Raw genomic sequence first — 57671 nt, forward strand, 5'->3', positions numbered from 1 at the left:
CTGCGGCACGAACTGGCCGGCACCGGCGATGCAGCCGTCGGCCTCCCCTGGCAGTTTCACCCACAGGAACGCGTCGATCTGCCCGTCACCGGTGTTGGTGGTGCTCGGCGTGCCGATGCGGCGGCCAGGCGGGTCGCACCACTCGCTGCCCGCGGGCCCGTTGCCGTTGCGGCTGGTGTCCACGACCGCACGCAGCCTGCCGTCCCCCAGGTTGGACAGGACGGCCTTGGCGAAGGCCACCTCGTCGGCCGTGCCGCGGTAGTTGGACACGTTGGTGGAGATGCCGTCCGCGCTGGCCGAGATGTCCGCCGCCCGCAGGCGCGCGGCGGCCTCACCTGGGGACAGCCACGCGGAGTGCCCGATGTCGAAGTACACCTTGGCCTGCGCCGACCCCGCCTTGAGCTTCTTCCCGGCGTACGCCATGGACGCGCGGGTCTCCGCCTGCTGGCTCGCGTTCTGGCAGTTGGTCATGAGCGGCAGCACGTCGGGTTCCAGCACGATGTACGCCGGACGGCCCGCGAGCCCGGCCGCCACCTCGTCGACCCACGCCCGGTAGGCGGAGTGCGACGGCGCACCGCCGGAGCTGGCGCCGCCGCAGTCCCGGTTCGGGACGTTGTAGACGACCATGATCGGGATCTTGTTCGCGGCCGCCGCGGCGCCGACGAACGCGTCGACCTGTCCGCGCACCGTGCTGGTGTTGGTCGTGGTGAACCACCGCGCGGCAGGCACGTTCGCGATCCGGTCGCGGATGACCGCGGCCCGGCTGTCGTTCGGGTTGGCGGCGACCCAGCGGGCCGCGTTGGTCTGCGGATCGACGTAGAACCCCGACGGCGCGGCATGAGCCGAGCCGGGGCCCGCCGGGACCAGCGCGAGCGCGGCGATCGCCACCACCAGTTTCCTGAGCACCATCCATACCTCCGGAGAGAATCCGTGCAGAGTTGGATGGGAGCGTTCCCAAATAACCGCTTCCCCAGTGTGCTCGGTCCGCCACGGCGCGTCAAGAAGCCGCGGGGCTGGGAGGGCTCCCAGTATCATGGCCGAATGCGGGAGTGTGCGGGGTGAGTGAAGGCAGAAGGTCACGGGCGAGCGGGCGCCCGACCCTCGAACAGGTGGCGACAGAGGCGAACGTGTCACGCGGGACGGCGTCCCGCGTGGTGAACGGTTCGCTCGAGGTGAGCCCGTGGGCGCTCAAGGCGGTGCAGGACGCGATCCGCAAGCTCGGGTACGTACCCAACCAGGCGGCGCGCAGCCTGGTCACGCGCCGGACCGACACGGTGCTGCTGGTCGTGTCCGAGTCCGAGGACCGCGTGTTCGGCGAGCCGTTCTTCGTCAACCTCGTGCGCGGGCTGAGCCAGGAGCTGTCCTCCACTCCCCTGCAGCTCAACCTGATGATGGCCAACACGGCACGCCAGCACGGCAAGGTCGAGCAGCAGGTGCGCAACGGCCACGTCGACGGCGTGATCCTCATTTCGCTGCACGGCGACGACCCGCTGCCGACCAACATCGTGGCCGCCGGCGCGCCGGTGGCCCTCAACGGCAGGCCGATGTCCGACATCGGGGCCGTGCCGTACGTGGACGCGGACAACGAGTCGGGCGCGCGGACGGCGGTGGAGTACCTGTACCGGCAGGGCCGCCGCCGGATCGCGACGATCACCGGCCCGCAGGACATGGCGGCGGGCATCGACCGGCTCGCGGGCTACCGCGCGGCGCTGCGCGGCAAGCGCGGCGTGACCCGCCTGGTCGCGCCGGGCGACTTCGGCCAGGCGAGCGGCGAGGCGGCGACCAGGGAGCTGCTCGCCAAGGACCCGCAGCTCGACGCCGTGTTCGCGGCGAGTGACCTGATGGCCGCCGGTGCCATGAAGGCCCTGCGCGCCGCGGGCCGCCGCGTCCCGGACGACGTCGCGGTGATCGGTTTCGACGACTCCGACCTGGCCCGCAACACCGACCCGATGCTCACCACCGTGAGCCAGCCGATCCAGCAGATGGGCCGCGAGCTGGCGAAGCTGCTGATCACCCAGCTCCGCGACCCGGACGCGAGGCTCGCCCCGGTGATCCTGCCGACGGAACTGGTCTGCCGCGAGTCAGCCTGAGAAGTCCGGGTGGAGGGTGACCCGCGGCTTGCCCTCCGCCCAGGCCAGCGTGCTGGGCCCGTACACCTCGGCGAGGACCAGCTCCGCGCAGTCGGGTACGCGGGTCAGCAGGTCGGCCACCCCCTCGTTGTGCGCCATGGCGGCAGCCTCGTCGACGTACTCCTCGATCACGATGTAGGACCCTTCACCAGCGGAGAGCCAGCGGTAGGTGCGGGTGCCGGGCTCGTCGGCCGCCCGCGCGGCCAGCGCCAGCGCGATCTCCTCGAACTCGGCCCGCCTGCCGTCCCTGGCGTCGAACCGCCCACGCACGAAGATGCTCACCCGGCCACCCCACCACGTCGCGAGCCCGATACGAGGGGCTTTCCGCCATCCGTCGGCCTGATGCCGGCGGCTCCAGCCTTTCACCGGTGCGAAAGCCAGGAGAAAGCGCGGCGGCGACCCTGGTCATGTCTTCGACCTGGGGACCGGCGAATGCCGAACAACTCTCGAAGGTGGTACCGGAATGATCAGAAGGGCAGCGATCACATTCGGCGCGGCACTCGCGCTCGCCATCGGCGGTGCGGCCTTCACCGCGCCTGCCGCACACGCGGACAGCAGCGCCAAGGAGACCGGCGTCAAAGCGACCTTCACCTCTCATGGCGAGATCTTCCGCCTGTACGACACCAGCTGCGACGGCAACCCCGTGTACCTGGTGTACAAGATCAACGGCGGCTCCGAGAACCGGCACGACTTCAGCGGTGGCTGCAACAACAGTGCCGAGTACAACAAGTCCTACAGCGAAGGCGCCCTTGTCGAGTACAAGGCATGCGTGAACATCCGGCTGGGTATCGACAGGTGCTCGGGCTGGTCGGATGACGATGCCTGACGAGACGGTCAGGCAAACCATCGGCACGTAGGCCGCCGGACGATTCACCAGGTCGCCGTTCCTGGTGAATCGTCCGCGCTCCGTCCCGTGGTTTCCAGTGCCGCCGCCACCCCGTCGTAGGTGTCACCCGCGGGTCCACCGTCGGAACTCCTCGCGACGGCAGGAAACACCGCTCAGGCGGTGGTGCACACCTGTCCGTTGACCTTGAACACGGTGGGCGGGGTGTGCGTGCCGGTCTTGCTCGCGTTGAAGCCGGCCGTCACCGACCCGCCCGGCGCGACACGGGTGTTCCACGCCGCGTTCTCGGCGACCACGGCGCGGTCCGTCTGGGTCCACGTGGCACTCCACCCGTGCTGGATCCGTTCCCCGCCTGCGAAGGCGAACTCCAGCCGCCACACGTCCCACGCGGTGGTACCGGTGTTCTCGATCGTCAGCTGGGCGGTCAGCCCGGTCTGCCACGTCGACGCCGAGTACGTGACCGCGCAGCCCGCCGGCGCCGACGGCGGCACGGAGCGTTCCGCCACCCAGTTCGACAGCCACGCGAGCGCCGAGTTCCAGTTGACCGTCACCTCGTTGAGCGAGTACGCCTCGATGTGGTCGACCCAGCACCGCTGCGGCGCACACCCTGGCAGCAGCCGCTGCGCGACCGGGTCCTGCAGCGCACTGTTCGGTCCCCCGGACAGCGCGCCGGGCGGCGCGATCGGCAGCGACGGGTCGAGCTGGTTGGCCCAGTGCCGGTGGTGCACGTTGCGCACCGGCTGGTCACCCCAGCCCGACACGTACGAGTGGTCGACCGGGTTGCGGCCAAGCAGGTAGTCCATCGTGGCGAACGCGCCCTCGCGGTACTTCTGTGTGCCGGTCAGGTCGTACGCGAGACCCAGCACCATGCCGTTGTTGGCGATGAGGCCGTTCGAGCCCCACTCGTAGCCGCCGTCGGCCGTCCGGTACGGCGCCGGGTGCCCCATGGCCGCCATGGTCGCGAGGTGCGTGTCCGCCGCCGACACGATCGCGGACCGGATCGCGTCCACGGCCAGGTCGCGTGGCACCAGCACCAGCGTCACGTCACCGAGCGCACCCGTCGCGCCCCAGTCGAACCCGCGTGCGTCGAAGCTCTCCCCGCCGAACAGCGGGGACCCGGTCACGTCCGCGCGGTAGCGGCCGGTGGTCGCGAACAGCTCGGCGGCGGCCCAGTAGAACTCGTCGGTCACCGTGGGGTCGCTGTACGCGCCGCCGCCGGTGCCGTCGTTCGGGTCCGCGATCCGGTCCGGGTTCGCCTTCGCCGCCGCGTACGCCCTCTCCGCCGCGGCGAGGGTGCGGGCCGAGAACTCCGCGTCGTAGGGCGCCCACAGCCGGGACGCCTGTGCGGCCACCGCCGCGAGGTTCAGCGTCGCCGCCGTGCTCGGGGCGGACAGCCGCCGTGGCTGCGCGTCCTCGTGCGGCAGCGTCGGCAGGCCGGTCCACTGCTCGTCGTGGATCTTGTGGTGCGCCATGCCTGCGAGCGGCTGGGCGTCGGGGACCTGCATGCTCAGCAGGAACTCGACCTCCCACCGCGCCTCGTCGAGGACGTCGGGCACGCCGTTGGACCGCTCGGGGATGGCGAGGGTGCCGTCGCCGAGCGCGGCCTCGTCACCGAGCAGCGCGGCGCGCTCGAAGCTGTTCTGCAGCTGCCACGCGGAGATCCCGCCGTTCACCACGTACTTGCCGTGGTCGCCCGCGTCGTACCAGCCACCGCGCACGTCGAGGGTGTACCCGCAGTCCAGGTCCGCCCGGCACGGGACGTCGTCGTCGCCCTGGTTCGGCGCCACGTTCACGTGCCCGGCGGGCCGTGCGTACTCCTCACCGACGTACTCCGCCTCGATGGGGGTGCCGCTGCGCTGGTGGTAGAAGAAGGCGAGCGAGTCGTACCGCAACCCGCTCATGGCGGTCGTCGAGATGTCGAACGGGTGGCTCACCGCGTCGCCGACGGCCAGCGTGTAGCCGCTGCCCTGCCGGTCGAAGGAGGAGAAGTCGATGACGTGGACGTTCTCGTCCGACGCCGCGTCCTGGCCCTTCGGTGTGGTCTGGCCGGTGGCGACGGCCGCGCCCGCGCTGTCCCGCAACGTCCAGGCGAGCGGGGTGGTCGAGCCGGTCGCGAGGGTCGCCCGCTTGGGCAGGCCCGGCACGTAGCCGACCTGGTTCACCCGCAGCGGCGACGCCGGTTCCAGTCCAGGTGGTGGCAGCACGCCGCCGACCAGCGAGACGTTGTCCACGCACACGGTGTTGTCGAACGACTGGCCGCCGAACCAGAACGCGAACTGCCCGTTGCCCGCCGCCGGGAAGTCCAGTGTGGACTCGAAGGTGAACGTGAAGGTCTGCTTGACCGGTGTGACGGTCACGTCGGTGCGCGCGATCTGCCGGTACGGGTCGACGGCCTCGCCCGCGACCGCGGAGATCGGCTGCTCGACGGTGGCCCGTGCGTCGAAGCTCAGCGTGTAGGACTGGCCGGCCTCGTAGGGCACGCCGTTCTGCCCGGACAGCGCGTCGTACCCGTTGGCGGTGCCGCCGGTGACGTCGACGCAGTACTCCCCGCCCGTCACCGAGCCGCTCGTGTTCGCGCCCGTCCACCACGGATCGGCGCCGCCGGAGGCGAAGTCGCCGTTCACGATCCGCTGGTACCCGTCGGCAGCGGGCGCGGCTTCGGACGCCGCCGACGGCGCTCCCGGAGCCACCGCGACAACAGCGACTGCGACAGCGGGCAGCAGCACGCGCCGCCAATTGTTGATCACCACAATGTGATCCTTTCCGAGTCCGATTCTTTGGGAGCGCTCCCACAATCTAGCCCGGCACGTCGCGACTGGGAAGACCGTCACGCAGAATCACGTGAGACCGGAAGTTTCTCACTCGTTTGGCCCCGTTCGCTCAATGTCGGCCCCGCGCTATGGTGCCGAGACTGGGAGCGCTCCCAGTGCTGTCAGAAAGAAGGCGCCATGACACGTAGAAAGGCAGTGACCGCGGTCCTGGCCGTCGTCACCATGATGGTGGCGGGCCTGATGACCGCGACAATGAACGCACAACCCGCGGCGGCACACGGCGCGATGATGAAACCGGGCAGCAGGACGTTCCTGTGCTGGCAGGACGGGCTGACACCGCAGGGCAACATCGTGCCGAAGAACTCCGCGTGCAAGGGAGCTGTCGCACAGAGCGGCGACAACTCGCTCTACAACTGGTTCTCCGTGCTCCGCTCGGACGGCGCAGGCCGCACCGAGGGGTTCATCCCGGACGGGCAGCTGTGCTCCGGCGGCAACCCGAACTTCTCCGGTTACGACCGGGTCGGGAACTGGCCGGAGACCCACCTGACCGCCGGCGCGTCGTTCGACTTCTCCTACAACGCGTGGGCCGCCCACCCCGGCTGGTTCTACCTGTACGTCACCAAGGACGGCTACGACCCGAACAGGGCACTGCGCTGGGACGACCTCGAGGACCAGCCCTTCCTCACGGTCGACCACCCGCAGGTGACCGGCGGCGTCGGCAGCGTCGAGGGCCAGTACAGGTGGACCGGCAACTTCCCCACCGGCAAGTCGGGAAAGCACGTCATCTACTCGGTGTGGAAGCGCTCGGACAGCACCGAGACCTTCTACGGCTGCTCGGATGTCGTGTTCGACGGCGGCAACGGCGAGGTAACCGGCATCGGCGAAGTCGACGACCCCGACCCGGGCGACCCGCCCGCGGGCAACTGCATGGCGCACTACAACGTCACCGGCACGTGGGACGGCGGCTACCAGGCCGACGTGGTCGTGATGAACCACGGTTCGACGCCGCTGTCCGGCTGGACCGTCAAGTGGACGCTCCCGTCCGGGCAGACGCTCAACAGCGTCTGGAACGGCACGCTCACCCAGAGCGGGTCGGCGGTGACCGTGCGGAGCGTGGACTGGAACGCGCAGGTGCCCGCGGACGGCGAACGCTCGTTCGGGTTGTCCGCCAACTCGCCGGGGACGAGCCCCGCGCATCCGATGGACCTCACCTGCACGAGCCCGTAGGCGCGCCGGCACCACCGAGACGGCACCACTGGGACGGCGGGCTCAGTGGTGTCCGTGCTCCGGGTTCGCGAACACGCAGCCCTCCGCGTCGGCGGGAACCTGGTGCACCTTCGGATCGAGGTGGTCGCACCGGAAGTAGTACAGCCCGAGCTTGCTCACGCCCAGGAATCCGGCGGAGACCGCGAACCCGTTGCCGAAGGCGAAGGCCGGCCCGTCGGCGATCTCCCCCGCGGTCATCGCGGCGTACCAGGATTCCTGGAATTTCCGCTGCTCATCGCCACTGAACAGGACAAGTCCCACGACCGGGTATTCCGGTGACACCCGGCAGGTGGCCCATTCGGCCACGTGCGGCTCGAAGCGCGCGGCGATGTCCGGCCCGAGGAACCCGCGCAGCTCGCTGATCTGCTTGGGAGTCACGTCCGCGCAATCCCCTGCGGTGTCGTCGATCCACTCGACCAGTTCGTCCATTGTGGCCAGGTGCGCGCCGAGTGAACCGGCGCCGCGGGTGGCCGTCGGCGTGGGCGCGACACAGGCCGCGAGCATGCCAGTGGAGATCAACAATGCGGTGGCGAGTCGCTTCATGCCTTTCTGCTCTACTCCGAAATCGCGCCGGTCACAACACTCGGAATCCCCCTTCCCAAATATGACGATCCGGCGTTACGCTTCTGGGAGCGCTCCCAGCCCTCAACGAGGAGGCAACTCAGTGCGCACCCCTGCTCCCCTGCTCGCGGCACTGGCCGTGGTGGCCTGCCTCGTTGTCGCACCGGTCACCGCCGAGGCCGACGCGGCGCCCGCGTTCAACTACGGCGAGGCCCTGCAGAAGTCGATCTGGTTCTACGACGCGCAGCGCTCCGGCGACCTGGGCGCGGACAACCGCGTGAGCTGGCGTGGCGACTCAGCGCTCACCGACGGCGCCGACGTGGGCATCGACCTGTCCGGCGGGTTCTACGACGCCGGGGACCACGTGAAGTTCGGCCTTCCGTTCAGCGCCAGCATGACCATGCTCGCGTGGGGTGCGCTGGAGGAACCCGCCGCCTACGAACGGTCCGGTCAGCTCGCTCCGCTGAAGGCGAACCTGCGCTGGGGCATGGACTGGCTGATCAGGGCACACCCGCGGCCCCAGGTCCTGTACGGGCAGGTCGGCAACGGCAACGCCGACCACCAGTGGTGGGGTCCGGCCGAGGTGATGCCGATGGCCCGCCCGTCGTACAAGATCGACGCGAGCTGCCCCGGCTCCGACCTCGCCGGTGAGTCCGCCGCCGCGATGGCCGCCTCCTCGATGGTGTTCGCCGACGACCCCGCGTACGCGACCACGCTGCTGACCCACGCAAAACAGCTCTACACGTTCGCCGACCAGCGGCGCGGAAAGTACAGCGACTGCATCACCGACGCTGCGAACTTCTACCGCTCGTGGAGCGGCTACGCCGACGAGCTGGTCTGGGGCGCGATCTGGCTGTACCGCGCGACCGGCGACCCGGCCTACCTCGCGAAGGCCGAGGCGGAGTACGACAACCTGGCCAACGAGCAGCAGACGAACACGAAGTCCTACCGCTGGACGATCGCGTGGGACGACAAGTCCTACGGCGCCTACGTGCTGCTCGCCGAGCTGACCGGCAAGGACGAGTACTTCACCGACGCCAACCGCTGGCTCGACTACTGGACCACCGGCTGGAACGGCCAGCGCGTCCGCTACTCCCCCGGCGGCCAGGCGCACCTCGACACGTGGGGCTCACTGCGGTACGCGGCCAACACGGCGTTCGTCGCGCTGGTGCACAGCGAGAACGTCACCGATCCGGAGCGCAGGGACCGCTACCACGACTTCGGGGTCCGGCAGATCGACTACACGCTCGGCGACAACCCGCGGGGGGCCAGCTACCTGGTCGGGTTCGGGCAGAACCCGCCCCGCAACCCGCACCACCGCACGGCCCACGGCAGCTGGACCGACAACATCCAGCAGCCGGCGCAGACCAGGCACGTGCTGTACGGCGCGCTCGTCGGCGGCCCCGGCCAGCCCAACGACTCCTATGTGGACGACCGACAGGACTACGTCGCAAACGAGGTCGCGCTCGACTACAACGCCGCGTACACCGGCGCGCTCGCGAAGCTGTACGACGAGTTCGGCGGCACACCGCAAGCGAACTTCCCGCCCGCCGAGACCCCGGACGGCCAGGAGATCTACGTCGAGGGCGCCGCCACGCAGCAGAGTTCGACGTTCACCGAGGTGAAGCTGTACGTGGTGAACAGGTCCGCGTGGCCTGCCCGAGCGGTGACCGGCGGGAAGGTCCGCTACTACTTCACCGTCGACGGTACGACCACCCCCGCGCAACTGACCGTGACCACGAACTACAACCAGTGCGGGCCGGCCTCGGCTCCGCGACAACACGCCGGGAACGTCTACTACGTCGAGGTCGCCTGCCCGGACCCGATCGCGCCGGCCGGGCAGAGCAGGCACCGCAAGGAAATCCAGGTCCGCGTCACGAGCAGCGGCACCTGGGACCCCGCGAACGACTGGTCCTACACGGGCCTGCCCTCCGGTGGCGCCCAGCCGGTGGCCACCGACCGGATCGTGCTCACCAGCGCGGCCGGCGCCGTCCTCTGGGGCAGGGCCCCGGACGGCGCTCTCCGTGAGTCGGTGCCCGGTGGTCCCTCCGGGCGCTGACCGGCCTGGCGGGTCGCCGGTACGTGGCAACCGGCGACCCGCCCCCAAGCCCGGCTCGGGGCCGATGTGTGCCCGCGCGGCCCCGAGCCGGTTCCACCTGTTCGCCGTACACCCGCGTCCCCGAGGAGGACCATGTGAGATCACGACTACCGGTGCGCCCGAGCAGAGCGCGCCCCGCCACGGCGCTGGCCGCCGCCGTGGCGCTCACGGCCGCGGTCGGCAGCGGCGTCGAACCGGTGGCGGCCGTCGCCGACGTCTCCTGCACCGTGGCCTACTCGGTCACGAACGAATGGAACACCGGTTTCGGTGCTTCTGTATCGATCCGCAACGAGGGCGCGGACGCCGTCCCCGACTGGAATCTGACGTGGACGTTCGCGGACGGGCAGCAGATCACCCAGCTGTGGAACGGTTCCTTCACGCAGTCCGGTGGCGCGGTGAGCGTGCGGGGCGCGGACTGGCAGCGGTCCATCGCCCCTGGCGCATCCGTCTCGTTCGGCTTCAACGGCAGCAAGAGCGGCAGCGCGAACCGGGCACCCGCCGACTTCGCGGTCAACGGTGTCAGCTGCGTCGGCCCGAACCGGGCACCCACGGTGCAGGTCACCAAACCGGCCGACAACGCGGCGTTCACCGTCGCCACACCGATCGAACTGGAGGCGGCCGCCGCCGACAGCGACGGCTCGGTGGCCTCGGTCGAGTTCTACGCGGGCACCACCCGGCTCGGCGCGGACACCACCGCCCCGTTCCAGTACACGTGGACCGGCGCGACCGCCGGCGAGTACTCGGTGACCGCGCGGGCGGTCGACAACGTCGGTGCGGCAACGGTGTCCGCCCCGGTCGCGGTGCGGGTGCTGTCCGCACCGGCCGTGGTCGCGACCCCGTCGACGGTCCACGTCCGGCAGGGCGACTCGGCGACGGTGGGCGTGAAGCTCGCGACCCAGCCGACCGGTTCGGTCACCCTCGACGTGGCGCGAACGGCGGGCAGCAGCGACCTGACCGCGACACCCGCGTCGCTGACATTCGACCAGAACAGCTGGAACACCACGAAGGAGGTGACGATCGCGTCCTCGGCGAACGGCGGCGCGCTCGCCTCAGCCACGTTCTCGATCGCCGGGGCCGGGCTGACCTCTGCCACGCTCGACGTCGCGGAGATCGAGGCGAACGCCTCGGACTACCGGGCCGCGTTCCTGGAGCAGTACAACAAGATCAAGGCCCCGGCGAGCGGCTACTTCCGCGACTTCGACGGCCTGCTGGTGCCCTACCACTCGGTGGAGACGCTGCTGGTCGAGGCGCCCGACCACGGTCACCAGACCACATCCGAGGCGTTCAGCTACTACCTGTGGCTGGAGGCCGCGTACGGGCAGCTCGAGGGTGACTGGGCGCCGTTCAACCAGGCGTGGGCGTCGATGGAGAAGTTCATCATCCCGTCGCACGAGGACCAGCCGACCAACGACAGGTACAACGCCGCGGACCCGGCGACCTACGCGCCGGAGCACCCGAGGATGGACCAGTACCCCGCGGTGCTCGACGGCGACGTCCCGGTCGGGTCCGACCCGATCGCGGCCGAGCTGCGCAGCGCCTACGGCACACCGGACATCTACGGCATGCACTGGCTGCTGGACGTGGACAACACGTACGGCTTCGGCCGGTGCGGCGACGGCACCACCGCGCCCGCGTACATGAACACCTACCAGCGCGGGTCGAGCGAGTCGGTGTGGGAGACCATCCCGCAGCCCTCGTGCGACACGTTCGCCCACGGCGGGCCCAACGGCTACCTGGACCTGTTCACCAAGGACGCCAGCTACGCCAAGCAGTGGAAGTACACCAACGCGCCGGACGCCGACGCGCGCGCCGTCCAGGTGGCGTACCTCGCCAACCAGTGGGCGACCGCGCAGGGCAACGGCGCGCAGGTGGCCGACGTCGTGAAGAAGGCGTCGAAGATGGGCGACTACCTGCGGTACGCCATGTTCGACAAGTACTTCAAGCGGATCGGCAACTGTGTCGGCCCGAGCGCGTGCCCGGCCGGTTCCGGCAAGAACAGCTCGCACTACCTCATGTCGTGGTACTACGCGTGGGGCGGCGCGACCGACACGGCCGCGGGCTGGGCGTGGCGCATCGGTGACGGCGCCGCGCATCAGGGCTACCAGAACCCCCTGGCAGCCTACGCGCTCGCCAACGACCCGGCCCTGCGGCCGATCTCGGCGACCGGAGCGACCGACTGGGCGCAGAGCCTGGACCGGCAGCTGGAGTTCCTGCAGTGGCTGCAGTCCGCGGACGGCGGCATCGCCGGTGGCGCGACGAACAGCTGGGAAGGCCAGTACGCCACTCCCCCGGCCGGGAAGTCGACGTTCTACGGCATGTACTACGACGAGCAGCCGGTGTGGCACGACCCGCCGTCGAACCGGTGGTTCGGGTTCCAGGCGTGGGGCCTGGAGCGGGTCGCCGCGCTGTACCAGCTGAACGGGGACGCGCGGGCCAAGAAGATCCTCGACAAGTGGGTGCCGTGGGCCATCGCGAACACGACCGTCGGCACCGGCGGGAACTTCCAGATCCCGTCCGACCTGGAGTGGACCGGCCAGCCGGACACGTGGAACCCGTCGTCGCCGGGCGGCAACGCGAACCTGCGGGTCCGGGTGCTGAACCACAGCCAGGACGTCGGTATCGCGGCCGCGTACGCGAAGATCCTGCTCAACTACGCGGCCGGGTCCGGGAACGCGGAGGCGCGGACGGTCGGCGAGGGTCTCCTCGACGCGCTGCTCGAGCACACCGACTCGCTCGGCATCGCGATCCCGGAGACACGTACGGACTACAACCGGTTCGACGACGAGTACAACTCGTCGACCGGTGAGGGTGTGTACGTGCCGCAGGGCTGGACCGGTGAGATGCCCAACGGCGATCCGATCGCCGCGGGCGCGGACTTCCTGTCCATCCGGTCGTTCTACGAAGACGATCCACAGTGGCCGAAGGTCGAGTCCTACCTCGACGGTGGGGCCGCGCCGGCGTTCACCTACCACCGGTTCTGGGCGCAGGCGGAGATCGCGACCGCGTTCTCGCTGCACGTACAGCTGTTCGGCTGAGACTGTGCCCACGGCACGCGGCGCGTCCACACCGTCGTGGGCGCGTCGCAGGCCCGGTCCCGCCGGCCGCCGCCGGCGGGACCGGGCCGCCCATGTTCGGAAAGCGGGAGGATGGAGATGAGGAAAGCACTGGCTCTGGTGGCTTTCTTGATAGCCGCGTTGTGCGTGCCGGTGACCGCGACCGCGGCCCCGGCAGGGTTCTACGTTTCGGACGGCAGACTGTACGAGTCGAACGGCAACGAGTTCGTGATGCGCGGCGTGAACCACGCGCACACGTGGTACCAGCAGCAGACGAGTTCGTTCGCGAACATCAAGGCGCTCGGCGCGAACACGGTCCGTGTGGTGCTGGCGTCGGGCCAGCGGTGGACGAGGAACGACACGGCGGACGTCGCCAACGTCGTTTCGCTGTGCAGACAGAACCGGCTGATCTGCGTTCTGGAGGTCCACGACACCACCGGCTACGGCGAACAGTCCGGCGCGGCGACCCTCGCGCAGGCAGTGGACTACTGGCTGTCGGTGCAGAGTGCGCTGGCAGGGCAGGAAAAGTACGTGATCGTCAACATCGGCAACGAGCCGTACGGCAACGCGGGCTACGAGACGTGGGCGTCGGACACGTCCACGGCGATCCAGCGCCTGCGCGCGGCCGGTTTCACCCACACGATCATGGTGGACGCCCCGAACTGGGGCCAGGACTGGACGTTCACGATGCGCGACAACGCGGCGTCGGTGTTCGCGTCCGACCCCGACGGCAACACGGTGTTCTCCATCCACATGTACGGCGTCTTCGACACCGCGGCGGAGATCAACGACTACCTCGGCCGCTTCCGGTCCGCGGGCCTGCCGATCGTGGTCGGCGAGTTCGGCCACAACCACTCGGACGGCAACCCGGACGAGGACACCATCCTGGCGACCGCCCAGGCACAGCGAATCGGCTACCTCGGCTGGAGCTGGAGCGGCAACGGCGGCGGTGTCGAGTACCTGGACATGGTGACGAACTTCGACCCGGCGCAGCTCACGTCCTGGGGTCAGCGCCTTTTCAACGGCACCAACGGCATCAGGGCGACGTCCCGCGAGGCAACGGTGTACGGCGGCGACCCGGACCCCGACCCGGAGCCGGAGCCCGGCGCGTGCACGGCCGCGTACCGCGTGACCGGCCAGTGGCAGGACGGCTTCCAGGCCGAGGTCACGGTGACCAACCGCCAGACCACCGCGGTCGACGGCTGGCAGGTCCGGTGGGCCTTCCCCGCGGGCCAACGGGTGACGAACATGTGGCACGCGGTCCCAACCCAGACTGGCACGGAGGTGACCGCGGCGAACGCCTCGTACAACACCAGAATCCCCGCGGGCGGCTCGGTGACGATCGGCTTCACGGGCTCGTGGTCGGGCACCAACACCGCACCGAGCACGTTCGCACTGAACACCACCACCTGCACCACGGAGTGAGGCCCTGAAGGCACCTGTGAGACGCGGCCACCCCCTCGGGGGGTGGCCGCGCGCCGTGAACGGCGCGTTCACGATATTCGGCGCGCCGTGAAAGGCGCGTTCACGGCGCTGAGCGCCGTGAACGGCCCATTGACGGCATCGCCGATGTCCCAATTCCGCCGTTGATCAACGATCGGCCCGCAGGGCGAAGGGACATGCCCTGAAAGGGCAAAGCACTCCGCCCCAACGCACCGCAACCGAACGAAGCCACTGACAAGGTTCGGTGGTGGCGGCGGGCATCCTCTGGGCAGGGCGCCAGCCCTGCCCACAAGGGCCCCTGCAGGGCGGCGGAGGCTCACGTGTCAAGGGTGGCGAAGCCATCGCGAAGCGACGCCGAAGGCGCCCTTGACACGTGAGGGGCCGCCCGTAAAATCCGCCGCCACCACCAAACACCAACACTCGGGAAATTCCCCAAAGCGCAAGTGGGACAACGAAAACAGCGACAAAGCACCCCGCGGCAACCATCCATGTGGAAACACGAACCCACCGCCAAGAACCCGGGCACCAATCCGCCCAATATCAACGATCGGCCTCCGGCCCCCGGAATCCGGTCTACCGAGCACCACCAACGACACCGGACCAACAACCAGTCCCGAATGGGACACTCAGCCGGGCCGGGCGGTACTCCCCCGCACCACCAGCCGAGGCGGGGTCTCCTCGACCTCCGTGACCACCTCCCCGTTCAGCAGCGCCAGCAACTTCGCCGCCACCTGCGCGCCGTAGGCCGTACTGTCCCGGCTGACGGCGGTCAACGGCGGATGCGTGATCTCGCACAACACCGAATCGTCCCAGGCCATGATCGACAGGTCGGCCGGCACGCGCACCCCCATCTCGTGCGCCACGGAGACCCCGGCCACCGCCATCACGTCGTTGTCGTACACGATCGCCGTCGGCGGGGCGGCTGAGCTGAGCAACCGCCGTGTCACCTGCGCGCCCTGCTCCGGGCTGTAGTCCGTACTGATCGTCACGGACCACTCCAGCCCCAGCCTGCCCGCGACCGAGTCGAACGCCTCCGTGCGCAGTTCGGTGTGCAGCATCCCCGGCACCCCGCCGACCCGCGCGATGCGCCGGTGCCGCAGCGCCGCCAGGTACTCCATCACCATCACCATGGCACTGGTGTCGTCGATCCACACCCCTGGCAGCGCCCCGTGGTGGCCGGGTCCGCCGACCACCATCGCGGGCAGCCGCAGCTCTTCCAGCACCGGCACGCGTGGGTCGTCCCGGCACAGGTCGATCAGGAACACCCCGTCGACCCGCCGTTCGGCCCACCACCGCCGGTAGACCGCGATCTCGGCGGCGTGGTCCGGCACGACCTGCAGCAGCAGCGCGGTCTGCGAGGAAGCCATCGCCGACTCCATCCCGGAGATCAGCTTCATGAAGAACGGCTCGATCCCCAGCGTGCTGGCCGGTCGAGCCAGCACCAGCCCGAAGGCGCCCGCCCGTGCGCCGGACAACGCCTTCGCCGCGCTGTTCGGGTGCCAGCCCATCTCGAGCGCGAGCCGCAGCACCCGCTGTCTCGTCGTCTCCGACACGCCAGGCTGACCGTTCAGGGCATACGACACCGCGCCCTTCGACAGCCCCGCCTTCTTCGCGACGTCGGCGATCGTCACTCGTTTCGTCACACTGATTCGCTCTTCCGGCCATGATGGACACTGTCCGTGCCGAAGCATGCCACGAAGTGGCCGTCCTCGACCTCTTCCGGAGGCGCGTCGCACTCGTGGGAATCGGCCTCGGGGACCGGCAGGTCGTCCCAGCGGGTGCCGAGCCGGGGCACGGACGCCAGCAGGGTGCGCGTGTACGGGTGGCGTGGGTCGCCGAACACCTTCTCCGTGTCACCCCGCTCGACGACGGCACCGCGGCGCAGGATCACGGTCTGGTCCGACAGGTAGTTGCCCAGCGACAGGTCGTGGGTGACGAACAGGACGGCCAGCCCGCGCTCCTTGAGGTCGGCCAGCAGGTTCAGCACGTCGATCCGCGTCGACGCGTCCAGCATGCTGATGATCTCGTCGGCCACCAGCAGCCGCAGGTCCAGCAGGAGCGCGCGGGCCACCAGCAGCCGCTGCAGCTGGCCGCCCGAGAGCTGGTGGGGGTACTTGCCGAGTACCAGGTCCGGGTTGAGGTTGACCGAAGCGACCACTTCCGCCACCCGCTCCCGCCATTCCTCGTCCCGCGCCGAGGGGAAGTAGGACTGGCGGATCATCGCGAACACCCGGTCCGCGCGGAAGATCGGGTTGAAGGTGCTGAACGGGTCCTGGAACACGCCCTGCACGTGCCGGTAGTACTCCTTGAGCCCGGCACCGGAGAGCCGCCCGACGTCGGTGTCCCCGAACGTGATGGTGCCCGCCGTCGGTCTGGTGAGCCGCAGGACCATCCTGCCGATCGTGGACTTGCCGCTGCCGCTCTCGCCGATCAGCGACGTCACCTCGCCCGGCCGCAGCTCGAAGCTCACGTTCCGCACCGCGTGGGTCGTACCGCGGCCGAACGCACCGGTCCGGTAGGTCTTGGAAACGCCCGTCAACCGCAGCATCACACCGCCTTCCAGCAGGCAACCTTGTGGTTCTCCGCGATCTCGGTGAACGGCGGCTGCTCGGCGCACCGGTCGAAGGCGAGCGGGCAGCGGTCCCGGAACCGGCACCCGGCGGGTGGGTCGAGCAGCGCGGGCGGGCTGCCCGCGATGCCCGTCAGCCGTTTGCCCGAGTACCGGACGCCGACCTCGGGCAGCGCGGCGATCAGCGCCCGCGTGTACGGGTGGCGCGGGGCGGACACCAGCACCTCCGTCGGTGCCGACTCGGCCAGCCTGCCCGCGTACATGACGGTGATCGTGTCGGCGACCTGGTACACCAGCGACACGTCGTGGGTGATCACGACCATGCTGCGCACGAGGTCGTGGTCGCGGAACGACGCCAGTGCCAGCGCGACCGCGCGCTGCGTGGACACGTCGAGCGCCGAGGTCACCTCGTCGGCGATCAGCAACGACGGGTTCAGCAGCGTGGAGATCACCATCACCATGCGCTGCTTCATCCCGCCGGACAGCTCGATCGGGTACCGGTCGAGCACGCCACGGTCGAGTCCGACGAGGTCGAGCCGCCGGTGCAGCTCGTCCCGCACCGAGGAGAACCTGATCTTCCGCGACTCGACCAGCTCGCGGACCATCTTCCCGATCCTGCGGGTCGGGTTCATCGCGCTCATCGCGTACTGGGGCACGATCGACACCTCGGAGAACCGGAACGCGTTCATCGCCTCGGTGTCGCCGATGGGCAGCGGCACGCCGTCGAGGGCGGCGGTGCCGCCGACATGCCGCATCCGGTTGTCCATGCGGATGAGGCTCTTGCCGAGCGTGGTCTTGCCGGAACCGGACTCGCCGACCAGGCCCATGATCTCGCCGTCGGCCACCGAGAACGTGACGCCGTCGAGCGCGCGCACGTCGCCGCGCAGCGTGCGGTAGTGCACGGTGAGGTCGTCCACCCGCAGCGCCATCACGTCTCCCGGAGCTTGGGGTTGAAGACCTCGTCGAGGCCGACGTTCATGATGTAGAGCGCGCCGACGATCGCGGTGATGCCGAGTCCGGGCGGGATGAACCACCACCACAGGCCGAGGTTCATCGCGCTCCACTGCTTGGCCTGGTTGAGCATCAGGCCGAGCGAGGTCCCTTCCGTCGGGCCGAGCCCGATGAAGTCCAGCGTCGCCGCGAACAGCACCGCGCCACCGAACAGCAGGATGAACACCATGAACAGGTAGGACGCCATGTTCGGCGCGATCTCGCGGAAGATGATCCGCCGCACCGGCGCGCCGGACAGCTTCGCGAGGTCGACGAACTCCCTGGCCCGCAACGACAACGTCTGGGACCGCACGGCCCGCGCCACCCATGGCCAGGAGAACAGCCCGATGATGATCGCCTGGCTCTGGATGTCGCGCACCTCCAGGTACGCCGCGATGATCATCAGCACCGCGAGCACCGGCAGCACCAGCACGATGTTGGTGACCATGGTGAGGATCTCGTCGACGAGCCCGCCCCGGTAGCCGGACGTGAACCCGACGACCATGCCGAGCACACCGGCGATGAGCGCCGCGACCACGCCGACGAAGAACGTCGCCCGCAGCCCGTGGAGGAACTGCGCGAACACGTCCTGCCCGAAGGTGGTGGTGCCGAACCAGTACTCCTCCGACGGCGCCGCGGCCCGCGGCCCGACGTAGGCGAGCGGGTCGCCGCCCTTGACCAGCGGCCCGATCAGCGCGACGAGCAGGAACACCACCACGACGACGAACCCGCCGACGAGCTTGCGGTTGCGCACCGCGAAGTGCAGCGCCTCCCGTCGCGCACCGGCGGCTCGCACGGCCGCCACCCCCGGCACCGTGGCCACCTCCGCGGTCCCGGGCGCGTCCGCTTCGGGTTTCGATCGCGTCATGAGCCGCTCCCCATGCCGACTCGCGTGCGCGGGTCCACGAGCACGTAGACGACGTCGATGATGAAGTTCGCCACCAGCACCCCGATCACGATGAACAGGAAGACGCCCTGCAGCAGGAACAGGTCGCTCGTCTTGATCGCCTCCAGCACCAGGTAGCCGAGCCCTCGGTAGTCGAAGACGATCTCGGTGACCACCGCGCCGCCGACGATCACCCCTAGCTGCAGCGCGAGACCGGTGACCTGGGGCAGCACCGCGTTGCGGAAGGCGTACCGGCGCACCAGCCGCTGCGGCGCGCCCAGCGCCCCGAGGTAGTGCGCGTAGTCGGCCTCCAGTTCGTAGATGACCAGGTTGCGCATGCCGATGGCCCAGCCGCCGAACATCACCAGGAACAGTGAGAGGAACGGCAGGAACCAGTGGCTGATCAGGTCGGTGATGAACAGCCACGAGAAGGAGGGTTCCAGTGACGCGCTGAAGCTGCGGCCGACCGGGAAGATGCCGGCCACCTTCCCGAGCGCCCACGCGAGCAGGATCGCGAGCCACATGTACGGGGTCGCGGTCAGCACGTACCAGACCGGCAGGACCGTGTTGTCGAGCACCTTCTTCCGCGCCGCGAACGCGCCGAACCTGTTGCCCGCCCACCAGCTCAGCAGGATGGCGGGCAACAGCAGCCCGAGCGTGTACGGCACGGCCTCGAGGATGATCGTGCCGACGGGCTTGGGGTAGGCCCACAGGCTCACCCCGAAGTTGCCGCTGAACAGCTCGCCCCAGAAGTTGAGGTACTGCTGCCACCACGGCAGGTCGAAGCCGAACAGGTTCGAGTAGTACTCCCGCATGGCCGCCACCCCGGCGGGGTCCTGCAACCCGGCGCGCGCCACCATGGCGCGCACCGGGTCGCCCGGCATGAAGCGCGGGATGAGCCAGTTGATCGTCACGGCGACCACGAAGGTCATGGCGTAGATCGCGAGCTTCCTGCCGAAGTACCGTCCCATCTCAGGTGGCTACTTCTCTTCCGGTGCCGGCTTCAGCTCCGCCAGCATCTTGATCGCGCCGCGCTGCAGGTAGCCACGCCACGTGGTCGGCAGGTACCTGGGCCCGTCGCCATCGGCGGAGGGCCAGTTGGTCCACACCTTGTTGCTGTACTGCGACCAGAGGCCGTTGTACCACAACGGGATCATCGGCATCTCCGTCAGCTGGAGGCGCTGGAGCCGCGAGGTGATAGCGGTCATCCCGGCTAGGTCGTCGACCTTGGTCTGGTCGAGCCGCTGCGTGAGGTCCCACGCCTGCTGGTTCTCGTACCGGCCGTAGTTGACGGTGGTCTGCGACTCGAGGATCGGCAGCCCGAAGAGGTACTCGTAGTAGCGGAACGGCGTGTTGTCCATCTGCCGCTGGTTGTCGAGGATCAGGTCGAACTCGCCAGACTCGCGCATGTCCTGCACGACGGTGTCGGCCGGGGTCTCCGAGGTGAGCTTGATGCCCGCCGCCTTGGCGCTGTCGACGATCACCCGTGCCGCCTCGTTCCAGTCGGTCCAGCCCGACGGGGTGGCGAGCTTCAGGTCGATCGGCGAGCCGTCCTTGTTCTCGACGAGACCGTCGCCGTTGGTGTCGCGGTACCCGGCCTCGCTCAGGATCTGCCTGGCGTCCGAGGTGCTGAAGGTCGGCCCGACCTCGTTCACGACCGCCTTGTCGATGTACTTGTCCCAGATCGGCAGCAGACCGGTCGGGCTCGCCTTCTCCACGATCTGCCCGTACACCGAGGTCACGATGGTGTCGATGTCAACGGCGTTGGCGAGCGCACGGCGGAACGCGGCGTCGTCCAGCGGCGCCTTCCTGGTGTTCGGCACCATCCAGGTGGTGTTGGCGGACAGCATGTACGGCGCGTCCTCGTAGTAGGTCTGCAGCTGGTAGCCTCCCTTGACCAGCGACGCGATGCCCGGCAGGAAGTTGTTCGACAGGTCGATGTCGCCCTGCAGCAGCTGGCCCAGCGCGGCCTCGTTGCTGGAGTTGACGATGTCGACGATGTAGGTGGGCTGCATGTCCAGCTCCAGCTTGTCCTTGCCCCACCACTCGTCGTTCTTCTTCCAGACCATGCGGTCCTGGTCGTGGGTCTCGTACACGTACGGGCCGGAGCCGACCGGCTTCTCGTTCGCGCCGGACGTCACGTCCTTCTCGGACTTGTTGCCCCACAGGTGCTTCGGCACGATCGGGTTGAAGTAGATCCAGTTCGACCACTGCTGGTAGCGGGGCTCGGCGAACGTGACCCTCGTGGTCCGGTCGTCCACCGCCTCCACAGCCGAGATGAACTCGTACATCGGGTGGTAAGGCACCGTCTCCATCTTGCCCAGGTCGATGGTGAACGCCACGTCGGCCGCGGTGATCGGCTTGCCGTCGGTCCAGGTGAGACCGTCCCGCAGCGTCACCTCGTAGGTGGTGTCGCTGGTCCAGCCGCCCTTCTCGGCGAGCCACGGCTCGAACTCGTCGGTGAGCGGGTCGTAGAGGAACAGGGTCTCGTAGACGTACCCGACCGTGCCGGTCGCGTACGCCCAGTTCATGACGGGGTTCCAGTTGGCGGGTGGTCCCCACTGCGTGCCGCTGGTGAACAGGGTCTGGTCGCGCGGGTACGAACCGGGCGCGCCGCCCGGGTCACCGCCGTCCACACCCGTGCACGCGGCGGCGGCCAACCCCGCCGCCGCGAGTATGGCCAGCAACCTCAACCGGTTTCGCATGGCGCTCTCTCCTCGTTCAGAAATCCTCGAGTGCCAGCACCCGCACGCCGTACGGGCGCAATGTCACCTCGTCGAGAGGCTCCCCCGACGCGAGATCCGCCAGCCTGCCCCCGGCCGGCTCGACCTCCAGTTCCCTTTCCGCCTGGCTGACCAGCCAGACGAACCGGCGACCGTCGGCATGGCTCAGCTCGCCGACGTGGACGAGCGGGTCGGCGACGGTCACCGCCCGCGACACCCCGGCGATGACGGCCAGCGCGTCGTAGATCCGGTGTGTCGGCTCGGGGTTGACGCCCGGCAGGGCCGCGGCCATCGCCTCGAGCGGGTGGGTGCACAGCACGAGGTGCCCCGCACCCGCGCGTTTGCGCACCAGGACCGGGTTCCCGTGCCGGTCGACGGCGACGACCTCGCCGTCGGTGGCGCGTACGGGCAGGAACACCCGCTCGTGCTCGTTGCCGCCAGCGCGGAACCTGAGCGTCGTGCCCGCACCGAGCACGCCGAAGTCGGCCACGAACGTCACGGCCACCTCGTCGTCGGTGACCGGGTCGACCATCCCGTACCGCAGCGTGTGGGAGACCCCGAACATGCCGTCGAGGTCGGCGTGCCACATGCCGCGCTGGGTGCCGTGGTTGCCCGCGCTGTAGGACACGAAGACGACCGCCCCGCGCTCGGCCTGCTCGGCGAGGTGCCGCCACGTCGGGGCGGTGAGCTGTTTGGCGGACGGGACTAGGTAGAGCTTCGCGTCGGGCAGCCCGTCGAGCTCTCTGGCCGCTGCCACGGTCAGGTCGGCCTCGCGGGCCGCCACGTAGGACTGCCGGAGCACGTCGAACAGGTGGCTGTTGTCGGCCGGTTCCGTGAACGGGTACCGGTGTTCCAGGTAGGACGGCACGACGAGCGCGACCTCGGGTTCCGGCCGCGTGCAGTGCGGGAAGTCCACCTCGCGGAGGATGTCCGCGAACTCCCGCACCGCGAGCAGCTGCGGCTTGGGCGCGCCGGTCACGTCGGTGAGCCCGAACCGCATCTCGAACGGGTGGTGCCGGTACGGGTCCTGGGTGAACAGGTTGTCGAAGTCGGTGTTGTTCCAGGCGAGCCAGCCGGTCGCGCCCGCGAGGAGCGAGTTGTGCAGGATCTGGCGGTAGTACTGGGCGGCGTGCTCGGCGGAGACGAAGCTGTCGGTGACGCCGAACTCCTCGAGCACCACCGGCCTGCCCGCGAAGCAGGACAGCTCACAGATGAACGCGGCGGTCAGGTGCTGGCGCACCACGTCGTTCTCCATGCGGTACACGTGCGGCCCGACGAAGTCGGTCAGCCCGGCCAGGTCACGGACCGAGAACCCGTTGTCCCGTCCGGTGACCTCCATCCCCCAGGCACCGTCGCCGATCGAAACGGGCTGCGTCCCACCGCCCGCGCGCACGGCCTGCACCATCAGCTGAGCCCACGGCGTGACCTGCTCGCGCGCGGCGGGCTCCCCGTAGATCGGCATCTCGTTGGAGATCAACCACCCCGCGACGGCCGGGTGTTCGTGGAACCGCGCGGTCATGCGTTCGACGAACCACGCCTGGCGGCCCACCATCCACACGTCGGCGTAGAGGTCCCGCCCCTGCCGCCACGCCGGGTCCCAGTTCTCCCCGGACATGTGCCCGACGATGAACGTCGGGATCGTGGCCATGCCCTGCGCGGTGTGCCGGTCGAGGAAGTCGGCGTACCGGTCGACCATCTCGTCGTCGACCCGGTCCGGTTCGGGGTGGAAGTCGGGCCAGTAGAAGAACGAGCGGGTGAGGTTCATGCCGTGTTCGCGCAGGACCCGCAACTCCTGGGTGACCAGGTCCGGGTCGTAGTTCCGCCACATCAGCGGCCCACCCGACCGGGACCAGAAGTTGGCCCCCAGCCACGGCCGCCCGTCGAACAGAAGCATCATCGCCTCCTCACCTACTGAACCGCGTAAGTTTCGTCAACCGAGTTCAGTCGGGCCCAAAGCCAGAGAGTACGACAGCTTTTCCGGAGACCGCTAGCCCTGAAATGAACCGGTTCAGCGCGCGCTCCCGAATCACCGCCGGTAAAGCACTGTTTCAACGATTCAGCTCGACATCGAAATCCGCGGGGGTGTCCTCGCCGGAGGGGCAGGTCTCCGGGCGGCGGGGGTCGTCCTGGCATCCTCCTGGCTCAGGTGGCCAGCCGTCCGCAGATGGGGCGAGGTGGCGACGTGCCGGGGACCGGTCGCCGCCACCTCGCCTGGCGGGCGGAGCCACCACCGCCCGCCGGGAAGGAACCACCTCCGGGGGTGGCGGCGCGGGCACACCCGACGAGCACCCGCGCCGCCGGTCCGGTGGCAGTTCCCCTAGCGGGAGACCCCCGCTCGATGACGTCGGGGCGGGGCTGGGCCGTGAAAGGCGTGTTCACGGCACAACGAGTGCCGTCAATGGGCCGTTCAGGGCGCCCAGCGCCCTGAACGCGCCTTTCAGGGCATTACCCGCACCGACGTCATCTAGCGGGAGACCCCCGCTCGCCGCTTGGTCCACACGTCGTACGCGACCGCCGCCAGCAGGACCAGGCCCTTGACGAGCATCACGCGTTCCGAAGGTGCGCCGATCAGCGACATGCCGTTGTTGATCACGCCCATGATCAGGCCGCCGGTGATGGCGCCGATGACCTTGCCGACCCCACCCTGCACGGCGGCGCCGCCGATGAACGCGGCCGCGATCGCGTCCAGTTCGAACGCGTTGCCCGCGGTCGGGCCCGCCTGGTTCAGCCTGCCGGCGAAGATCACGCCGGCGAGCGCGGCGAGCACGCCCATGTTCACGAACACCCAGAACGTCACCGGTTTGACCCGCACGCCCGACAGCGTCGCCGCCTGCAGGTTGCCGCCCACCGCGTAGATGTGGCGGCCGAACACCGAGCGGCTCGTCATCAGCGAGTACGCCAGCACCAGCACCGCGAGCAACACCAGCACCCACGGCAGGTTCCGGAACCTGGCCAGCTGCACCACCACGAACAACACGACGGCGGCCGCGACGAGGATCTTGGTCATAAACAACGGGAACGGGTCGACGGTCTGCCCGTAGCCGAGCCGCGCGCGCCGGGTCCGCCACTGCACGAACGCGAACCCGGCCACGACGAGAATCCCCATCAGCAGCGAGACGATGTCCGCGCCGCCCAGCGGCCCGAGGCCGACGTTGCCGAGGTAGCCGCCGGTGAACCCGTTGGCCAGCGTACGGATCTCCTCCGGGAACGGGCCGATGCCCTGGTTGCCCAGCACCGTCAGGGTGAGCGCGCGGAACACCAGCATGCCGCCGAGCGTCACGATGAACGCCGGGATGCCGAAGTAGGCGATCCAGTAGCCCTGCGCGGCGCCGATCAGCGCGCCCGCGCCGAGGGTGGCGAGCACCGCGAGCCACCACGGCAGACCCCACTGGACGGTCAGCACCGCACAGATCGCGCCCGTCACCGCGACCACCGAACCCACCGACAGGTCGATGTGCCCGCTGATGATCACGAGGATCATGCCGATGGCGAGGATCAGCACGTACGAGTTCTGCACGACGATGTTCGAGATGTTCCCCGGCTGCAGCAGCGCGCCGTCGGTGAGCACGGTGAACAGCACCACGATCAACGCGAACGCGACGTAGATGCCGCTCTGCCGCAGGTTCAGCCGGAACCGCCGCTGCGGACCGTCCGGCGGCGCGAGCATCGAAGGCACCTTCACATCGACACTCACGACCGCACCTCCCGCGTCATGTACTCCATCAGGCGCTCCTGTGTCGCGTCCTCGCGCGGCACCTCGCCGGTGATCCGGCCCGACGACAGCGTGTAGATCCGGTCGCACAGCCCGAGCAGCTCGGGCAGCTCCGACGAGATCACCAGCACCGCCTTCCCCTGCTCCGCCAGCGAGTTCACGATCGTGTAGATCTCGTACTTGGCGCCGACGTCGACGCCGCGGGTCGGTTCGTCGAGGATCAGGACGTCCGGCTCGGTGAACATCCACTTCGCCAGCACGACCTTCTGCTGGTTGCCGCCCGAAAGGGTCCGGGCGGACGCGGTCACGTCCGGTGTCTTGATCCGCAGCACGTCGCGGAACCGTTCCGCGACCCGGTACTCCTCGTGCTCGTTCACCAGACCCCGCTTGGACAGCAGCCCGAGCCCGGCCGCGGAGACGTTGCGCTGCACGTCCGCCACCAGGTTCAGCCCGTACCGCTTGCGGTCCTCGCTGACGTACGCGAGCCCGTTGCGGATGGCCGACCGCACGGTCCGCACGTCGATCTCGCGGCCTTCCTTGTACACCCGGCCCGAGATGTCCACGCCGTAGGACCTGCCGAACACCGACATGGCCAGCTCGGTGCGGCCCGCACCCATCAGCCCGGCCAGCCCGACGATCTCGCCGCGCCGCAACGACAGCGTGGCGTCGTCGACCACGACCCGGCCCGGGTTGGTTGCACTGTGGACGGTCCAGTCCTCGATCCGCAGCACCTCCTCGCCGATCACCGGGGCCCGGGGCGGGAACCGGTGTTCCAGGTCGCGGCCGACCATGCCCGCGATGATCCGCTCCTCCGTCACGTCGGTCGCGTCGAGCGTCTCGATCGACTGCCCGTCGCGCAGGATCGTGATCGTGTCGGCGATCGCGGTGACCTCACCGAGCTTGTGGGAGATCACCACGCACGTGATGCCGTCGTCGCGCAGGCCGCGCAGCAGGTCGAGCAGGTGCGCGGAGTCGTCGTCGTTCAGCGCCGCCGTGGGCTCGTCGAGGATCAGCAGCCGGACCTCCTTGGACAGTGCCTTCGCGATCTCGACCAGCTGCTGTTTGCCGACCCCCAGCTCACCGGCCGGGGCCGTCGGGTTCTCGGACAGTCCCACACGGCGCAGGTGTTTCTCCGCCTCGTGGTTCGTGCGGTTCCAGTCGATCATCCCGCGATGCGCGATCTCGTTGCCGAGGAACAGGTTCTCGGCGATCGACAGCTGGCCCACGAGCGCCAGCTCCTGGTGGATGATCACGATGCCGCGGGCCTCGCTGTCGCGGATGCCCGCGAACCGGCATGGCTCGCCGTCGAAGACCACCTCCCCGGAGTACGACCCGTGCGGGTGCACCCCGGAGAGGATCTTCATCAGCGTCGACTTGCCCGCGCCGTTCTCGCCGCAGATCGCGTGGATCTCCCCGCGCCGCACCGAGAACGTGACGTCCCGCAGCGCGGTCACCCCCGGGAACGACTTGGTGATGCCGCTCATCAGCAGGATGTCGTCCGACACGCGGCCTACCTCAGCTGGTCTTCTGTGTAGTACCCGGTACCGATCAGTTCCTCCTGGTAGTTCGTCCTGTCGACGATCACCGGCTCCAGCAGGTACGCGGGCACGACCTCCTCGCCGTTGTGGTAGTCCTCGGTGTTGTTGACCTCGGGCTTCTCACCCCTGAGCACCGCGTCGGCCATCGCGACGGCCACCTTCGCGAGCTCGCGGGTGTCCTTGTGGATGGTCGAGTACTGCTCGCCCGCGATGATGGACTTCACCGAGGCCACCTCGGCGTCCTGCCCGGTCACGACCGGGTACGGCTGGTCCGCTGTGCCGTAGCCGCTGCTCTTGAGCGCCGACAGGATGCCGATCGACAGCCCGTCGTAGGGCGACAGCACGCCGTCGACGCGGGCGTTGCCGTACGTGGACGTGATCAGGTCCTCCATGCGCCGCTGTGCCGTCGCCGGGTCCCACCGCAGGATCGCGATCGTCCGGAAGTCGGTCTGCCCGCTCCTGACCACGAGCGTCCCGTCGTCGATGTGCTTCTTCAGCACGGACATCGCGCCGTCGAAGAAGAACGTGGCGTTGTTGTCGTCCGGCGAACCGGCGAACAGCTCGACGTTCAGCGGTCCCTTGGCGCTGCCAGGGCTGCCGTCGGCGCCCAGCACCTTCAGCCCGGTCAGCAGGGAGGTGGCCTGCTGCACGCCGACCTCGAAGTTGTCGAACGAGGCGTAGTAGTCGACGTTCGGGCTGTTGCGGATCAGCCGGTCGTAGGAGATCACCGGGATGTCGTTGTCCGCGGCGCGCTGCAGCTGTGAGGTGATCGCCGTGCCGTCGATCGACGCGATGATGAGCACCCGCGCGCCCTTGGTGATCTGGTTCTCGATCTGGTTGGCCTGCGTTGGGATGTCGTTCTCCGCGTACTGGAGGTCGACCTGGTATCCCTTGTCCTCCAGTGCCTTCTTGATGTTGTCACCGTCGTGGATCCAGCGTTCCGACGACCGGGTCGGCATGGTCACGCCGACGAGCGCGCCGTCGGCGGACTCGGGTCGCTGGTCGACGGTCTTCTCCGACGAGCCGCACGCGGTCAGGACCAGGGCCGAAGCCAGGGCCATACCTGTCGCGAGCCGTGGAAACCTCATTGTTTCTCCTTGTCCTTCCTAGCGCAGGCCGTGCGCGAGGTGGTGGTAGGCCTGGTTCCAGCGCAGCCGGTCGGCGAACGCGTCGGTCGTGGTGTCGTGGTCGATGAGCACCAGCTCGGTGTCGGCCATCCGCGCGAAGTCCCGCAGCACGGCCGAACCGACCGCGTTGGTGAGCACGGTGTGGTGCGGCCCGCCCGCGGTGAGCCAGCACTCGGCGGAGGTCTGCAGCGACGGCGCCGGCTGCCACACCGCGCGCGCGACCGGCAGGTTGGGCAGCGGCTCGTCCGGCGGGACGACGTCGATCTCGTTGGCCACCAACCGGAAGCGGTCGCCGACATCCGCGAGCCCGACGACGACGGCCGGGCCTGGCGCGGCGTCGAACACCAGCCGCACCGGGTCCTCGCGGTCGCCGATGCCCAGCGGGTGGATCTCGCACGACGGCCGGTCCGCCGCGATGGACGGGCACACCTCCAGCATGTGCGCGCCGAGGATCTTCGGGGTGCCCGGTCCGAAGTGGTAGGTGTAGTCCTCCATGAACGACGTGCCGCCGGTTCTGGTGTCGCCGCCCATGGCCTTGACGGCGGCCAGCAGCGCCGAGGTCTTCCAGTCGCCCTCGCCGCCGAAGCCGTAGCCGTCGGCCATCAGCCGCTGCACGGCCAGGCCCGGCAGCTGCCGCAGCCCGCCGAGGTCCTGGAAGTTCGTGGTGAACGCGCCGAACCCGCCGTCGGCGAGGAACCGGCGCAGCCCGGCCTCGATGCGTGCGGCGTACCGCAGCGACTCGTGCCGCGCTCCCCCGCGTGCCAATTCCGGCGCGAGGCGGTAGGCGTCGGCGTAGTCGGCGACGAGCAGGTCGACCTCGTCGTCCGCGACCGCGTCGACGACCGCCACCAGGTCGTTGACGCCGTAGGTGTTGACCGAGACGCCGAACTTCAGCTCGGCCTCCACCTTGTCGCCCTCGGTCACGGCGACGTCGCGCATGTTGTCGCCGAACCTGGCCAGCCGCAGCGATCGCAGGTGCGCGAGCCCGGTGGCGGCGCGGGCCCAGTCGTCGACGCGGTGCGCGAGGACGGGGTCACTCGCGTGCCCGGCGACGGTCTTGCGGGCAACGCCGATGCGGGTCTGGATGTAGCCGAACTCGCGGTCGCCGTGCGCGGCCTGGTTGAGGTTCATGAAGTCCATGTCGATGGACGCCCACGGCAGCGCCTCGTTGAGCTGGGTGTGCAGGTGCAGCAGCGGTTTGCGCAGCACGTCCAGCCCGGTGATCCACATCTTGGCCGGGGAGAACGTGTGCATCCACGCGATCACGCCGACGCATGCCGGGTCGGTGTTGGCCGCCTGGAGGAGGTCGCGGATCGCGGTCGAGTCGGTGAGCACCGGCTGCCACACGATCTCCACGCCGATGGCACCGGAATCGGTGAGCATCCGCTGGATCTGCTGCGACTGGCTCGCGACCTGGTCGAGGGTCTCCGCGCCGTAGAGGTGCTGGCTGCCGGTGAGGAACCAGACCTGCGGCTTGGCGGCAGAGGACATGTGGTGACTCCTTGCTGAGCGGAGCTTAGCGAGCATCGTTATTGCCCGTAGACGTTCTGGTACCGGGCGTAGAGCCGGTCCACGTGCTGCTGGTCGATGACGGCAGGCGTGCCGAGCTGGTGTGCGAAGTGGACGGTGCGGGCGACGTCCTCGAGCATCACCGCGGCCTTCACGGCGGCGCGGGCGTCGGCCCCGACGGTGAACGGGCCGTGGCTGCGCATGAGCACGGCCGGGGACCTGCTTTCCCGCAGGGTCTCCACGATCCCGCGGCCGATCGAGTCGTCGCCGATCAACGCGAACGGCCCGACCGGGATGTCACCGCCGAACTCGTCGGCGATCATCGTGAGCACGCACGGGATCGGCTCGCCGCGCGCGGCCCACGCGGTGGCGTACGGCGAGTGCGTGTGCACCACCCCGCCCACGTCGGGCAGGTGCCGGTACACGTAGGCGTGCGCGGCGGTGTCGGAGGAGGGCGCGAGGTGACCGTCGACGAGGTTGCCGTGCAGGTCGGTCACGACCATCGTGTCCGGGCCGAGGTCGTCGTAGGAGATCCCGGACGGCTTGATCACCATCAGGTCCTCGCCCGGCACCCGCGCGGACACGTTGCCCGCCGTCCAGATGACGAGGCCGTAGCGGGTCAGCTCCCGGTGCAGGTCGGCGACCTCGCGCCGCAGCTCGGCGACGGTGCTCATCGGCCGGCCACCGCCGCCCGTCGCAGCGCCCGCAGCCGGTGCATGACGTCGTTGCCGCCCCGGCCGAAGTGGTCGTGCAGGTCGGCGTACTCCATGTAGAGCTTCTCGTAGACCGCGGCGTTCTCCGGTATCGGCCGGTACACCCCGCTGTTCACCGACCCCATCGCGGCGGCGGCCGCCCGGATGTCGTCGTAGGCCCCCGCGGCGACGGCGGCGTGCATGGCCGACCCGAGCGCGGGCCCCTGCGCGGACCGGATGGTCGACAGCGGCAGGTTGGTGACGTCGGCGTAGATCTGCATGAGCAGCGGGTTCCGCACCAGCCCACCCGCGACGACCAGCTCGGTGACCGGCACCCCGGCCTCCGCGAACGCCTCGACGATCACCCGGGTCCCGAACGCGGTGGCCTCCATGAGCGCGCGGTAGATGTCCTCCGGGCGGGTGGCGAGGGTCTGCCCGAGCACCACCCCGGACAGCTCGTGGTCGACGAGCACCGACCGGTTGCCGCTGTGCCAGTCGAGCGCGATGAGCCCGTGCTCACCCGGTTTCTGACGTGCCGCCAGGGAGGTCAGGTGCTCGTGCAGCGAGATCCCCGCCGCGGCGGCGGCTTCGTGGTACTCGGGCGGCACCTGGTTGGCGGTGAACCACGCGAAGATGTCCCCGACCCCGCTCTGGCCCGCCTCGTAACCCCAGAGCCCGGGGACGATGCCGCCGTCGACGACCCCGCACATGCCGGGCACCTCGCGCAGCTCGGCACCGTTCATGACGTGGCAGGTGGAGGTCCCCATGATCGCGACGAGCCGCCCTGGCTCGACCGCCTGCGCGGCGGGCGCCGTGACGTGCGCGTCGACGTTGCCCACCGCCACCGCGATGCCCTCCGGCAACCCGGTCCAGTAGGCGGCGAGCTTGGTGAGGGTGCCCGCCCGGTCCCCGAGGTCGCCGATGGGGTGGTCCAGCTTGTCCCGCACGAAGGTCGCGAACCCGGGGTTCAGCTCTCGGAGGTAGTCCTGCGACGGGTAGGCACCGTCCTGGCGGATCCCCTTGTACCCCGCGGTGCAGGCGTTGCGGACGTAGGTGCCGGTGAGCTGCCAGACGATCCAGTCCGCGGCCTCGACCCAGTGATCCATGGCGGCGTAGACGTCGGGGGCCTCTTCGAGGAGCTGCAGCCCCTTGGCGAACTCCCACTCCGAGGAGATCAGCCCGCCGTAGCAGGGAAGCCATCCCTCCTTGCGCGCGGCGGCGACCTGGTTGATGCGGTCGGCCTGTGGTTGTGCCGCGTGGTGCTTCCAGAGCTTGACGTACGCGTGCGGGTTGTTCGCGAACTCGGGCAGCTCGCACAGCGGCGTGCCGTCGGTGGTGGTCGGGATCATCGTGCAGGCGGTGAAGTCGGTACCGATCCCGATCACCGCGGCGGGATCGGCCCCCGCGTCCTTGATGGCCTCTGGCACAGCGGTCCGCAGCACGTCGACGTAGTCGCGCGGCACCTGGAGCGCCCAGTCGGGCGGAAGCGGTGTCCCGTCCGGCATCGCGCGGTCCAGCACCCCGTGCCGGAACTCGTGTACGGCGGTACCGAGTTCGGCCCCGTCCCTGACCCGCACGACGACCGCCCGCCCGGACAACGTGCCGAAGTCGACCCCCACCACAAGCGCGTCATCGCGATCGCCAGCCATGCGCCGATTGTTATCGCTAACATTCAGTACGTCAATACCAACGGCGCAGATGGCGAACCACCCTTGGTGAACGCACACATGATCCGGTGGACAGGAATGCCCGTCAAAGACGCCTTCCGGACGTTGAGCGTCCAGAAGGCGTCTTTTGAGGGCATGAGACCGGTCAGGCGGGGGGCGGGCCCACGCTGTCCCTCGACACCAGAGTCGGCGCGATGGTGCGCTGAGCGGCCGCCACCTCACCCTCCCCCACCTGTGCGAGCAGCAGCCCCAACGTCTCCCGCGCCACAGCGTCGAAGTCCGGCCGGACGGTGGTCAGCGGCGGAATGAAGTACGCCGCCTCGGGCACGTCGTCGAACCCGACCACGCTGAGGTCGTGCGGCACCCGCCGACCGCGCTCGCTCATCGCCCGCAGCAGCCCCAGCGCCAAGTGGTCGTTGGCCGCGAACACCGCGGTCACCTCCGGCATACGGGCCAGCATCTGCCCGGCCCGGTACCCGGCGGCGGCGCTCCAGTCAGCGGCGACCAACGGCGGCACCTCCGCCCCGGCCGCCTCCAGCGCCTGCGTCCACCCCCGCACGCGACCGGCGCTGTCGAACCAGTCCGCTGGCCCCGACACGTGCCACACCGTCGAGTGACCGGCGTCGAGCAGGTGCCGGGTGGCGAGAAAGGCACCGGCCGTCTGGTCGACGGTCACCAGTGGCGTCGCCCGAGCGGGATCACCGTCGATGGTCACCAGGGGCACCCCGGCGGGAACGTCGGCGAGGGCCTCGTTGGCCGACGCCGTGGGCGCGATGGCGACGATCCCAGCCACCCGGGAGTCCCGGTGGTGCTCGACGGCCGACGCGATCGACGCGCGGTCCAGCACCTTCACCCGCCGCAGGCTGACCGAGAACCCGGCCTCGGCGGCCGCCAGCTCGAACGCGGCCAGCAGCGACGCGGGCCCGTACAGCGACGAGTTCTGCGCGATCACCCCGATCAGCTGCGACCGTCCCGTCACCAGTGCCCGCGCCGCCTTGTTCGGCCGGTAGCCCAGCTGGGCGATCGCGGCCCGCACGCGCAGCCGGGTCTGTTCCCGGACGTTCGGGTGCCCGTTCAGCACCCGCGACACGGTCTGGTGCGAGACCCCGGCGAGGCGGGCCACGTCCGTCATCGCGGGATCGCGCGAGACCTTCGCCGGGTTGTCCACTCGCTACCTCACCTCAGTCGTCCTGTGCTGGCCACAGTGTCCCACCATCACCGGACGAGGAACGTCGCACGCGCTCGTTCGGCGCGTCCCCTGCCCGGCCGGGCCACCACCAGCCGCCCGTTGTCGTGCGACACGTACGCGCCGGGGTCGGCGAGCGACCGCAGCGACACACCCGAACGGTCGGCCAGACCGGGGACCTTCACGTAGCTTGTCGCGCGGCCGTAGTCGTCCGTGTCGGCGTACGGCTCGATCCGCAGCACCCCGTCACCCGCCGTCACGTACCGGTCCGGGAAGTTGACCGACTGCACCGACACCGTGCCGGTGCCCAGGTGGCCGGGGTTGAACCGGAACCACGAGTCGGCCACCTCGCGCACGTTCCCGTCGGCCCGCAGCCGGAACCCGGCGTGCCGGACCACCAGGTGCCGCGCGTCGAGCGGTGACAGCCGCACCACCGTCCCGCCCTTGCCGACCGGGACGCCGAACGCGGGCGTGCCATCGGCGTTCCAGTACAGCTTCTGCACCCGCGCGTGCCGGTTCGGGTCGAACAGCGGGTCGCCGTCGATGTCGCGGTAGTCGCGTGCGTGGTAGACGAGCACGTCGTCCTCGCCCTGCGTGGTGAACGAGTTGTGGCCGGGGCCGAACTGCCCCGTCTCCGCGTTGGTCACGAAGACCGGGTCCGGCGACTTGGTCCACGACCGCGCGTCGAGCAGGTTCGCGTTCTCGTCGGCGGTCAGCAGGCCCATGCAGTACCGCGCGTCGGTCGCGGACGCCGAGAACGTGACGAACACCCGCCCGTTGCGGATCAGCACGGCCGCGCCCTCGTTGACGCGGAAGCCCTGGGTCTCCCAGCTCAGCGTGGGCACGGCGATCCGCACCGGCGCGGTCGCGAGTTCGGTCGGCGACGCCATCTCCGCGATGTAGAGGTTGCTGTTGGTCGCGATGCCCGGTTCGCTCTGCGCCCACAGGAAGTACCGCTTGCCGCGGTGGGAGAAGGTGGTGGCGTCGAGCGTGAACGACTCCCAGCCGGTCACCATCCGCTTCGGCGGCAGCCAGCCCGACGCACGCGGGTCGGCGTTGCCCGACTCGAGCACGTAGGTCCGGATGCGGAACGGGTCGTCGCCGTCGCCGGCCGCGAAGTAGACGTACCAGCGGTCGCCGATGCGGTGCAGCTCCGGCGCCCAGATGTACCCGGCCATCGGGCCGGAGGCGGGCCGGCGCCAGATCGTGCGTTCGCGGGCGGTCGCGAGCCCGTCGATCGTCGACGCGCCGCGCACGACCACCCGGTCGTACTCCGGCACCGACCCGGTCAGGTAGTACATGCCGCTGGAGTCACCGGAGTCGGGTGGGGTGACGAACGGGTCGGCGCGTTGCTCGACCAGCGGGTTTCGGGTGGTGAGCGGCGATGCCGCCGGAGCCGCGGCCGCCACCCCCGGTGCCGCGGTGGGCAGCGCGCTCACCGCCGCCACCACGCCACCGGCCTTGAACAGGGTTCTCCTGTCGATGCCCATCAGCTGCTCCTGACCTTGATGCGAAGGAACGTCACCGAGTACGGCGGGAACGTGTGCGTGAACGTGCTCGCCACGTTCATCCGCGTCTCATGTGGTGCGATCGGGGTCGTGTACTGGGTGTTCACGTCGTCGGGGTCGCCCCGCAACACGGTCACCCTGGCGCTGCGCTCGACGTTCGCGCCCTTCAGGTCGACGGTCGTGCGGGCCGCGTCCGCCTGCGCGTTGACGACCTTGACGATCAGCTCACCGGTGCGGGCGTCGCGGGTGACGACCTGGCGGAACGGCTCGACCTGCTGGCTGTCGGTGAACTCGCCCCACTTCTGGCCGTCGAGGAACAGCGACACCGTCCGGCCGCGGACCGAGACCCGCAGGTCGTAGGTCCGTCCGGTCTCGACGGTGGTGCCGTCGCTGATCAGTGTCGACTTGCCGCCACCCTCGGCCTTCTCCACGGCCGACTGGGTGTTGTCCCAGCCACCGAGGTTCCACCAGTAGTAGTTGTCCGTGTCCCTGACGCCGAAGCCGACGAGGAAGCCCTCGCGGCCGGACTGCTTGGTGGCCTTGACGGACACGTCGTAGTCCTGCCACGCCGGGTCACCCGCCATCACCATGGTGTTCTCGGCCGCGGTGTCGGACTGGGCGTACGCGCCGCCGGTCACCGCCCACGTGCCGCGCCCGGCGATGTTGGTCCAGTTCGCGTCGGTGCCGGAGAAGTCGTCGGCGAACAGTTCGGTGCCGTCGGCCGAGGTCACGCGGACGTCGTCGTAGGACGCGGCGGTGCCCCACGTGGACAGTCCGACCGCGCCGGTGATCGGCCGGTCCTCCTGCGACGGCGTGCCGGTCGCGGTGCTGGGCACCACCTGGTCGCCGACGTTGTTCATGAACAGCCGCTGCGCCTCGTAGCTCGCCGAGCCCCACGACGCGTGGTTGTTGAACCAGATCATGTCCGGTCGCCACTGCACGTAGTCCTCGTTGGCCAACAGCGGCGCGTAGGAGGCGAGCCGCACGACGTCGGCGTTGCGTTCCAGGCCGGTCATGTACGCCGCCTCGGACAACGCGTTGTAGAACCGGTTGTCCTGCGAGGCGTACTCGCCGAGGAACACCTTCGGGCCCTGCCGGTCGTAGCTGTCGTAGCGCTCGTTGTTCTGCAGGAACCAGGTCGGGCTGTTGTAGTAGTGCTCGTCGACCATCGCGACACCGGCGTCCCTGTTGAGCTGCCACAGGCGGTCGAACGTGCCGCCGGTGTCGTCCGGGCCGGAGTTGCCGATCACCGTGATGTCCGGGTACTCCGCCTCGATCGCGTCGCGGAACCGGGTGAACCGGGAGAAGAACTGGTCGGGCAGGTTCTCCTCGTTGCCGACCGCGAGGTGGGTGAGCCCGAACGGTTCCGGGTGGCCCATCCGTGCCCGCACGGCGCCCCACTCCGAGTCGGCGGGCCCGTTGGCGAACTCGATCAGGTCGAGCGTGTCCTGGATGTGCCTGGCCAGCAGGGCTGGATCGTCGGTGGCCTGGTTCTGGCCGCAGCCGGTGACAAGCGCGGGCACGACCGGCAGCGCCATCGCGCCGACGTCCTCGGCGAACTGGAAGTACTCGTAGTAGCCGAGGCCGTAGGACTGGTTGTAGCCCCAGAAGTTCGCGTTGGTGGCGCGTTCCTCGACCGGCCCGATGGTGTCCTTCCACTGGTAGGAGCGGCGGCGCTCCCAGTCCGGCGCCTCGTAGCCGTGGTGGCTGCCGGTGTTGACGAGGCAGCCGCCGGGGAACCGGACGAAGCCGGGGTTCAGCGCGGCGATCTTCTCGGCCAGGTCGCGGCGCATGCCGTTGGGCCGGTTCTTGTAGGTGTCACGCGGGAACAGCGACACCATGTCGAGCGCGAGGGTGCCCGCTCCCGCACCGGACACGAGCAGCCTGCCGGTGATGCTCGCCGTGCGTGCGGTGAAGGTGCCGCTGTACCTGGTCCAGGTCGCGCCGCGGACGGTGAGCCGCAGCGGGTCGGCGAGCGCGGCGCCCGCCGGGTCGGTGAGCGACACGGTGAGCGGCGTGGTCGCCTGGTCGGTGCGAGCCCAGACGGAGAAGTCGTACTTCTTGCCCTTCTCGACCCGGATGCCGGAGTTGTAGCCCGCGTTGATGATCCCGCCCGGCAGCGCCAGCCTCAGGTATCGCCGGTTCCGCTCGTTGAGGCGGCCGTCGTCGTCCACGACCCGCGGGTCGCCGCTGCGCGGCGCCCACCCCGTGAGCGGCGTGTAGGCGGCGTTGTCGGCGGGGTCGTACTCGAACGACCGGTTCTGCACCAGCTCGGCGTACAACCCACCGTCGGCGGCACGGTTGATGTCCTCGAAGAAGATGCCGTACATGTGGTCGGAGATCTCGGGGCCGGTCGCGGACGTGTCGACGGTGACGCGGTAGTCGGTCTCGGCCGCCTGCCCGGCACCGGGCAGGGCGACGATCATGGACGTGGCCAGTACGGCCGCCAGCAGCGGCCGGGTTCTGCGCATGATGGGTTGCTCCCTCGCGGTGGGATGCGGTGGGGATCAGGGGTAGGCCGCGCGCACACCGTCCAGCTCGGACCGCGTCACGGGCAGGACCGTGCCGTGCCGGGGCCGTGCGGGCAGCTCGTAGCCGGTGGCGGGCTGCCAGTCGCCGGAGGCGAGGTCGGTGGACGTGAACGGCACGTAGCCGCGGCCGCCGAACTCGTCGATGAACAGGTACCAGCGGTTCTCGGTGTTGGACTTGAAGACCGTCGGGCCCTCACCCCGGCTGATGTCGCCAGCGCCGATGCAGTCGGCCACGAAGTCGTAGGTCGTGTCGCGGAGCTTCTTCGCCCGTTCGGCGACGACGAACTTGCCGCACGGCGCGTCCGGGCCCGCGCCGCGTTCGTCCTTGGTGAAGCGGTAGTACCGGCCGCGGTGCTCGATGACCGTGGAGTCGATCACCGAGTGCCCGGGGTCGACCCACACCTTCGGCTCCGAGAACGTGCGGAAGTCCTTCGTGGTGGCGTACAGCATCCGGTTGTACGTGTCACCGGTGTGGCCCTGGTCGTCGGCCGCATAGAGCTTGGACGCCCAGAACACGACGTAGGCGTCGATGGTGCGGTCCCAGAACGCCTCTGGCGCCCACGTGTTGCCCGCGGTGTCCGGTGAGACCCGCACGTGCCGCTGCTCCGACCAGTGCACGAGGTCGGTCGACTCCCAGACCTCGATGTGCTTGCTGCCGAAGCGTTGGGCGCCGTCCCAGTCGCCGTTGCCGTGGATGCGAAGGTCGGTGGCCAGCAGGTAGAAGCGGTCGCCCTCCGGCGAGCGGATGATGAACGGGTCGCGCACGCCCTTGTCGCCGAGGGCGGACGTGAGCACGGGCCTGCCGCCGTTCAGCTCGTCCCATCCAAGTGGGTCGTTGCCGCGGCTGGCGGCGAGGTACACCTGCTCGCCCGCCGCGGTGCCCTCCCCCGTGAAGTAGAAGAACACGTAGCCCGCGTATCGCTCCGCGGCCGCTGCCGGTGGTGGTGGTGCGAAGAGACCCGCCGCGAGCACGGCGAGTACGAGGAGAGCCCGCATGGGGAGTCCTTCGAGGTCGGCGTTGACGCGTCGAACGAGTGTTGCCTGTTCGGGTCGCAAGCGCCCGAAGTGAGCGTTAACATAGAACGCGTTCAGGCAGGTCGTCAACAAAAACAACTTCTTGGCATCAGCTTCTTGACGTCCGCACTGTGAGCGTTCACTCTTGTGGCCCAGTGACACCGGTCACGCACGGTCCAACGGAGGAAGTGCAGTGCGCAAGACGATCACGACCGCCCTCGCCGCGGTCCTGCTGGCGGCGGTGACCGCATGTGGTGACGGCAGCGGCGGCGGTGCGGGCAACGGTTCCGATGGCACGATCACCATGGGGTTCGCCCAGGTCGGCGCGGAAAGCGGCTGGCGGACGGCGAACACGAAGTCGATCCAGGAGTCGGCGAAGTCGGCCGGGATCGAGTTGAAGTTCTCCGACGCGCAGCAGAAGCAGGAGAACCAGATCAAGGCGATCCGGTCCTACATCCAGCAGAAGGTGGACGTGATCGCGTTCAGCCCGGTGGTGGAGACCGGATGGGACACGATTCTGCTCGAGGCGCAGCGCGCCAAGATCCCGGTGATCCTGACCGACCGCGCCATCGACTCGGACGACACGTCGCTCTACGAGACCTTCCTCGGGTCGGACTTCGTCGAGGAGGGCAAGAAGGCCGGGAAGTGGCTGGTGGAGAACACCGACGGCCCGGTGAACGTGGTCGAGTTGCAGGGCACGACCGGCGCGGCGCCCGCCATCGACCGCAAGGAGGGCTTCGAGGCCGAGATCAGGTCCAACCCGGAGATCAAGGTCGTGGCCTCGCAGACCGGCGACTTCACGCGGTCGGGCGGCAAGCAGGTCATGGAGGCGTTCCTGAAGTCCCAGCCGGACATCGACGTCGTGTACGCCCACAACGACGACATGGGCCTCGGCGCCATCGAGGCGATCAAGGCGGCGGGCAAGAAGCCCGGCGTCGACGTCAAGATCATCACGGTGGACGCGGTGAAGGACGGCATGACCGCGCTCGCGAACGGCGAGATCAACTTCATCGTCGAGTGCAACCCGCTGCTCGGACCGCAGCTGATGGACCTGGCGAAGAAGGTCGTCGCGGGCGAGGAGGTGCCGGAACGCGTGGTCACCGAGGAGACGACGTTCACGCAGGAGCAGGCCAAGGCCGCGCTGCCGGACCGCAAGTACTGACGGTCACGGTCATGGATCCACTGGTTGAACTGCAGGGCATCACCGTCACCTTTCCCGGCGTGAAGGCCCTCGACGGCGTCGACTTCCGGCTGCTGCCCGGCGAGGTGCACGCGCTCCTCGGCGAGAACGGGGCCGGGAAGTCGACGCTCATCAAGGCGCTCACGGGGGTGCACGCCACCGACGCCGGCGAGATCCGTCTCGCCGGCGTGCCGGTGTGGTTCCACGGGCCCGCGGCGGCGCAGGACGCCGGCATCAGCACCGTGTACCAGGAGGTGAACCTGTGCGCGAACCTATCGGTCGCGGAGAACATTCTGCTCGGCCGCGAACCGCGCAGGTTCGGTGCGATCGACGGCCGTGCCATGCGCGCACGCGCCGCCGAGCTGTTGTCCCGCATCGGTCTGCACATCGACCCTGGCTCCGCGCTCGGCTCGCACCCGATCGCGGTGCAGCAGCTCGTGGCGATCGCCCGCGCGGTCGCCGTGGACGCGCGGGTGCTGATCCTCGACGAGCCGACGTCGAGCCTGGACGCCGGTGAGGTCGCGGAGCTGTTCCGGATCGTGCGGGTGCTACGGGACGAGGGCGTGGCGATCCTGTTCGTTTCGCACTTCCTCGACCAGGTCTACGAGATCGCGGACCGGCTGACCGTGCTGCGAAACGGGAAGGTCGTCGGCGAGTACGCGACCGCCGAGGTCGGCAGGCTGGAGCTGGTACGGGCCATGATCGGCCGTGACCTGACCGTGCTCGACGAGGTGGGAAAGCGCGGCGAGCGGCGCGCCCCGTCCGCCGAGCCGTTGCTGCGGGCCGAGAACCTGGGCCGCAGGGGGGCGATCGCGCCGTTCGACCTGGAGCTGCACCCCGGTGAGGTGGTCGGTGTGGCCGGGCTGCTGGGTTCGGGTCGCACCGAGCTGGCGCGGCTGCTGTTCGGCGCCGACCGGGCCGACTCGGGTCACGTGTACTTCAACGGCAGGCCGCTGCGCCTGCGGAACCCGAGGTCGGCGATCGCCCACGGCATCGCGTTCACCTCCGAGGACCGCAAGGCCGAGGGGCTGGTCGCGGACCTGACCGTGCGGGACAACCTCATCCTCGCGATGCAGGCTGCGCGCGGGTGGGTGCGGCAGGTGTCCCGCCGGACCGCGGACGAGCTGGTCGCGAAGTACGTCGAGGCACTGGACATCCGGCCGGCGAACGCGGACGCGGTGGTCGGCACCCTCTCCGGCGGCAATCAGCAGAAGGTGCTGCTGGCGCGGTGGCTGGTGACTCGGCCGAAGCTGCTGATCCTCGACGAGCCGACCCGCGGCATCGACGTCGGCGCGAAGGCACAGATCCAGAAGGTGGTGGCCGACCTCGCGGCCGATGGCATGACGGTGGTGTTCATCTCCGCGGAGCTGGAGGAGGTGGTCCGCGTGTCCGACCGCGTGGTCGTGCTGCGCGACCGGCGCAAGATCGCGGAGGTGTCCGGCGCCGACGTCACCGTCGACGACGTGGTGGCCCTGATCGCGGGCGAGGCCGAGAAGGTGCCGTCGTGAAGCGCAACCGTCTGTTGTGGCCACTGCTCGCGCTGGTGGCGCTGCTGTTGCTGAACCTGGCGGTCACGCCGTCGTTCTTCGCGCTGCGGATCCAGGACGGGCACCTGTTCGGCAGCCTCGTCGACATCCTCCGCAACGGCGCGCCGACGTTGCTGATCGCGCTCGGCATGACGCTGGTGATCGCGACGCGCGGCATCGACCTGTCCGTCGGCGCGGTCGCGGCCATCGCGGGCGCGGTGACGTGCACCCACATCGCGGCCACCGGCGACGCGGTCGGCGGCATGGCGCTGGCGCTGGGACTGTGCGCGGTTCTCGGGCTGTGGAACGGTTTCCTCGTCTCCGTGCTCGGCATCCAGCCCATCATCGCGACGCTGGTGCTGATGACCGCGGGCCGCGGCATGGCGATGCTCATGACCGAGGGTCAGATCGTCACCGTGAACAACGACCTGTTCGGGAAGGTCGGCGCCGGTTTCCTGGTACTGCCGATCGCGATCCTCATCAGCCTGGCCGCACTCGCCGGGGTGGCGCTGCTGACCAGGCGGACCGCGCTGGGCATGCTGATCGAGGCGGTCGGCGTGAACCCGCAGGCCAGCAGGCTGGCCGGGGTCCGCGCCCGCACGATCATCTGGACCGTCTACGTGTTCTCCGCGCTGTGCGCGGGCGTGGCCGGGCTGATGATCGCTTCGAACGTGAACGCGGCCGACGCCAACAACGCGGGGCTGTGGATCGAGATGGACGCGATCCTCGCCGTCGTCATCGGCGGCACGTCGCTCGCGGGCGGCCGGTACTCGCTGACCGGCACGCTCGTCGGCGCGCTCGTGATCCAGACGCTGACCACCACGGTGTACACGATCGGGGTACCACCGGAGACGACGCTCGTGTTCAAGGCTGCGGTCGTGATCGTGGTGTGCCTGCTGCAGGCGCCCCGGCTCACCGGCAGGCGCCGCGTTCCCGTACCGCAGAAGGCAGGTGCCTGATGACCGCTCCCCCACTGGCCCCGCCCAAGGAGAAGACGAGGACCCCGCGCACCACCCGGGTGCCGTCCCGGTTCCTGCCGGTGATCGCGACGTTCGTGGTGTTCGTGGTGACCTTCGGCGCCGGGTCGGTACGGTACGACGGTTTCGCGTCCGGTCAGGTGGTCGCGAACCTGTTCATCGACAACGCGCACCTCATCGTCGTGGCCGTGGGGATGACGTTCGTCATCCTCACCGGCGGCATCGACCTGTCCGTCGGGTCGGTCGTCGCACTGTCCACCATGATCGCGGCCGCGGGGCTGCAGGCGGGGTGGCCTGCGTGGTTCGTGGTGATCGCCGTGCTCGCCACCGGGTCCGCACTCGGGTTCGGCATGGGCGTGATGGTCCACCGGTACGGCGTGCAACCGTTCATCGCGACCCTGGCCGGGATGTTCCTGGCACGCGGCCTGTGCTTCGTGATCAGCGTCGAGTCGATCTCCATCAAGGAGAACACCTTCCGCGACATCGCTACCGGCTCGATCGAGCTGCCCGGCGGCGTGGCGATCACCTACGCGGTCGTGATCGCAATGGTGGTCGTGGCGGTGGCCGCGTACGTGCTGCACCTGACCCGGTTCGGCCGTACCGTGTACGCGGTCGGCGGCAGCGAGTCGTCGGCAACGCTCATGGGCCTGCGCACCGGACGGGTCAAGATCGGCGTGTACGTGATCAGCGGCTTCTGCTCCGCGCTGGGCGGGCTGCTGTTCAGCTTCTACATGCTGTCCGGCTACAGCCTGCACGCCGTGGGCATGGAGCTGGATGCCATCGCGGCCGTGGTCGTGGGCGGCACGCTCCTGGCGGGTGGTGTCGGGTATGTGGTGGGCTCGGTGTTCGGCGTGCTGGTGCTGGGCACGGTACAGACACTGATCTCGTTCGAGGGAACCCTGTCCTCGTGGTGGACGAAGATCGTGATAGGCGTGCTGCTGCTCGCGTTCATCGCACTGCAGCGACTCATCGTCCGCCGCCAGCCGGTGCCGTAGACTGGGAGCCGGAATCGGGGGGTTTCGGATGAGAGAAGAGCCTGAGTCGGCTGGCACGTTCCGCCTGTACGCCACCTTGGCCGCGCTGCCGGTGGTCTACGCCGTCCTGCTGCTGGTGCTGCCGTCGCTGCTGAGCGAGCAGATACTGTCGGTGATCAAGCTGGACATGACGCTGAGCATCGGCGCCTTGGTCCCGCTGCTGATCGTCAGCGGCCTGATGCTGGAACAGGCGTTCGCCGCCCGCCGGAGATCCGACCCGCGACCGCCCGAGTAGTGATGCCTCGAAAGGCGCTTTCGGGACGCTCAACGTCCCGAAAGCGTCTTTCAGGGCACCCGGGCTACGGAGCTGTCGCCTTGGCCTTCTGATCCGATGGGTCGTCCGCGTCCGGATCCGGCGGTCGTTGCCGGTTGCGGGGGCGGAGCAGGTGCCGGGCCGTGCCCCAGATGCCCCGGCGGAACACCAGCACGGTCACCACGAAGATGGCGCCCGTGACCACGCCGATCGCGTCGATGCCCGCTGTCGCGAGGTAGTCCTCCAGCACCACGATGATGCCCGCGCCGAGGACCGGCCCCCACAACGTGCCCATGCCGCCGAGGATGTTCATCACGACGACCTTGCCCGACGTCGTCCAGTACACCTCCTGCAGCGACGCGAACCCGTGCCCGATCGCGTACACACCGCCCGCGAGGCCGGCCAGGAACGCGGAGATCACGAACACCTGCACCTTGTACCGGTTCACCGGGTACCCGAGCGCACGGGCACGGGCCGGGTTCTCCCGGATCGCCACCATGACCCGGCCGAACGGGGAGTACACCACCCGCCAGGCGATGAACAGCCCCACCAGCAGCAGCGGCAGTGCCGCATAGTAGAAGTAGAACGAGTCGGACAGGTCCCACCCGAACGCCTCGCGCGGGATTCCCTGCAGACCGTTCTCGCCACCGGTGACCGAGCGCCACTGGTTCGCGACGAAATAGATGAGCTGCGCGAACGCCAGCGTCACCATCGCGAAGTAGATCCCGGTGCGCCGCACGGAAAGCATGGCGATCGGCACCGCGATCAGTGCCGCCACCACCGCGCCACCGAGCACCGCGACGTAGAACGGCAGGCCGGTCTCCACCGCGATGATGCCGGTCGCGTACGCCGACGAACCCCAGAACGCGGCGTGGCCGAACGACAGCAGGCCCGTGTACCCGAGCAGCAGGTCCAGCGCCACCGCGAACAGCGCCCACGCCGCGATGTCCAGCGCCACCGGCGGGTAGACGACCCACGGCAGCCCGAACGCCAGCACCAGCCCGACCACGAGAAGGACGAGGCGCACCAACGGCGACCGCCCGGCGACCAGCCTGGAGATGATCATGCGCGCACGCCTTCCTCACGACCGAACAGGCCCGCGGGCCGCAACAGCAGCACCAGCGCCATGAGCACGAACACCAGGCTCTGCGAGAACGCCGGGATGTAGAGGTTCCCGACCGCGGACAGCATCCCGACGAGGTAGCCGGCGGCCACCGACCCGAACACCGAGCCGAGGCCGCCGATCACCACCACCGCGAAGATCACGATGATCAGGTCGGCGCCCATGCTCGAGTTCACCGCGCGCATCGGCGCGGCCAGCACCCCGGCGAGCCCGGCCAGCGCGATACCGAAGCCGAACACCGGCGTCACCCAGCGGCGCACGTCGATGCCGAGTGCCATGGTCAGCTCCGGTCGCTCGGTCGAGGCCCGCACGATCACGCCGATCCGGGTCTTCGTCAGCACCAGCCACACCGCCACCGACACCACGATCGAGAACACGAGCACGAACACCTGGTACTTCGGGTAGTCGAACAACCCGAGGTTCACGCTCCCGTCCAGCAGCTCCGGCCGCGAGTACGGCTGCGACTGCACCCCGTACCGCAGCCGCACCACGTCCTGCAGGATCAGCGCGATGCCGAACGTGAGCAGGAAGTTGTACAGCGGGTCGAGCCGCACGAGGCGCGCGACCAGCAGCCGTTCGACGACCATCCCGACGAGCCCGAGCACCACCGGCACCACGATCAGGGCGAACCACCACGACAGGCCGACGGTGTCCAGCAGCACGAACGCGCCGACCGCGCCGAGCATGTAGAACGCGCCGTGGGCGAAGTTGACCACGCCGAGCATGCCGAAGATCACCGAGAGCCCGAGCGCGAGCAACGCGTAGAAGCTTCCGCTGACCAGGCCGTTGAACAGCTGCTGGACCAGTTCCACCTTGGACTCCTAGCCCATGTCGCAGCCGGTCGGTTCCCGGAACGCCTCGTCGGCCGGGATCGTCTCGACCAGCTCGGTGAAGTCGTAGTCCTCCTTGACCTGGTCCGGCTCCTTCACCTTCACGAGGTAGGAGTCGTGCACGACACGGTGGTCCTCGGCGCGGATCTTGGCGTTGCGGGCGAAGAAGTCGTCGAACTCGTTGCCGTCCAGTTCCGCACGGGCCGCGTCGGCGTCGTCGGTGCCCGCCCGCTGCACGGCCTCCAGGTACTGCGTGGCCGCCGAGTAGTTGGCCGCGTGGTCGAACGTCGGCCTGCTGCCGGTGCGCTCCTTGAACTTGTCGGCCCACTCGCGGCTCTTGGCGTCCATGTTCCAGAACCAGGCGGTCGTGTACAGCGTGCCCGCCAGCGACTCGACGCCGATCGACGCGATGTCGGTGTCGAACATCAGGCCGACCGCGAGCCCGACACCCTTCTCCTTGAGCCCGAACTCGTTGTACTGCTTGACGACGTTGACGAGGTCGCCACCGGCCTGCATGGCGCCGAGCACGTCCGGCTTCGGGTTGAGGTTGGGCGCCTTCGTCATGAACGTCGAGAAGTTGTCGTTGGGGAACGGCGTCGGGTCCGCGACTCCGACCGTGCCGCCCGCGCTCTCGACGGCCTCGGTGAAGCTCTTGTTCATGTCCTGCCCGAACGCGTAGTCCGGGTAGATGATGTACCAGTTCTTCGCGCCCTGCTCGGTCACCGTGGTGCCGGTGCCGTGCGCCAGCATGTAGGTGTCGTAGGCGTAGTGGTACGTGTAGGGGTTGCACTGCGCGCCGGTCAGCTCGGTGGTGGCGGCGCCGATGTTGAAGTACATCTTCTTCTGCTGCTCGGCGACCGTGGCGATCGCGAGCGCGGCCGACGACGTCGGCACGTCGAAGATCGCGTCGACGCCGTCGCGGTCGTACATCTCCCGTGCGGCGGTGTTCGCGATCTCCGGTTTGTTCTGGTGGTCGGCCTGCGTGACCTCGATGTTCTGGGTCACCGCGTCGTCGGTGTGCCGGGCCTTGAAGTCGTCGACCGCCATCCGCACCGCCTCGACCGCGTGCTCGCCTGCGAGCTCGGAGTAGACACCGGACAGGTCGGTGATGACGCCGAGCTTGATCGCGTCCCCGCTGATCTTGCCGCCGCCGCTCTGCGGGCCACCGCCGCAGCCGGCGATGAGCGCGCCGGCCGCGGCAACCGCCACCGTCGCCTTGAGCCTGGTCGCCATTGACTTTCTCCCTTACCTAGATGCCGAGGTACTCGAGCAGCTCGTGCTCGCGCCGCGCCACCTCCGCGTTGTCGAGCGACTCGACGACGCGGCCCTGCGCGATGAGGTGGTGCCGGTCGGCCACGGTGGCCGCGAAGTGGATGTTCTGCTCGATCAGCAGCACGGTGACGCCGTGTTCCTTGACCGTGCGGATGATCTCGCCGATCTGCCGCACCAGCAGCGGTGCGAGCCCTTCCGTCGGCTCGTCTGCGAGCAGCAGGCGCGCACCCATGCGCAGCACCCGCGCGACGGACAGCATCTGCTGCTCACCGCCGGACAGGTGGGTGCCCGCCTGCTTCCTGCGTTCGGCGAGCACGGGGAACGCGTCGTAGACCTGCCGCAGCGACCACGCGTCCGGGCCGGTCCGCGGCGGCAGCGTCAGGTTCTCCTCGACGGTGAGAGTCGAGTAGATCCCGCGGTCGTCGGGTACGTAGCCGAGGCCGAGCTTGCACCGCTTGTGCGGCGGCAGCTTCGTGATGTCCCGCCCGTCCAGCTCGACGCGGCCGGACGCCGGCCGGTGCAGTCCCATGAGGCAGCGCAGCAACGTGGTCTTGCCCGCACCGTTGCGGCCCACGAGCGTGACCACCTCGCCCGCGCCGACGTCGAGCGAGACACCCTGCAGGACCTGGGCCTCGCCGTAGGAGGCGGTGACGTTCTCGATCCTGAGTACTGTTCGATCGTTCGCTTCGCTCACACCGTCTCCCCCAGGTACGCGGTGATGACGCGGGGGTCGTTGCGGACCTCCTCGTACGGCCCTTCGGCCAGGACCTTCCCGAACTGGAGCACCGTGACCCGGTCGGTGAGGTCGCCGACGACCTTCATGTTGTGCTCCACCAACACGACCGTGCGGTCCGCGCGCACCCGCCGGATCAGCTCGACGGTGCGCGCGACGTCCTCGACGCCCATGCCCGCGGTCGGCTCGTCGAGCAGCAGCAGCCGAGGCGACAACGCGAGCGCCAGCGCCAGCTCGAGCGCCCGTTTCTGGCCGTACGCGAGGCTGCCAGCCGGTTTGTACGCGTGCTCGGTCAGCCCGACCTCGGCCAGCAGGTCGTCGGTCTCGGAGCGGTAGCGCCGCAGCGACCGGTCCGAGCGCCAGAAGCGGTAGCCGCTGCCGTCGCGGCCCTGCAGTGCCAGCTCGACGTGCTCGACGAGGGTCAGCTCCTCGAACAGGCTGGTGATCTGGAACGACCTCGCGACCCCGCGCTGCGCGATCCGCTCCGGTCGCAGCCCGGTGACGTCCTCGCCGGCCAGCTCGATCCGGCCGCCCGTCGGCTTGAGGAAGCCGGTGAGCAGGTTGAACAGGGTGGTCTTGCCCGCGCCGTTGGGTCCGACGAGCGCGTGCACGGTCCCCGCGGCGACATCCAGGTCGACGCCGTTCACGGCGACAAACCCGCTGAACTCTCTGCTGAGTCCACGAGTACGCAACATCGGTGTGGCGTCCGTCACCCGCAGAACCCTAGAGACTGCTCCGGTCGGCGCAACATGGCTCAACCTTCCACAAGCTGCTGGCGGGTTGTGTTCGTTTCCGCCATAGCACTCAGTGCGCGGTCCATCCTCCGTCGATCTTCATCGACGCACCCGTGATGGCCGACGCCGCGTCCGAGCACAGGTAGGCGACCAGCTCGGCGACCTCCTCCGGCTCGATGAGCCTGCGCACCGCCGCCGGTTCGAGCATGACCTCCTCGATGACCCGTTCCTCCGGGATGCCGAGGTTGCGGGCCTGCGCGGCGATCTGGTTCGTCACCAGTGGGGTGCGCACGTAGGCCGGGTTGACGCAGTTCGAGGTGACGCCGTGCGCGGCGCCCTCCATCGCGATCACCTTCGACAGGCCCTCGACGCCGTGCTTGGCCGCCACGTACGCCGACTTGTACGGCGACGCGACCAGCCCGTGCACGCTGGAGATCGTCACGACCCGGCCCCACCCACGGGCGTACATGTGCGGCAGCGCGCCACGCACCAGGCGGAACGGGGCCTCCAGCATCACGCGCAGCAGGTAGGAGAACCGCTCCGGCGGGAACTCCTCGATCGGTGCGACGTGCTGCAGTCCCGCATTGTTGACCACGATGTCGACGGCCAGGTCGAGCCGGTCGACGGCGTCGAGGTCGGCGAGGTCGACGACCACCGGCTCGACGTCCAGGTCGATCGCGGCGAGGGCGTCCGCGTCCCGGTCGGCGGCCACGACCTTCGCCCCCGCCGCCACGAGCCGCGCCGCACACGCCCGCCCGATCCCGCTGGCCGCGCCCGTCACCAGCGCCCGCCGTCCGGTCAGATCCCCAGCACTCATGGTTGGTGAACCTACGACGCCCGTGGGGCGGGTTCCACGTCTCGCGCATCCATACTCGGCCGGTGGGCCGTGTGGGGTTGCCACATGCGTGTTCGGCAGGGGGTGGCGGACCACCACGTTGACCGGCGGGTGCGCGGCGGCGAGGGTACGTGCATGACGACGGTGTCCGCTGTCCCCGTGCCCGGTGGTGAACTGGTGGTCGGCCGGTGGGGTGCGCTCGACGACTCACCGCCCGTGCTCGCGATCCACGGCATCACCGCGAACCACCTGGCGTGGGGCATGGTCGCGCCGCTGGTGCCCGGCCCGGTCGTGGCACCCGACCTGCGTGGCCGCGGCGGCAGCGGGTCGCTGCCGGGGCCGTACGGGATGGCCGCGCACGCGGCCGACTGCGTCGCCGTGCTGGACGCGCTGGGCATCGAACGGGCCGTCGTGGTCGGGCACTCGATGGGCGGGTTCGTCGCATCGGTGCTCGCGCACCGCTACCCGGCGCGGGTGGCACGGCTCGTACTGGTCGACGGTGGCGCCCCCCTTGCCCTGCCCGGCGGTGTGGACATCGAGACCGCGCTCGGTCCCGCGGTGGCCCGCCTGTCGATGCGGTTCGCGTCGCACGCGGCGTACCACGACTTCTGGCGCGAGCACCCGTCGTTCACGGGATGGAACCCCGCCATCGAGTCCTATGTGGACTACGACCTGGCCGGTGCCGAGCCCGAACTGCGCAGCAAGGTGAACGAGGACGCGGTCCGTGCCGACTTCGTCGACCTGCACAAGGGCGCCGAACCGCTCGCGGCCTACGCGGCCCTGCGTTCGGACACCGTGTTCCTTCGTGCCGAGCGCGGCATGTTCGACCAGCCGGAAGCGCTCTACCCCGACCCGTCCGCGATCGGGCTCGCCGTGACGACCGTGCCCGGCACCAACCACTACACGATCCTGCTCGGCGAGGGCGGCGCGCGCGCCGTGGCCGCCGCTGTGTCCTGAAGGAGAACTCGCGTTGAAACGCATCCTTGCCGTGGCGCTGCTCGCGCTCGCGTTACTCGTGCCGGTCACCCCGGCCGCCGCCGACCCCGCCTACCTGGCCCTCGAAGCCACCTACACGTCCGTCGCGAACGGGTGGGCCAAGGTCGACCGGTACCGCGACACCACCGCCGGTTTCCAGAACGAGCAGTACCCGCCGGACGGGCGCGGTGACCAGGACGGTCAGCGCAGGACGTTCTTCGGGAACGTGGCGCGGCCGTCGTCGTCGCGGTTCCTGCTGTACTCCGCGCCCGGCTGGCAGACCGGCACGAAGGCAACGCCGGTGCTGCTGGTGCACGGCGCGAACGACAACCCGGACCGCGCGTGGGCCAACCCGAACGAGTCCGGCGGCTTCGGCTGCGGCTCGGCGACCTGCCCGTCCACCGGGCTCATGCAGTACCTGAACGCCCGCGGCCACAAGGTGTTCGCCATCGGGTTCGCGCACAAGCAGGGCGACAACCGGCAGCAGGCGCAGCAGGTGGGCGACGCGATCGCGGTGATCAAGGCCAGGCTCGGGGTGTCCAAGGTGGACGTCGTCGGGTGGAGCAAGGGCATGATGTCGGCGCGGATGTACGTGTCGTCGGTGAAGCCGTCCTGGGGGCGGAACTACGCGGGTGACGTGCGGAAGCTGATCACGCTCGGCGGTCCGAACGGCGGCTACGACTACCCGTTCGCGCACGGCTGGGCACACGACTTCTCGATCTGGCCGGAATGCGGTGGCGCCATCAACGCACCGTCCCCGCACACCCGGATGACCTGCTACGGGCAGTACACCCATCACCCGGAGCTGTCGATCACCCCCACCAGCGGCTGGGACGCCTACCCCGGGCAGCGGCAGATGCTGGCACGGTGGGACGGCACGTTCGGCGTGAACACCTCCGCCCAGGACTGGTACACCACCTACTACGGCGGTCAGGGTTTCTACACCGACGGTCCCGGCATCCAGGCCGCGATCAACGCGGGCTCGCTGATCTCGACGATCCAGAACGCGGGGACGCCCGCCGCGGTGTCGGTGTACCTGCTGGCGGGCGGCGCGCCGAACATCGTCGGCGTGTGGAACGAGACCCGCGGCCCGAGCGATGGCATCGTGTTCGTCGCGAGCGCACTGTCCACCGCGGGCGTGTCCACTGTGGGCGGCACCGCCCTGGTCCCGACCGTGAACCACCTCCAGCTCGGCTGGGCGACATCGGCGATGTCGCAGGTCGCGGGCTGGCTGGCCTAGGAGAAACTGGCGATGTTGAACGGAATCACGGCGAAGCGGGTCACCACCCCGCGCCTCACCGCACAGGTCCTGTCGGTCGAGGGCCGCGACGGCGACCCGGTGGTGTTCGTCCACGGCAACGTGTCGTCGAGCCTGTTCTGGCAGCGGCAGATGCTGGACCTGCCCGCCGGGTACCGTCCGCTGGCGGTGGACCTGCGCGGTTTCGGCGGCTCGGACCCGCTGCCGGTGGACGCGACCAGGGGCCTGCGCGACTTCACCGACGACGTGCTGTCCCTGGACCTCGGCCCAGCACACTACGTCGGCTGGAGCATGGGTGGCGGCGTAATCATGCAACTGCTGCGCGACCACCCCGAGCTGGTCCGCACCCTGACGCTGGTGAACCCGGTGTCCCCGTACGGCTTCGGCGGCACCACCGACGCCGACGGCACCCTGATCTCCCCGGACGGAGCTGGTGCCGGTGCGGGCGGCGCGAACCCGGACTTCGTGGCCCGCCTCGCCGACGGCGACCGCGGCGCGGACCCGACGTCCCCGCGCACCATCATGCACACGTTCTACGTGCATCCCCCGTGCACGCTCGCCGACGAGGACGAGTTCGTGGAGTCGATGCTCACCACCCGCACCGGCGAGGGCAACTACCCGGGCGACACGGTCCCGTCCGACGTGTGGCCCGGCGCGGCCCCCGGCCAGCGCGGCGTGCTGAACACGATGGCCCCCAACCACTTCCGCATCGACGACCTGCACACGATCACGCGGAAACCCCCGATCCTGTGGCTCCGCGGCGCGAACGACCAGATCGTGTCGGACACGTCCATGTTCGACCTGGCCCACCTCGGCCAGCTGGGCGCCGTCCCGGGCTGGCCGGGCGCGGAGACCCATCCCCCACAGCCGATGGTGACCCAGACCCGGGCGGCACTGGACCGCTACGCGGCGGCGGGCGGCGCGTACGAGGAGATCGTCTTCCCCGACACGGGCCACAGCCCCCACATCGAACGACCGGCCGAGTTCGCGGCCGCCCTCCACAAGGGACTGACCCGCGGCTGAACGGTCACCTGCCCTGAAAGGCGCGTTCAGGGCGCCCCGCGCCCGTAACGCGCCTTTCAGGGCATCACACCAGGAACGTGAACAGGGGGCTGTCCGGCGGCACCCTTTCGATGCGGTGGGGTGCGGTCTCCATGCGCTTCAGCATGGCGGCCAGGTTCTCCGGTGCGCCCAGCTCGATGCCGACCAAGGCGGGCCCGGTCTCCCGGTTGTTGCGTTTCACGTACTCGAACAGCGTGATGTCGTCGTCCGGGCCGAGGACGTCGTCCAGGAAGCGGCGCAGCGCGCCCGGTTCCTGGGGGAACTCGACCAGAAAGTAGTGCTTGCGGCCCTCGAAGACGAGCGCGCGTTCGACGATCTCCGCGTACCGGCTGACGTCGTTGTTGCCGCCGGACAGGACGCACACCACCGTCGCGCCGGGAGGCAGGTCCAGACCGGTCAGTGCCGCCGACGCCAGCGCGCCGGCGGGTTCGCTGATGATGCCGTCCGACTGGTACAGGTCCAGCATCTCCACGCAGATCTGGCCCTCCGGCACCGCCACCAGACGTGGCCGGTGCGCGGCGGCCAGGGCGTGGGTATGGGTGCCGACCTGCCGGACCGCGGCGCCATCGACGAACGGGTCCAGGTCGGGCAGCGGTGCGGGGCCGCCGGACGCGATGGCGTGCGCCATGCTCGCCGCGCCCGCCGGTTCCGCGCCGATCACCCGGTCGCCGGAGCCGAGCCACGCCAGGGTGCCCGCCAGCAGGCCACCGCCGCCGACCGGGACGACCAGTGTGTCCGGCAGCCGCCCCAGCTGGGCGACGACCTCGGCGACGACCGTGCCCTGGCCCGCGATGGTGCGCGGGTCGTCGAAGGCCGGGATCAACGTCATGCCCGTGGCCCTCGCGTAGGACGACGCCGCGGCCGACGCCTCGTCGTAGGTCTCGCCCTCGACCACGACCGTGACGTGCCTGCCGCCCAGCGCCGCGACCCGGTCCCGCTTCTGCCGGGGCGTGGTGCGCGGCAGGTAGACCTTCGCCCGCACTCCGAGCGACGCGCACGCGAACGCGACGCCCTGCGCGTGGTTGCCCGCGCTCGCGCACACCACACCGCGTTCCCTCGCGGCCTCGTCGAGCACGCTGATGAAGTTGAACGCCCCGCGCCCCTTGTACGACCGGACCGCGTTCAGGTCCTCCCGCTTGAGCCACGCGTCCAGGTCGTGTCGCGCGGAGAGCCGCTCGCTGCGCTGCAGCGGGCTCGGCGGGATCACCCCAGCGAACCGCTCCGCCGCCTCGGCGACGTCCACCTTCGAAACCATCCGCGTGACCTTACCTAGACTCGGTCCGTGCTCCCCGCCGACCTGCCCGACCTGCCGATCCGCGCGGTGCTCGACGACGTGACCGCCGCGCTCGACGAGCACGGCACGGCGGTGCTGGTGGCACCGCCCGGCACCGGCAAGACCACGGTCATGCCGCTGGCGCTCGCGGGGACCGTGGTCGTGGCCGAGCCGAGGCGGCTCGCGGCGCGGGCGGCCGCCACGCGGATGGCCGCGCTGCTCGGCGAACCGGTCGGGAGGACCGTCGGGTACGCGGTGCGCGGGGACCGCAAGCTGTCCAGAGACACCCGCATCGAGGTCGTCACGACCGGTCTGCTGGTGCGACGGCTCCAGCGCGACCCGAGCCTGGAGCGCGTCGGCACGGTGGTGCTCGACGAGATCCACGAGCGCCACCTCGACGCCGACCTGCTGCTCACGCTCCTACTCGACGCCCGCGCCGGGCTGCGACCCGACCTGCGCCTGCTCGCCACGTCCGCGACCGTCGCCACCGACCGGGTCGCCGCGCTACTCGGCGACGGCACGCCCGTGATCACCGCGCACGTCCGCACCCACCCCGTCACCATCACCTACACCCCGCCCGCGCGCGGGGAGCGGGCCGAGCAGCGGGTCGCCCGCACCGTCCGCACCGCACTGTCCGAACAGGACGGGGACGTGCTGGTGTTCCTGCCGGGCGCCGGGGAGATCAACCGGGTCACGGGGCTGCTGTCCGGTGTGCACACGGTCCCGCTGCACGGCAGGCTGCCCGCCGCGAAGCAGGACGCCGCGCTGACCCAGGGCACGGCACGGCGGGTCGTGCTCGCCACCGCGGTCGCCGAGTCCAGCCTCACCGTGCCTGGGGTGCGTGCCGTCGTCGACTCCGGGCTGGCGCGGGTACCGAGGATGGACCACCGGCGCGGGCTCGCCGGGCTCGTCACCACCCGGGTCTCGATGTCGGTGGCCGAACAACGCACCGGGCGCGCGGGCCGGGAGGCGCCGGGGCGGGTGTACCGCTGCTGGGCCGAACACGAGCACGCGACGTTGCCCGCCCAGCCCGAACCGGAGATCCGCACCGCCGACCTCACCCGGCTCGCGCTGGAGCTGGCCTGCTGGGGCACCCCGGACGGTTCGGCGCTGGACTGGTGGGACCCGCCACCGGCCGGTGCGCTGGCCGCGGGCCGGGCCGTGCTCACCGCGTTGGGCGCGCTCGACGCCACCGGCGCGGTCACCGACCGCGGCAGGCGGATCGCGGACGTCGGCCTGCACCCCCGCCTCGCACGGGCGCTGCTGGACGGCGCCGAGGCGGTGGGCGCGACCGCGGCCGCCGAGGTCGTGGCGCTGCTCGACGACGAGACGCTCGCCACCGGCACGTCCGTCGAGGACACGCTGCGCAGGCTCCGCCGCGACGGCGACAGGCGGTGGGCACGCGAGGTGCGCAGGCTGGCCGCCCTCGTACCGGCCGGTCCACACCGGACGCCGGACCCGGCGCTGGTCGTGGCGCTGGCACATCCGGAGCGGCTCGCGCGCCGCAGGGCACCCGGCTCGCCCGTGTACCTCATGGCGGGCGGCACCGCGGCCGAGCTGGACGGCGCCACGGACGCGGAGTGGCTGGCGATCGCGAGCGCCGACCGTCAGCCCGGCCGGACGCAGGGCAAGATCCGGCTCGCCGCCCGCGCGGACCAGGCGCTCGCCGAGCGTGCCGCGCCCGCGCTGCTGTCCGAAGCGGACGAGATCGCCTGGGCGGGCGGTGACGTGGTGGCCAGGCACGTGCGCCGCCTCGGCGCGATCGTCCTGCGGGACAAGCCGCTGCCCGACCCGGACCCGGCACGTGTGCGGGACGCGCTGGTCGACGGGCTGCGTGCCGAGGGCCTTGACCTGTTGCGGTGGACCGAGTCCGCGACCCGGCTGCGGCAGCGGCTCGCGTTGCTGCACCGCGCGCTCGGCGACCCGTGGCCGTCGGTGACCGACGACGCGCTGCTCACCGCCGCACCGGTGTGGCTGGGCCCGGAGCTGGCGACCGCGCGCCGCCGCGCCGACCTCGCGAAGGTCGACACGCACGGCGCACTGCGGCGGCTGCTGCCGTGGCCCGCCGCCGGCCGCCTCGACGAGCTGGCACCGGACCGGATCCAGGTGCCCTCCGGCGCCCGCGTCCGGATCGACTACGGCGCGGACGACCCGGTGCTGCCGGTGAAGCTGCAGGAGACGTTCGGCTGGCTCGACACCCCGGCCGTCGCGGACGGCCGGGTGCCGGTGCTGCTGCACCTGCTCTCCCCCGCGGGCCGCCCGGTCGCGATCACCCGCGACCTGTCGACGTTCTGGCGGGAGGGCTACCGGCAGGTGCGAGCCGAGCTGCGCGGCCGCTACCCCAAGCACCCGTGGCCGGAGGACCCGGCGACCGCGACCCCCACGGCCCGCACGAACCGCCCTAGATGATCGATTGCGTGAAGTGAGGCGGTCGTCGTGTGCTGGTCGCGTCGGATCGGTCCGGTTTGGATCGGGTGGGTTGGCTGCGGTTGGCGTTGAGGGTTTGTCCTCGCCGGACGGACAGGTCTTCGGGGTGGCGGAGGGCTGTTGGGCTGCGGTTTGGGTTGCGCGGGCAGGGCCCCCGCTTCGCGGGCCCGGGGCGCGTAGCGCCCGGGCTGTGGCGCTGAGGCGCGTTGACGGCGTGGCAATGCCCTGAAAGGCGCGTTCAGGACGCTGAGCGCCCTGAACGGCCCATTCACGGCACCGGCCCAGCCCCGTCGCGGGCGCCCACGTGGGTGTGGGGGTCGTGCCTGATGACGGGGTTCGTACGCCAAGTCACTTCACATGATCTTCACGGAATCAATCGTCTAGGCGGGCCAGTTCCTGAGGGTGGTGTCGAGGACGTCGAGGACCCTGGTCCACGACTCCTCCACCTGGCCGGAGTGGTCGAAGCCGCCGGACCGTTCCAGCGTCACGTACCCGTGGAACGTGCTGTGCAGCAACCGGACCGCGTGCACCTGCTCGGCTTCGGGGAGGTCGTAGCCGCGCAGGATCGCCTTGGTCATCGCCGAGTGCCGGCCCGCCGCGCTCGCGGCGGCGACCTCCGGGGCGAGTCGCAGCTGGCCCGCCGCGTACCGGCCGGGGTGTTCCTTCGCGTAGGCGCGGTAGGCGTCGGCGAACGCCACCAGCGCCGCCTTGCCCGCGCGTCCGGCGAGTGCGGTCGCTGCCCGGTCGGCCAGCTCGGCCAGTGCCAGCACGGCCACGCGGGCCCGCAGGTCGGCGGCGTTGCGGATGTGCGAGTAGAGGCTCGCGTCCTTCACCCCGAACCGGCGGGCGAGTGCCGAGACGGTCACGTTCTCGAAGCCGACCTCGTCGGCCAGCTCCGCCGCCGCGACCGTCAGGCGCTCGGCGGTCATGCCCACCCGTGCCATGTGCCCCCTTCACGTGCCTGGAGAGGTCACCATCTTCCCTGACCCTCCCGGGCAGGCCGAAAACGGTCGTCCGCCGTTCTGCCCGGGATCACCGCGCCGAAGTGGCTCTCTTCCTCCGGCGAGTGCCGAGCGCGGTCAGTGCCGGCAAGGTGGTCGCGCGCGGGCTGCAGTCGACGACCTTCGTGGCGACCGCCTGGCCGGTCGCGGCGGCGGCCATCAGCACGCCCTCCGCGCCGCCCTTTCAGATGGCGCCCGGCACCAGCCGCATGAACGCGCTGTTCTGGTGACCCGCGGCGCCGACGTACTCCGGCTCGGCCCGCATCGCGGCCGCCACCGAGCCCAGGTGCTCACCACCCCGCACCGGCGCCGCACAGCTGATGCTGGAGTACCTGCTGGCCCCCGAACGCGTGAACGCGGCGATCGGCTGAGCCTGTAACGCACCGCGGGGCAGCACCGATGCCATCAGTGAACCCGCGGTGCTGGCGGACCCCCGACCTGGCAGCACCGCGGGTTTTCCCATATCTAGGCTAGTCCCGATGAGCGCAACACTGGTCACCAAGGGTCTGGCGGCAGGTCACGGCGACCGCGTCCTGTTCACCGATCTCGATCTCGTGGTCGCGCCCGGCGACGTCGTCGGGCTGGTCGGCGTGAACGGCGCGGGCAAGTCGACGCTGCTGCGGGTGCTCGGCGGCGTGCACCAGCCCGACGAGGGCACGGTGCGGCTGAGCCCGCCGACCGCCACCGTCGGCTACCTGCCGCAGGAACCCGATCGCAGGCCGGGCGAGACCGTGCGCGACTTCCTCGGCCGCCGCACCGGGGTCACCGCGGCGCAGGCCGACCTCGACCTCGCCACCGCCGCGCTCACCGACGGGAAACCGGGCGCCGACGAGGACTACGCGACCGCACTGGAACGCTGGCTCACCCTCGGCGGCGCCGACCTGGACGAACGGGTCGACGAGGCGATCGCCGACCTCGGGCTGGCCATCGGCCTCGACGCGGCCATGACGTCGCTGTCCGGCGGGCAGGCGGCGCGGGTGAACATGGCGTCCCTGCTGCTGTCCCGGTACGACGTGTTCCTGCTGGACGAGCCGACCAACGACCTGGACCTCGACGGCCTCGCGCGCCTCGAGACGTTCGTGTCCGGGCTGCGCGCGGCGACGGTGCTGGTCAGCCACGACCGCGAGTTCCTCGCCCGAACCGTGACCACGGTAGTCGAGCTGGACCTGCACCAGCAACAGATCAACACCTACGGCGGCGGCTACGAGTCCTACCTGGCGGAACGCGAGGTGGCCCGGCGGCACGCGCGGGAGCGGTACGAGGAGTTCGCCGACACCAGGGCGTCGCTGGAGCAGCGGGCACGGACCCAGCGCGCGTGGATGGACAAGGGTGTCCGCAACGCGCGCCGCAAGCAGCCCGAC

46 protein-coding genes (2 of these 46 only partly in view) are annotated in these 57671 nt (G+C 70.0%); 16 read left to right on the plus strand and 30 right to left on the minus strand.

Annotated elements, in window-relative coordinates:
* On the minus strand, positions 1-909 hold the 5' portion of the coding sequence (locus tag ACFPCV_RS02600) for a glycoside hydrolase family 6 protein (protein ID WP_378054037.1). It extends 27 nt beyond the left edge of the window; 909 of the gene's 936 nt are visible here — the first part of the coding sequence; its start codon is at positions 907-909; the stop codon falls past the left edge of the window.
* Positions 910-1109: 200 nt separating this feature from the next.
* Here ACFPCV_RS02600 and ACFPCV_RS02605 point away from each other — a divergent pair, with 200 nt between their 5' ends.
* A complete protein-coding gene (locus ACFPCV_RS02605; protein ID WP_378054039.1) occupies positions 1110-2090 on the plus strand; it encodes a LacI family DNA-binding transcriptional regulator in 981 nt (326 codons plus the stop codon).
* Here the strand turns inward: ACFPCV_RS02605 and ACFPCV_RS02610 are convergent.
* Positions 2082-2411 carry a putative quinol monooxygenase gene (locus ACFPCV_RS02610; protein ID WP_378054041.1) on the minus strand — a complete coding sequence of 110 codons (330 nt, stop codon included), beginning with the start codon at positions 2409-2411 and terminating at the stop codon, positions 2082-2084. The two genes, ACFPCV_RS02605 and ACFPCV_RS02610, sit on opposite strands and share 9 nt — an antisense overlap.
* A 181-nt stretch (positions 2412-2592) precedes the next feature.
* Here ACFPCV_RS02610 and ACFPCV_RS02615 point away from each other — a divergent pair, with 181 nt between their 5' ends.
* Complete coding sequence (locus ACFPCV_RS02615; protein ID WP_378054043.1) at positions 2593-2955, plus strand: hypothetical protein; 363 nt, start codon at positions 2593-2595, stop codon at positions 2953-2955.
* A 173-nt stretch (positions 2956-3128) separates the two neighbouring features.
* On the opposite strand, the gene ACFPCV_RS02620 is transcribed toward ACFPCV_RS02615, so the two are convergent.
* Positions 3129-5723, minus strand: coding sequence for a glycoside hydrolase family 9 protein (locus ACFPCV_RS02620; protein ID WP_378054045.1), 2595 nt, complete (start codon positions 5721-5723; stop codon positions 3129-3131).
* Positions 5724-5921: 198 nt separating this feature from the next.
* Between ACFPCV_RS02620 and ACFPCV_RS02625 the strand changes: the two genes are divergently transcribed.
* On the plus strand, positions 5922-6971 hold the full coding sequence (locus ACFPCV_RS02625; RefSeq protein WP_378054047.1) for a lytic polysaccharide monooxygenase auxiliary activity family 9 protein: 1050 nt from the start codon (positions 5922-5924) through the stop codon (positions 6969-6971).
* Positions 6972-7013: 42 nt separating this feature from the next.
* Here the strand turns inward: ACFPCV_RS02625 and ACFPCV_RS02630 are convergent, their stop codons facing one another.
* Positions 7014-7553: a hypothetical protein gene (locus ACFPCV_RS02630; RefSeq protein WP_378054049.1), complete on the minus strand. Its 540-nt coding sequence runs from the start codon at positions 7551-7553 to the stop codon at positions 7014-7016.
* Between the two features lie 121 nt (positions 7554-7674).
* Between ACFPCV_RS02630 and ACFPCV_RS02635 the strand changes: the two genes are divergently transcribed.
* From ACFPCV_RS02635 to ACFPCV_RS02645, 3 genes are all read left to right on the plus strand, one after another.
* Entirely contained in the window at positions 7675-9630 is a 1956-nt protein-coding gene (locus tag ACFPCV_RS02635; RefSeq protein WP_378054051.1) for a glycoside hydrolase family 9 protein, read from the plus strand.
* A 134-nt stretch (positions 9631-9764) separates the two neighbouring features.
* Positions 9765-12704, plus strand: coding sequence for a glycoside hydrolase family 48 protein (locus ACFPCV_RS02640; protein WP_378054053.1), 2940 nt, complete (start codon positions 9765-9767; stop codon positions 12702-12704).
* A gap of 138 nt (positions 12705-12842) precedes the next feature.
* Entirely contained in the window at positions 12843-14147 is a 1305-nt protein-coding gene (locus ACFPCV_RS02645; protein ID WP_378054055.1) for a cellulase family glycosylhydrolase, read from the plus strand.
* Between the two features lie 644 nt (positions 14148-14791).
* Here the strand turns inward: ACFPCV_RS02645 and ACFPCV_RS02650 are convergent.
* From ACFPCV_RS02650 to ACFPCV_RS02730, 17 genes are all read right to left on the minus strand, one after another.
* A complete protein-coding gene (locus ACFPCV_RS02650; protein ID WP_378054057.1) occupies positions 14792-15808 on the minus strand; it encodes a LacI family DNA-binding transcriptional regulator in 1017 nt (338 codons plus the stop codon).
* Positions 15805-16713, minus strand: coding sequence for an ATP-binding cassette domain-containing protein (locus tag ACFPCV_RS02655; protein ID WP_378054059.1), 909 nt, complete (start codon positions 16711-16713; stop codon positions 15805-15807). Before ACFPCV_RS02655 ends, ACFPCV_RS02650 begins: the two co-directional genes overlap by 4 nt.
* Entirely contained in the window at positions 16713-17663 is a 951-nt protein-coding gene (locus tag ACFPCV_RS02660) for an ABC transporter ATP-binding protein (RefSeq protein WP_378054061.1), read from the minus strand. The genes ACFPCV_RS02655 and ACFPCV_RS02660 overlap by 1 nt, the downstream gene beginning before the upstream one ends.
* Positions 17663-18592 (minus strand): ABC transporter permease, encoded by a 930-nt coding sequence (locus ACFPCV_RS02665; protein ID WP_378054063.1) that lies wholly within the window; start codon positions 18590-18592, stop codon positions 17663-17665. The genes ACFPCV_RS02660 and ACFPCV_RS02665 overlap by 1 nt, the downstream gene beginning before the upstream one ends.
* On the minus strand, positions 18589-19581 hold the full coding sequence (locus ACFPCV_RS02670; protein WP_378054065.1) for an ABC transporter permease: 993 nt from the start codon (positions 19579-19581) through the stop codon (positions 18589-18591). Before ACFPCV_RS02670 ends, ACFPCV_RS02665 begins: the two co-directional genes overlap by 4 nt.
* Positions 19582-19590: 9 nt before the next feature.
* Positions 19591-21315 carry an ABC transporter substrate-binding protein gene (locus ACFPCV_RS02675; RefSeq protein ID WP_378054067.1) on the minus strand — a complete coding sequence of 575 codons (1725 nt, stop codon included), beginning with the start codon at positions 21313-21315 and terminating at the stop codon, positions 19591-19593.
* 16 nt (positions 21316-21331) lie between these two features.
* A complete protein-coding gene (locus ACFPCV_RS02680) occupies positions 21332-23227 on the minus strand; it encodes a glycoside hydrolase 5 family protein (RefSeq protein ID WP_378054069.1) in 1896 nt (631 codons plus the stop codon).
* 570 nt (positions 23228-23797) lie between these two features.
* Complete coding sequence (gene mmsB / locus ACFPCV_RS02685) at positions 23798-25000, minus strand: multiple monosaccharide ABC transporter permease (RefSeq protein ID WP_378055011.1); 1203 nt, start codon at positions 24998-25000, stop codon at positions 23798-23800.
* A 23-nt stretch (positions 25001-25023) separates the two neighbouring features.
* Positions 25024-26529: a multiple monosaccharide ABC transporter ATP-binding protein gene (mmsA, locus tag ACFPCV_RS02690; RefSeq protein ID WP_378055012.1), complete on the minus strand. Its 1506-nt coding sequence runs from the start codon at positions 26527-26529 to the stop codon at positions 25024-25026.
* 26 nt (positions 26530-26555) lie between these two features.
* Positions 26556-27671 carry a multiple monosaccharide ABC transporter substrate-binding protein gene (chvE, locus tag ACFPCV_RS02695; protein ID WP_378054071.1) on the minus strand — a complete coding sequence of 372 codons (1116 nt, stop codon included), beginning with the start codon at positions 27669-27671 and terminating at the stop codon, positions 26556-26558.
* An 18-nt stretch (positions 27672-27689) separates the two neighbouring features.
* Entirely contained in the window at positions 27690-29201 is a 1512-nt protein-coding gene (gene araA, locus ACFPCV_RS02700; RefSeq protein ID WP_378054073.1) for an L-arabinose isomerase, read from the minus strand.
* Between the two features lie 38 nt (positions 29202-29239).
* A complete protein-coding gene (locus ACFPCV_RS02705) occupies positions 29240-29893 on the minus strand; it encodes an L-ribulose-5-phosphate 4-epimerase (protein ID WP_378054075.1) in 654 nt (217 codons plus the stop codon).
* Positions 29890-31560: a ribulokinase gene (araB, locus tag ACFPCV_RS02710; RefSeq protein ID WP_378054077.1), complete on the minus strand. Its 1671-nt coding sequence runs from the start codon at positions 31558-31560 to the stop codon at positions 29890-29892. Before araB ends, ACFPCV_RS02705 begins: the two co-directional genes overlap by 4 nt.
* Before the next feature lie 163 nt (positions 31561-31723).
* Positions 31724-32710 (minus strand): LacI family DNA-binding transcriptional regulator, encoded by a 987-nt coding sequence (locus ACFPCV_RS02715; protein WP_378055013.1) that lies wholly within the window; start codon positions 32708-32710, stop codon positions 31724-31726.
* Between the two features lie 83 nt (positions 32711-32793).
* Entirely contained in the window at positions 32794-34254 is a 1461-nt protein-coding gene (locus tag ACFPCV_RS02720; RefSeq protein WP_378054079.1) for a family 43 glycosylhydrolase, read from the minus strand.
* Positions 34254-36743, minus strand: a complete 2490-nt coding sequence (locus tag ACFPCV_RS02725) for an alpha-L-arabinofuranosidase C-terminal domain-containing protein (RefSeq protein ID WP_378054081.1) — start codon at positions 36741-36743, stop codon at positions 34254-34256. Before ACFPCV_RS02725 ends, ACFPCV_RS02720 begins: the two co-directional genes overlap by 1 nt.
* Positions 36744-36779: 36 nt before the next feature.
* Positions 36780-37799, minus strand: coding sequence for a glycoside hydrolase family 43 protein (locus ACFPCV_RS02730; protein ID WP_378054083.1), 1020 nt, complete (start codon positions 37797-37799; stop codon positions 36780-36782).
* A 211-nt stretch (positions 37800-38010) separates the two neighbouring features.
* Here ACFPCV_RS02730 and ACFPCV_RS02735 point away from each other — a divergent pair, with 211 nt between their 5' ends.
* Genes ACFPCV_RS02735 through ACFPCV_RS02755 form a run of 5 tightly spaced genes read left to right on the plus strand, consistent with a single transcriptional unit; the run spans position 38011 to position 42769 of the window.
* Entirely contained in the window at positions 38011-38979 is a 969-nt protein-coding gene (locus tag ACFPCV_RS02735) for an ABC transporter substrate-binding protein (protein ID WP_378054085.1), read from the plus strand.
* 11 nt (positions 38980-38990) lie between these two features.
* Entirely contained in the window at positions 38991-40505 is a 1515-nt protein-coding gene (locus tag ACFPCV_RS02740; protein ID WP_378054087.1) for a sugar ABC transporter ATP-binding protein, read from the plus strand.
* Entirely contained in the window at positions 40502-41482 is a 981-nt protein-coding gene (locus tag ACFPCV_RS02745) for an ABC transporter permease (RefSeq protein ID WP_378054089.1), read from the plus strand. Before ACFPCV_RS02740 ends, ACFPCV_RS02745 begins: the two co-directional genes overlap by 4 nt.
* Positions 41482-42495, plus strand: a complete 1014-nt coding sequence (yjfF, locus tag ACFPCV_RS02750) for a galactofuranose ABC transporter, permease protein YjfF (RefSeq protein WP_378054091.1) — start codon at positions 41482-41484, stop codon at positions 42493-42495. The genes ACFPCV_RS02745 and yjfF overlap by 1 nt, the downstream gene beginning before the upstream one ends.
* Before the next feature lie 28 nt (positions 42496-42523).
* Complete coding sequence (locus ACFPCV_RS02755; protein ID WP_378054093.1) at positions 42524-42769, plus strand: hypothetical protein; 246 nt, start codon at positions 42524-42526, stop codon at positions 42767-42769.
* A 64-nt stretch (positions 42770-42833) separates the two neighbouring features.
* On the opposite strand, the gene ACFPCV_RS02760 is transcribed toward ACFPCV_RS02755, so the two are convergent.
* The 6 genes from ACFPCV_RS02760 to ACFPCV_RS02785 form a co-directional block, all read right to left on the minus strand.
* Positions 42834-43853, minus strand: coding sequence for a branched-chain amino acid ABC transporter permease (locus tag ACFPCV_RS02760; protein WP_378054095.1), 1020 nt, complete (start codon positions 43851-43853; stop codon positions 42834-42836).
* On the minus strand, positions 43850-44722 hold the full coding sequence (locus tag ACFPCV_RS02765) for a branched-chain amino acid ABC transporter permease (protein WP_378054097.1): 873 nt from the start codon (positions 44720-44722) through the stop codon (positions 43850-43852). Before ACFPCV_RS02765 ends, ACFPCV_RS02760 begins: the two co-directional genes overlap by 4 nt.
* A gap of 9 nt (positions 44723-44731) precedes the next feature.
* Positions 44732-45973 (minus strand): ABC transporter substrate-binding protein, encoded by a 1242-nt coding sequence (locus ACFPCV_RS02770; protein WP_378054099.1) that lies wholly within the window; start codon positions 45971-45973, stop codon positions 44732-44734.
* Between the two features lie 16 nt (positions 45974-45989).
* On the minus strand, positions 45990-46706 hold the full coding sequence (locus ACFPCV_RS02775) for an ABC transporter ATP-binding protein (RefSeq protein WP_378054101.1): 717 nt from the start codon (positions 46704-46706) through the stop codon (positions 45990-45992).
* Positions 46703-47392, minus strand: a complete 690-nt coding sequence (locus ACFPCV_RS02780; RefSeq protein ID WP_465251549.1) for an ABC transporter ATP-binding protein — start codon at positions 47390-47392, stop codon at positions 46703-46705. The genes ACFPCV_RS02775 and ACFPCV_RS02780 overlap by 4 nt, the downstream gene beginning before the upstream one ends.
* Before the next feature lie 157 nt (positions 47393-47549).
* A complete protein-coding gene (locus ACFPCV_RS02785; RefSeq protein WP_378054103.1) occupies positions 47550-48296 on the minus strand; it encodes a 3-hydroxybutyrate dehydrogenase in 747 nt (248 codons plus the stop codon).
* Positions 48297-48449: 153 nt separating this feature from the next.
* Between ACFPCV_RS02785 and ACFPCV_RS02790 the strand changes: the two genes are divergently transcribed.
* The 3 genes from ACFPCV_RS02790 to ACFPCV_RS02800 are packed head-to-tail and all read left to right on the plus strand — an operon-like array spanning position 48450 to position 51570.
* On the plus strand, positions 48450-49271 hold the full coding sequence (locus tag ACFPCV_RS02790) for an alpha/beta hydrolase (RefSeq protein ID WP_378054105.1): 822 nt from the start codon (positions 48450-48452) through the stop codon (positions 49269-49271).
* 13 nt (positions 49272-49284) lie between these two features.
* Entirely contained in the window at positions 49285-50529 is a 1245-nt protein-coding gene (locus ACFPCV_RS02795; RefSeq protein WP_378054107.1) for an esterase/lipase family protein, read from the plus strand.
* Between the two features lie 12 nt (positions 50530-50541).
* Positions 50542-51570: an alpha/beta fold hydrolase gene (locus ACFPCV_RS02800; RefSeq protein WP_378054109.1), complete on the plus strand. Its 1029-nt coding sequence runs from the start codon at positions 50542-50544 to the stop codon at positions 51568-51570.
* A gap of 64 nt (positions 51571-51634) precedes the next feature.
* Here the strand turns inward: ACFPCV_RS02800 and ilvA are convergent, their stop codons facing one another.
* Entirely contained in the window at positions 51635-52864 is a 1230-nt protein-coding gene (gene ilvA, locus ACFPCV_RS02805) for a threonine ammonia-lyase IlvA (protein ID WP_378054111.1), read from the minus strand.
* Positions 52865-52891: 27 nt separating this feature from the next.
* On the opposite strand from ilvA, the gene hrpB reads away from it, so the two are divergent.
* Positions 52892-55291, plus strand: a complete 2400-nt coding sequence (hrpB, locus tag ACFPCV_RS02810; protein ID WP_378054113.1) for an ATP-dependent helicase HrpB — start codon at positions 52892-52894, stop codon at positions 55289-55291.
* 398 nt (positions 55292-55689) lie between these two features.
* On the opposite strand, the gene ACFPCV_RS02815 is transcribed toward hrpB, so the two are convergent.
* Together ACFPCV_RS02815 and ACFPCV_RS02820 are read right to left on the minus strand one after the other, a co-directional pair.
* Positions 55690-56253, minus strand: a complete 564-nt coding sequence (locus ACFPCV_RS02815; protein WP_378054115.1) for a TetR/AcrR family transcriptional regulator — start codon at positions 56251-56253, stop codon at positions 55690-55692.
* A 241-nt stretch (positions 56254-56494) separates the two neighbouring features.
* Positions 56495-56716 carry a hypothetical protein gene (locus ACFPCV_RS02820; RefSeq protein WP_378054117.1) on the minus strand — a complete coding sequence of 74 codons (222 nt, stop codon included), beginning with the start codon at positions 56714-56716 and terminating at the stop codon, positions 56495-56497.
* Between the two features lie 73 nt (positions 56717-56789).
* Between ACFPCV_RS02820 and ACFPCV_RS02825 the strand changes: the two genes are divergently transcribed.
* Positions 56790-57671, plus strand: partial view of an ABC-F family ATP-binding cassette domain-containing protein gene (locus ACFPCV_RS02825; protein ID WP_378054119.1) — the 5' portion only. It continues 756 nt past the right edge of the window; 882 of the gene's 1638 nt are visible here — the first part of the coding sequence; the start codon lies at positions 56790-56792; the stop codon falls past the right edge of the window.

Source organism: Actinophytocola glycyrrhizae, from assembly GCF_042653545.1.
Taxonomy (GTDB): domain Bacteria; phylum Actinomycetota; class Actinomycetes; order Mycobacteriales; family Pseudonocardiaceae; genus Actinophytocola; species Actinophytocola glycyrrhizae.

Bases quoted from the DNA above. Each gene is read 5' to 3' on its own strand.
- ACFPCV_RS02670 (WP_378054065.1), bottom strand. From the start codon at position 19,581: ATGGGACGGTACTTCGGCAGGAAGCTCGCGATCTACGCCATGACCTTC.
- mmsA (WP_378055012.1), bottom strand. From the start codon at position 26,529: ATGAGCGGCATCACCAAGTCGTTCCCGGGGGTGACCGCGCTGCGGGAC.
- ACFPCV_RS02680 (WP_378054069.1), bottom strand. From the start codon at position 23,227: ATGCTTCTGTTCGACGGGCGGCCGTGGCTGGGGGCCAACTTCTGGTCC.
- ACFPCV_RS02785 (WP_378054103.1), bottom strand. From the start codon at position 48,296: ATGAGTGCTGGGGATCTGACCGGACGGCGGGCGCTGGTGACGGGCGCG.
- ACFPCV_RS02720 (WP_378054079.1), bottom strand. From the start codon at position 34,254: ATGGGCATCGACAGGAGAACCCTGTTCAAGGCCGGTGGCGTGGTGGCG.
- ACFPCV_RS02725 (WP_378054081.1), bottom strand. From the start codon at position 36,743: ATGCGCAGAACCCGGCCGCTGCTGGCGGCCGTACTGGCCACGTCCATG.
- ACFPCV_RS02760 (WP_378054095.1), bottom strand. From the start codon at position 43,853: ATGATCATCTCCAGGCTGGTCGCCGGGCGGTCGCCGTTGGTGCGCCTC.
- ACFPCV_RS02655 (WP_378054059.1), bottom strand. From the start codon at position 16,713: ATGCTGCGGTTGACGGGCGTTTCCAAGACCTACCGGACCGGTGCGTTC.
- ACFPCV_RS02660 (WP_378054061.1), bottom strand. From the start codon at position 17,663: ATGGCGCTGCGGGTGGACGACCTCACCGTGCACTACCGCACGCTGCGC.
- chvE (WP_378054071.1), bottom strand. From the start codon at position 27,671: ATGAGGTTTCCACGGCTCGCGACAGGTATGGCCCTGGCTTCGGCCCTG.
- ACFPCV_RS02740 (WP_378054087.1), top strand. From the start codon at position 38,991: ATGGATCCACTGGTTGAACTGCAGGGCATCACCGTCACCTTTCCCGGC.
- ACFPCV_RS02730 (WP_378054083.1), bottom strand. From the start codon at position 37,799: ATGCGGGCTCTCCTCGTACTCGCCGTGCTCGCGGCGGGTCTCTTCGCA.
- ACFPCV_RS02615 (WP_378054043.1), top strand. From the start codon at position 2,593: ATGATCAGAAGGGCAGCGATCACATTCGGCGCGGCACTCGCGCTCGCC.
- ACFPCV_RS02630 (WP_378054049.1), bottom strand. From the start codon at position 7,553: ATGAAGCGACTCGCCACCGCATTGTTGATCTCCACTGGCATGCTCGCG.
- ACFPCV_RS02665 (WP_378054063.1), bottom strand. From the start codon at position 18,592: ATGACGCGATCGAAACCCGAAGCGGACGCGCCCGGGACCGCGGAGGTG.
- ACFPCV_RS02770 (WP_378054099.1), bottom strand. From the start codon at position 45,973: ATGGCGACCAGGCTCAAGGCGACGGTGGCGGTTGCCGCGGCCGGCGCG.
- mmsB (WP_378055011.1), bottom strand. From the start codon at position 25,000: ATGCTCGCGCCGCCGGACGGTCCGCAGCGGCGGTTCCGGCTGAACCTG.
- ACFPCV_RS02800 (WP_378054109.1), top strand. From the start codon at position 50,542: ATGTTGAACGGAATCACGGCGAAGCGGGTCACCACCCCGCGCCTCACC.
- ACFPCV_RS02715 (WP_378055013.1), bottom strand. From the start codon at position 32,710: ATGACGGACGTGGCCCGCCTCGCCGGGGTCTCGCACCAGACCGTGTCG.
- ACFPCV_RS02815 (WP_378054115.1), bottom strand. From the start codon at position 56,253: ATGGCACGGGTGGGCATGACCGCCGAGCGCCTGACGGTCGCGGCGGCG.
- araA (WP_378054073.1), bottom strand. From the start codon at position 29,201: ATGTCCTCTGCCGCCAAGCCGCAGGTCTGGTTCCTCACCGGCAGCCAG.
- araB (WP_378054077.1), bottom strand. From the start codon at position 31,560: ATGGCTGGCGATCGCGATGACGCGCTTGTGGTGGGGGTCGACTTCGGC.
- yjfF (WP_378054091.1), top strand. From the start codon at position 41,482: ATGACCGCTCCCCCACTGGCCCCGCCCAAGGAGAAGACGAGGACCCCG.
- ilvA (WP_378054111.1), bottom strand. From the start codon at position 52,864: ATGGTTTCGAAGGTGGACGTCGCCGAGGCGGCGGAGCGGTTCGCTGGG.
- ACFPCV_RS02675 (WP_378054067.1), bottom strand. From the start codon at position 21,315: ATGCGAAACCGGTTGAGGTTGCTGGCCATACTCGCGGCGGCGGGGTTG.
- ACFPCV_RS02755 (WP_378054093.1), top strand. From the start codon at position 42,524: ATGAGAGAAGAGCCTGAGTCGGCTGGCACGTTCCGCCTGTACGCCACC.
- ACFPCV_RS02820 (WP_378054117.1), bottom strand. From the start codon at position 56,716: ATGGCATCGGTGCTGCCCCGCGGTGCGTTACAGGCTCAGCCGATCGCC.
- ACFPCV_RS02790 (WP_378054105.1), top strand. From the start codon at position 48,450: ATGACGACGGTGTCCGCTGTCCCCGTGCCCGGTGGTGAACTGGTGGTC.
- ACFPCV_RS02705 (WP_378054075.1), bottom strand. From the start codon at position 29,893: ATGAGCACCGTCGCCGAGCTGCGGCGCGAGGTCGCCGACCTGCACCGG.
- ACFPCV_RS02625 (WP_378054047.1), top strand. From the start codon at position 5,922: ATGACACGTAGAAAGGCAGTGACCGCGGTCCTGGCCGTCGTCACCATG.